This is a genomic window from Streptomyces sp. GESEQ-35 (assembly GCF_017948485.1).
In the GTDB taxonomy this organism is placed as follows: Bacteria; Actinomycetota; Actinomycetes; order Streptomycetales; family Streptomycetaceae; genus Streptomyces.
In genome coordinates, this window is record NZ_JAFFSX010000011.1 from 1 (window position 1) to 57,671 (window position 57,671).

A 57,671-nucleotide genomic window follows, 5' to 3' on the forward strand; every position below is an offset into this window, starting at 1 on the left:
GGCGGGCGGGGGGCGGGCCGCCCCCCCCCCCCCCCCCCCCCCCCCCCCCCCCCCCCCCCCCCCCCCCCCCCCCGCCCCCCCCCCCCCCCCCCCCCCGCCCCCCCCCCCCCCGCCCCGTCCCCGACCCACCACGAACCGAACCGAACCGCGCCACACGCACCACGACCCACCCGCGCCACCCGCACCCCCCCCCCCCCCCCCCACACGCACCCCCCCCCCCCCCCCGCTCCCCGCCGGACGGCACCCGGCACCCACCTGGACGCGCCCAGTTCGACACACCCTCAAAACTCCACTTTTGTATGGGTATCGACTAGTTCGATCACCCCACACAACTGGAGGACGCTGTGCGGCAGCCGGAGGGCTACGACTACGACACCCACAGCCGACTGGCGGGACCGCTCAAGGAGCCGTCGGACAAGGCGTACCGGGTGCAGTACACATCGCTCCTCGCATGCGAGCCGCACCGAATACGCGCGATCCTGCTCATGACCCTCGCGCCGATATTCACCGGCGTCCTCCTCGTCTACCTCATCTGGCCCAGCCACTGGGTGGAACGCGAGGGCGGCGAAGAATGGTTGACCGTTCTCGACGTCGCCATGCTGATCTGCATCGGGCTCATCGAGCTCTTCATGGTCGTCAACGTCGCCTCCGTAGCCCACGCCACGATGGTCGCCCGCGACCCGGTCCCGGTGGTCCCCGAACCCGGCACCCGAGTCGCCTTCCTCACCACGTACGTCCCGGGCAAGGAACCCCTCGACATGGTCCGCGCCACCCTCGAAGGCGCGACCCGCATCCACCACACGGGCCCCCGGGACATCTGGCTCCTCGACGAGGGCGACGACGACCAGGCGAAGGCCCTCTGCGCCGAACTCGGCGTACGGCACTTCACCCGCCGAGGCGTCCCCGAGTGGAACAGACCGGACGGCGTCCACAAGGCCCGCACCAAGCACGGCAACTACAACGCCTGGATCGCGATGCACGGCGACGAGTACGACTTCTTCGCCTCCGTCGACACCGACCACGTCCCGCTCCCCAACTTCCTGGAGCGGATGATGGGTTACTTCCGCGACCCGGACGTCGCCTTCGTCGTAGGCCCCCAGGTGTACGGCAACTACCACAACCCCGTCACAAAGGCGGCAGAGTCCCAGCAGTTCCTCTTCCACGCGCTGATCCAGCGCGCAGGCAACCGCTACCGGGCCCCCATGTTCGTAGGCACGAACAACGTCGTACGAATATCAGCGGTCAAACAAATAGGCGGCCTCTACGACTCGATCACCGAGGACATGGCCACAGGCTTCGAACTCCACCACACCCGCAACCCCAAAACCACCAACCACTGGCGCAGCGTCTACACCCCGGACGTACTGGCGGTAGGTGAGGGCCCGGCCTCGTGGACGGACTTCTTCACCCAGCAGATGCGCTGGTCGCGCGGCACCTACGAGACGCTGATCAAGCAGTACTGGAAGGCCCCCGGCAAGATGCCCCCCGGCCGCTTCCTCTCGTACACGCTGATGCTGGTCTACTACCCGATGACGGCGGTCAACTGGTTCCTCGGCATCCTCAGCTGCATTCTCTTCCTCTGGTTCGGCGCATCCGGCACTCAAGTAGCCGCCTCCGTCTGGCTGATGCTCTACAGCGACGCGGCCGCGCTCCAGATAGGCCTCTACCTCTGGAACAGGCGCCACAACGTGTCCCCGCACGAACCACAGGGCTCCGGCGGCCTGGCCGGCATGGCGATGTCGGCCCTTTCGGCCCCGATCTACCTCAAGTCGTTCGGCGAAGCCCTGCTCCGCCGCCCCAGCCGCTTCGTAGTGACCCCGAAGGGCGACGACGCCAGCCCCGACCGCCTGCTCACCTTCCGCATCCACCTCTTCTGGGCGGCCCTCCTGGCGACCTCCCTCGCCGCGTCGGTGTTCCTCGACCACACCCATGCGGCGATGCGCACTTGGGCGTTCCTGGCCATGGCGATCTCCCTCGCCCCGGTGGCCGTATGGTGCTCGACCCTCCTCAAGGAGCGCAGGGAGCGGCCGCCACTCCACGTACTGCACGCACCGCCGCGCAGAGGCGACAGCGCCGAACCCGCTCTCGCCGGCAACAGCGCGGGCACCACGGTCTCCAGCTCCACGACAGGAGGTAACTAGGCCATGGCCTACAGCCCCTCTCAGAAGACCAAGAAGACAGTGTTCGGCATCGGCGGCATAGTCGTCCTGCTGGGCCTCAACGCCCCGGCCGCGCTGGACTTCGCCGGCGCGCAGTACCACGCGTACAAGATCGCCCAACCCTCGTACCAAGCCCGGTACGGCAGTTGGACCCAGGTGGACATCCCCGAGGAGTACCGCACCAACGCCATCCACGCGGCGCTCCTGCACACCGGCAAGGTCCTGATCGTCGCGGGCTCGGGCAACGAACAACGGAAGTTCAACAAGGGCTCGTTCGACACAGTCCTCTGGGACCCCAAGGCGAATACGTTCAAGAAGATCGACACCCCCGACGACTTCTTCTGCGCGGGCCATGCCCAACTCCCCGACGGCCGCCTGCTGGTGGCGGGCGGCACCGCCCGCTACGAACTCCTCGACGGCGAGGTCGATCGAGCCGCCGGCGGTATGCGGGTGAAGAACGAGAGCCCGAACAAGGCGATGTTCCTGAAGAAGGGCACCGTCTTCCGCTCGCCCGCCGGAGTCGAGTACGTCTCCCGGTTCGACGTCACGGTCCCGAAGGCCCGTGCGCTCACCGACGGCCGCACCGGACGGACGACCAGGGTCACCGCGAGCGAGGTCCGCGTCTTCGTGGAGGCGGTCGAGAAGGGCCCGCTGTCCGTCACCGAGAGGCAGGCGCAGTACGAGATCGTCGGCCTGACCGGCAAGGACGCGAACAACACGTACGGCCTCTCCGAGCGGATCAGCTTCGACAAGCAGGACTTCCAGGGCATCCGCGCCGCCTACGAGTTCGACCCGAAGGCCGAGCGGTACGTCACGGTCGACCCGATGGACAAGGCCCGCTGGTACCCGACCCTCGTCGGCCTGGAGGACGGCCGGGTCCTCGCCGTCTCCGGCCTGGACGACCTGGGCAAGATCGACCCCGGTGACAACGAGATCTACGACCCGAGGACCAAGAAGTGGTCACCGGGCCCGAAGCGGTACTTCCCGACGTACCCCGCCCTGTTCCTCACCAAGGGCGGCAAGCTCTTCTACCCGGCCTCGAACGCCGGTTACGGCCCCGCCGACAGGGGCCGCGAGCCGGGCCTGTGGGACCTGAAGACCAACACCTTCCAGTACGTCCCGGGCCTGCGCGACGCCGACGAGACCGAGACGTCGGCCTCGCTCCTCCTCCCGCCGGCCCAGGACCAGAAGGTGATGCTCCTCGGCGGCGGAGGCGTCGGCGAGTCCAAGAAGTCGACGCAGCGCACGGCCGTGGTCGACCTCAAGAAGGACAACCCCGTCTTCGAGGACGGCCCCGACCTCCCCCAGGGCACCCGCTATCTGAACAGCGTGATCATGCCCGACGACACCGTCTTCACCTCGAACGGCTCCGAGGACTACCGGGGCCGCAGCGCCAGCAACATCCTCAAGGCGCAGTTCTACGACCCGAAGGGCAACGTCTTCCGCGAGGCCGCGGCGCCGATGGTCGGCCGCAACTACCACTCCGAGGCGCTGCTGCTGCCCGACGGCCGGGTCGCCACCTTCGGCTCCGACCCGCTCTTCGACGACCAGCAGAACACCAAGCTGGGCCACTTCGAGCAGCGCATGGAGATCTTCACGCCGCCCACCCTGCACAAGAACGGCAAGAACCGTCCGGCCCTCGGCGGCGGCCCGCGGCAACTCGACGGCGACCGCCGCGCGACGTTCACCACCGCCCACCCCGAACGCATCACCACAGCCCGTCTGATGCGCCCGAGCGCGGTGACGCACACCACGGACGTGGAACAGCGCTCGATCGCACTCGGCCTCACCAGGACGGGCAACTCGGTCACCGTCGACGTACCGAACGACCCGACCCTGGTCCCGCCCGGCTGGTACATGCTGTTCGTGACGGACGCACAGGGCACGCCGTCGGAGGCGAAGTGGATCCAGGTCGAGTAGCCGTGCAGGGGCCGCCTACTCCTTGGCGCTACTCCTTGGCGTTGCGCGCCAGCTCCAGCGCGTACTCCGGCCACCACTGCCCGGCGTTCGGTCCCCCCTCGCACGTCCCGTCCGACTCACCGGGCCGCTTGACCCACACGTAGGCGTCCAGGGCGGGCTCGCCGGTGTCGAAGGTGGGCGGGGTGCCCAGGGCCCTGTCCGGCGGGTTGCACCACTCGCCGGGCAGCGGTCCGTTGCCGTTGCGGCTGGTGTCGATGACGAAGTGCTTGCCGCCGAGGTCCGCGGAGAGCCGGAGGCCGTACTCCTTGGTGACCTCGTCGGTCTGGAAGTTGGAGACGTTGAGGGCGAAGCCGTCGGCGCGGGCGATCCCCGCCCGGTACAAGCGCTGGACCAGCTGGCCCAGCTTCTGGGGATCCCTGATCCAGGCCGGGTTGCCGGCGTCCAGGTACACCTTCGTGCCGGGCTGCCGCTTCAGCCGGTCGATCGCCTCGCCCAGCAGTGCCTCGCGCTCGCCGTGGTGGATGCCGGGCGTGCAGCCGTCCACGATGTGCGCGACCGCGTCGGGCTCCAGGACCACCAGAGCCTTGGCCTTGCCCAGCGCGGCCGCGAACTTCTCGATCCACGTCCGGTAGGCGTCCGCGTCCGCGGCCCCGCCCGCCGAGTGCTGCCCGCAGTCCCGGTGCGGGATGTTGTACGCCGCGAACAGCGCCGTCCGCCCTTCCCGGCGCGCGGCCGTGGCGGCCTCGGTGACCGGCACGGTCGGGTCGTTCTCACCGGCCGGCCACAGCGCGGCGGGCCGGTCGGCGATGCGCCTGAGCAGTTCGGCGTCCCTGGTACGGCCCTCCTCCTGCCATGTCTCGATCTGCTGGGCGGCGGGGCTCTCCGGGTCGACCCAGAACGGCGAGGCGGGCGCGAGGTCCGCCTTCCCGGAGGCGGCGCCGGCGACAGAGGCCTCGTCGATGTCGGGCGCGGACGTACAGCCCGCCGCGAGCCCGAGCACCGCGAGAGCCGCGAGGGCGTGGATCAGCCGGGACATGCTGCCCCCTAGGGCGAAGGTGACGTTTAGTGACAACTCATAAGCAATCGTTGCATAGTGGACAGTGCTCGACCGGCATCGCAATGCCGGGAAGTGCGGCGGACCGAAGGGCGAGACGGGGCTGACCGCCATATGACCGGCCGGTAAGGTCTGGGGCGTGCCGAAGCCGCTCAGCCTTCCCTTCGATCCCATCGCCCGCGCCGACGAACACTGGAAGCAGCGCTGGGGAAACGTACCGTCGATGGCCGCGATCACCTCGATCATGCGCGCACAGCAGATCCTGCTCGCCGAGGTCGACGCCGTGGTCAAGCCGTACGAGCTGACGTTCGCGCGCTACGAGGCGCTGGTGCTGCTCACCTTCTCCAAGGCCGGCGAGCTGCCGATGTCCAAGATCGGCGAGCGGCTCATGGTGCACCCGACGTCGGTGACGAACACCGTGGACCGCCTCGTGCGGTCGGGCCTGGTGGAGAAGCGGCCCAATCCGAACGACGGGCGCGGCACCCTCGCCACCATCACCGACAAGGGCCGCGAGGTCGTCGAGGCCGCCACCCGTGACCTGATGGCGATGGACTTCGGACTCGGGGCGTACGACGCCGAGGAGTGTGCCGAGATCTTCGCGATGCTGCGGCCGCTGCGGGTGGCCTCCGGCGACTTCGAGGAGGGGTAGCCCGGGGCAAGATCTCCCGGAACCGGCCGTTACGCTCGACGGCATGAAAAAAAGCGTGCTGACCCGCTATCGCGTCCTGGCCTACGTCACCGGTGTGCTGCTCGTCCTGCTGTGCCTCAGCATGATCGCCAAGTACGCCCTCGACGTCGACGGTGCCGCCGACTTCACCCGGGTTGTCGCCATCGCGCACGGCTGGCTGTACGTCCTCTACCTGGTCTTCGCCTTCGACCTGGGCTCCAAGGCGAAGTGGCCGGTCGGCAAGCAGCTCTGGGTTCTGCTCGCCGGGACCGTTCCGACCGCCGCCTTCTTCGTCGAGCGGAGGATCAGCCACGAGCTGGAGGCCGAGGTGGCCGAGGATTCGCCGGCGGTCGCGAAGGCCTGACCTGCGGCGCACCAGGACGTTGATAGGACGTCCTAGTAAACGGTCGACATTTACTAGGACGTCCAAGTAAATTCGATGGTATGGACGCTGACGCCATCGAGGAAGGCCGCCGTCGCTGGCAGGCTCGCTACGACGCTTCGCGCAAGCGCGACGCGGACTTCACCACGCTCTCCGGCGATCCCGTGGAGCCTGCGTACGGGCCCCGGCCCGGGGACACGTACGAGGGCTTCGAGCGGATCGGCTGGCCCGGAGAGTACCCCTTCACCCGCGGCCTCTACCCGACCGGCTACCGCGGCCGGACCTGGACCATCAGGCAGTTCGCCGGCTTCGGGAACGCCGAGCAGACGAACGAGCGCTACAAGATGATCCTGGCCAACGGCGGTGGCGGCCTGTCCGTGGCCTTCGACATGCCGACCCTCATGGGCCGCGACTCCGACGACCCGCGCTCCCTCGGCGAGGTCGGGCACTGCGGGGTGGCCATCGACTCGGCGGCGGACATGGAGGTCCTGTTCCAGGACATCCCGCTGGGTGACGTCACGACGTCGATGACGATCAGTGGTCCGGCCGTCCCGGTCTTCTGCATGTACCTGGTGGCGGCCGAACGACAGGGCGTCGACCCCGCCGTCCTGAACGGCACACTCCAGACCGACATCTTCAAGGAGTACATCGCCCAGAAGGAGTGGCTCTTCCAGCCCGAGCCGCACCTCCGCCTGATCGGCGACCTCATGGAGTACTGCGCGTCCGGCATCCCCGCCTACAAGCCGCTGTCCGTCTCCGGCTACCACATCCGCGAGGCCGGATCGACGGCGGCGCAGGAGCTGGCCTACACGCTGGCGGACGGGTTCGGGTACGTCGAACTGGGGCTGTCGCGCGGCCTGGACGTGGACGTCTTCGCCCCCGGCCTCTCCTTCTTCTTCGACGCCCATCTCGATTTCTTCGAGGAGATCGCCAAGTTCCGCGCCGCGCGCCGGATCTGGGCCCGCTGGATGCGGGACGTGTACGGCGCCCAGTCCGAGAAGGCGCAGTGGCTCCGCTTCCACACGCAGACCGCCGGCGTCTCCCTGACGGCCCAGCAGCCGTACAACAACGTGGTGCGTACGGCCGTGGAGGCGCTGGCGGCGGTGCTGGGCGGCACGAACTCGCTGCACACCAACGCCCTGGACGAGACCCTCGCGCTGCCCTCCGAGCAGGCCGCGGAGATCGCGCTGCGGACGCAGCAGGTCCTCATGGAGGAGACCGGGGTCGCCAACGTGGCCGATCCGCTGGGCGGTTCGTGGTTCGTCGAGCAGCTCACGGACCGCATCGAGGCCGACGCGGAGGCGATCTTCGACCAGATCAAGGAGCGGGGCCTCAGGGCGCACCCCGACGGACAGCACCCGATCGGCCCGATCACCTCAGGGATCCTGCGCGGAATCGAGGACGGCTGGTTCACCGGGGAGATCGCGGAGTCGGCCTTCCAGTACCAGCGGTCGCTGGAGAAGGGCGACAAGAGGGTTGTGGGCGTGAACGTCCATCACGGGTCGGTGACCGGGGATCTGGAGATTCTGCGGGTCAGTCATGAGGTGGAGCGGGAGCAGGTTCGGGCGCTGGGTGCCCGTAAGTCCGCGCGGGATGACGACGCCGTTCGGACCGCGCTCGATGCGATGCTCCAGGCCGCGCGCGACGGTGGCAACATGATCGGGCCGATGCTGGACGCCGCACGCGCGGAGGCCACGCTGGGCGAGATCTGCGGGGTGTTGCGGGAGGAGTGGGGGACGTATACGGAGCCCGCCGGGTTCTAGGCTTCCTTCTGGACCTCGTCGGCCGAGGTCAGCCCCAGTAGGAGGACGCGGGTAAAGCTCCGGACCCACTCCTCGTCGGCCGGTTCGGCGCTGACCAGGCAGCGGTGGACGACCGCGCCCGCGACCATGTCGAAGATGAGGTCGACCGTGCGCGCAGCCTCCCCGGGATCTGTCTCGGGAGGCAGCTCGCCGCGGGTCTGGGCCCGGGCCCGGCCTTCCAGCACCAACCGCTTCTGGCGGTTGACGATCGACGCACGGATGCGTTCGCGGAGTGCGTCGTCGCGGGTTGATTCGGCGAGGACCGCCATCAGTCCGCTCTTCGCCTCCGGACGGGCCAGGATTGCCGCAAATTGCAGCACGACTCCCTCGATGTCGGCCGCGAGGCAGCCGCGGTCGGGGAGTTCCAGTTCGTCGAAGAGTTCGGCGACCGCGTCGACCACGAGTTCGTTCTTGCCGGCCCAGCGGCGATAGAGCGTCGTCTTCGCAACCCCGGCGCGCGTAGCCACGTCTCCCAGCGTGAGCTTGGACCAGCCCAGCTCCACCAGGGCCTCCCGCGTGGCCGCGAGGATCGCGGCGTCAGCGGCGGCGCTGCGCGGGCGTCCTGTGGCGCGTGGGGCGGAGGTGCGGCTCTGCATCCCATGACCATAACCGGCGGTTCCTGTGGGGCCGTGAGGGAGATCACCGGATAGAGGTGTCCTGGAGGCACCCGATGCCATTACGCTACGACCCGTAGCGAAACCACTGGTGTGGGGTGGGGACCCGGCGCCGAGACCAACACCGCACGACCGGCTTTCACAACGCTTTTCACACACGCGCGAGAACGGGGGAGGATGTACGCATGCAGCCACGGAACATGTCCATGAGCGGAGTCGTCGACCTCGCCGCGGTGAAGGCGGCCCAGGAGGCCAAGGCGAAGGCGGAGCAGGCGCGCGCCGAAGCGGCCCGGGAGGGCGGCGGGGGAGGAGCCGTCTCGCCGGCCGACCTCGTCATCGACGTCGACGAAGCCGGGTTCGAGACGGATGTACTCCAGCGGTCCACCGAGGTGCCGGTCGTCATCGACTTCTGGGCCGAGTGGTGCGAGCCCTGTAAGCAGCTGAGCCCCGTCCTGGAGCGGCTGGCCGTCGAGTACAACGGACGCTTCGTCCTTGCCAAGATCGACGTCGACGCCAATCAGATGCTGATGCAGCAGTTCGGGATCCAGGGGATTCCCGCTGTGTTCGCGGTCGTCGCCGGGCAGGCGCTGCCGCTCTTCCAGGGGGCCGCCGGCGAGGCGCAGATCCGGCAGACGCTCGATCAGCTCGTCCAGGTCGCCGAGCAGCGCTTCGGGCTCACCGGCCTGGCCGTCGACCCGGAGGCCGATCCCGGCGCCGTCCAGGAGGCTCCCACGGTGCCGGTGGGACCGTACGACGCACTGCTCGAAGCCGCCGTACAGGCTCTGGACGCGGGTGACTTCGGCGGTGCCGTCCAGGCGTACAAGAACGTGCTGAGCGACGACCCGGGCAACATGGAGGCCAAACTCGGCCTCGCTCAGGCCGAGTTGCTCCAGCGGGTGCAGGGGCTCGACCCGGCGCAGGTACGCAAGGACGCCGCCGAGAAGCCGGGTGATGTCGAGGCGCAGATCGCCGCCGCCGACCTGGATCTGGTGGGCGGGCATGTCGAGGACGCGTTCGGACGGCTCATCGACACCGTGCAGCGCACGGCGGGCGACAACCGGGAGTCCGTACGGGTCCGGCTGCTCGAACTCTTCGAGGTGGTCGGCGCCGACGATCCACGCGTCGTCGCGGCGCGCAGGGCGCTGGCGCGCGCCCTGTTCTGACCGGGGCGAGGGCCCGGTTCTGACCAGTCGCTAAACGCTGGGGCATGTGATGCCCGAGTGAAAGATTTGCCGATGGAGTGCCACTGCGGCCGCGTTTTACCAAAACTTGGTAATCGCGGCCGCTGTTACTGCGAGTAAGTCGGCGGCGTTGATCTGTCGGAATCTGTCCATCGATCAACAGCTTTGTCCACCCCCCAGGTGCCACCCAGCGTTGCCACCCGAGACCCGAGGGTCGTTGTTCGGTTATCCGGCCGTTACTAGCCAGTAACGAACCCCCTTGTGCGGGCGGCGAGAATGCACCACGATCGGCGACGCTCGGTCCATTCCCGTACCCCGACAGCCGGTTGGGTCGACGGGAGTCCAGGGTCCCCACCGAGTAGAGCCGGCGGCAGTGGCGCCGGCTCTTGGGCAGGGGGGTCTTCGCCTACCGGCGAAGCCTGTCCAGCAAGGTTGTGCGTGATGTGTGTCAGGCGCGACCAGTGGTTGTCGCTCGGGGGTGATCGCCGGTGATCGAGGCGCGTTTCGCGCTTCCGGGCGCGGGCGCTCCCCTTCCCGAGGACGTAGCACTTCTCCCATCCCTGCCCGGCTGAGCAGTCGAGTCGACTGGGGCAGTCAGGGCCGGAGATGTACGTCCGAGAAGGAGGAAATATGGAGTCCCAGGTGCGTGGCGGGACGAGATGGAAGCGGTTCGCTGTGGTGATGGTGCCCAGCGTTGCCGCCACGGCAGCGATAGGTGTTGCCCTCGCTCAGGGTGCTCTCGCCGCGTCGTTCAGTGTGTCGGGTCAGTCGTTCAAGGTCAGCGCGGACTACCTCGAAGGCAAGGGGTTCACGCAGTACGGCGCGATTGACACGGGTAAGAGCCTCGACGGCAAGTCGACGGAACACCACCCGGTTGCGGTGTCGGCGTTCTCGGATGCCCGTATCAAGAACATGTGCCAGTCCGTGATCACGCCGATCCCGCTGATCGGGAAGAACGTCACCCTGAGGCTGACGGCGGGTAACAGCGGGGACGAGGACAAGCAGGTCTCGGCCTCGAACCTGTTCATCGACGTCGAGAACCTCGATTCCACGAAGGCCGTGTTCCACGGCATCGACATCGGTGTGGCTGCCGGTAGTGCCTCCAAGGGCCCCGGCATGAAGGGTGGCAAGGAGCAGGCCAACCCCAACGGCTTCGCCCAGCAGGCGGATTCGGTGGAGCTGTACGGCGTGGAGCAGACGGCGTGGGCGACCACTGCCGGCACGTTCACGCTTCCCGGACTCAGCATGAAGCTGTCCGTGGGATCCAACCCGTGCTACTAGGCACTCGGTGACGGGCGGGGGAGCTGCGAGGCGCCCCCGCCCGTCCTCTCTGAAGGCCAGGCCTTCACGAGCACCACAAGTCATCACCACAGAAACGCCGCACCAGGGAGCTGTTTTCCATGAGCGCCGAGACTCCTGCCGCGTCCGGTCAGTTCACTCGCCGGAGGTTGCAGTTCCGCGCCTGGCGGGGCAATCGCCCGTTCTGGGCCGGCCTGTTCGTCCTGCTCGGCGGCTTTCCGATCATGTACTTCCCGTACGCGCACCTCCAGCTCGGTCATCTGACGCTGGCCATGTCCACGACGGCGGGCGCCGGTTCGTTGATCATCGGTGTGCTGCTCGTCGTACTGGGCGTCAGCCTCTGGTTCCAGAAGCACATCCGCACCTTCGCGGGTGTCGCGGCGATCCTGCTGGCGCTGGTGTCCCTCCCTGTGTCCAACTTCGGCGGCTTCGTCATCGGCTTCCTGTTCGCCCTCTTGGGCGGCGCGATGGCCGTGTCGTGGGCGCCGGGCGTGCCGCCCGAGGCGGCGCCCACGGAGGGCACCACGGGAGCCGGCGACGCGCCCATGGCCATGGACCCGGACACCACGATCCTCAAGCCTGTGGTGGACGGGATGGGTGGGCCGAACGACCTGTCAGGAACGAGCCCGGCGAACGGGGCGAACGGGAGGCACAGTGCCGGCTGACGAGGTGACCCACGGGGCTGATGTGGACGAGCCCCGTGTGAGAACCGGGCCGCGCCACGCGGCACCCAAGAAGCCGCTGTTCACCAGGTTCCACGTGCCTGCCGGCAAGGCGATAGCCCTCGCGGCGATGCCGACGGCGGTCCTCATGGGGATGGGGTTCACGCCGAAGCTTGCGCTCGCCGACGACCAGCCGTTGTCGAACAGCCAGAAGGCCGACGAGTACAAGGACTGTGTCGCGGCCCTGGAGGACGAAGCGTCGGCCGGCGCGAGTCCGTCGACGTCGGCCTCGGCGAGCGAGTCCGCCGAGGAGGCGGAGCCGTCGCCCTCGGCGTCCTCGACCGGGGACGACTCGGACGCCACGGAGGGCAACTCCTCGGGCGGCAAGGACTCTTCGTCGGATTCAGGTTCCGACGACGGGGCAGAGCCGACGCCGTCCGCCACCGCGAGCGGGTCCGGCGGCTCGGAGTCGGGCGGCGACACCGCTACGGCTACGCCCTCGCCGTCCGAGAGCGGCGGCGGCCTGCTGGAGGGCATCGGCGAGGCGATATCCGGGATCTTCACCGGCGGTGAAAGCGCCTCCGCGAGCCCGTCGCCGTCGGCGACCCCGTCGGCCTCCGCCTCCGAGAGCGCGAAGGCCTCGTCGGACGACGCCGTCAAGGAGACCACCGACAAGGTCACCGACACGGTCGAGAACACCGTGAAGGACACGACCGACACGGCGTCGAAGGCAGCTGAGGACACTCAGAAGACAGTCGAGGACGCGCAGAAGGCAGTCGAGAAGGCGGCCGAGGCTGCCGAAGGGGCCACCGAGTCCGCGACCCCGAGCCCCTCCGCGAGTTCCACCACGAACGCCGACGACTGTCCGGCCGCCACCGACGAAGAGGGCGGCGTCGACAACAAGGTGCTGCTGCCGGACGACCCCTGGTACCTGGACGCCAGTTCGCTGCTGCTGAAGGGTGCCGACTACCAGGGCGTGGTCGAGGTGAAGACCGCCAACGGCACCAAGAAGAAGGTGCTGAAGTACGTCATCTCCGACGGCACCGAAATCGGGGATCTGCACCAGACGGTCAAGGACAAGCAGTCCGGCAAGACCTACCACGTGGCCGCGGACGAGGGCACGAAGTCCACCATCAGCGACGGCAAAACGACCATGTACACGGAGTCCATCTCCGGGAACCTGTTCGGTCTGGTCCCGATCACGTTCGACCCGGAGAACCCGCCGCCGTTGAACATCCCGCTGATCTACTTCACCAAGGTGAAGGTCGTTCAGGCCGGCCAGTTCGGCGGCACGCTGACCGTGCCGGGGCTGAGCAGCTGGCAGGACTGAGCGCCACCCTCCTGAGCCTCTCCGGGAGCCGCAGAGGACTGTGCCCCCGCCGGGTTTCGACCCGGCGGGGGCACAGCCATGTGCGGGAGGGGCGGCAGTAGAACGCGTGGGCGAATTAGGGGTTCCGAAAGGACTTTCTCGCTGCCATGATGATCGAGTCCCCGTGGGGAGGGGGCGCGGGGGGCGCGTGTTGACCGCACGCGGCATGGACGGGGATCACTCAACTTCCTGACTTTTCCTGCGCGGCAGGCTGCCGGTGTCACCACCGGTCGGCCTCGATCGGCGATTCGCCATGCCTTCTTCCTGCTGGGACGGGACCGACCATCCCGACCCGACCAGTCAGACAGGCATCGACGTGCGAACAACTCGAAGAAGACCTCAACGAAGGCAGGCGCGACGGGGTTTCGCGGCCGTCGGGCTCGCAACAGCCGCCGCTGTGCTCTGCGGACTGGTGTCCGCCGTCCCTGCGTCCGCCGACGAACCGGGGGACAACCCGACCGATCCGTACGCGCGCAGCCTCCGCGTCAGCCTGGGCGCCCTGGCACGCCAGGACCGCTGCCAGGTGGGGCGGGCCGTGCACTTCGGCGGGCCGGAGATGAAGACGTACGCGGCGACCAAACTCGCGGGCCCGGACACTGATCTGCGCACGGTCGTGGCGAACTGGACCTTTGGTGAACTGGGCGATGCCCACCGACGGGACAGCGACGCGGGTCTGGCCGACCTGCACGCCTACCGGGAGCGCCAGGACAAGCTGAACACCACCAACAAGCCCTACGCCTCGGTGAATTCGCAGGGCGGCCGGGACTACTGGGCACCCGACTTCGGCAAGGACATCGTCGCCTTCACCCTCGGGACCCAGAAGGATCTGTACGACAGGACGTGGGAGAACCCGACGCCGAGGCCCGGCCAGGCCTCGCTGGACCAGGCCAAGAAGGTGCTCGACGCGTTCGGCACCGGCAACGACGCGTGGGCCTCCGCGTACAAGGACGTCGCCGGGAGGGAGTTGCTCGACACCAGCAACCTGGGCTACTCCTCGGCGAATGACGTCGCGACCTTCCTGCGCTTCGGCGGCTTCCCGACCAAGGCTCCCGAGCCGGACTCGCTGGAGTTCCGCACCGAGGTCGAAGCACTGAAGCAGGCCTGGGCGGCCTGCGACAGCGCCAACCCGATCGACCACTACCGGGTGCTGACTGGAGCGGTCGTACAGGCCTACTCGGAGTGGGAGTCGGAATATTCCGGCCAGGCCGAGCAGCGCAAGGCGATCGTCACCGCCGAGGCCGCCGCGGCGAAGGAGACGCGGGCCGCGACCGGCGCGATGATCGAGGCGGTCCGGCAGGCCTGGCAGGCGGACCAGATCCTGTACTGGCAGAAGTACTGGGCCGCGCACAAGGACTCGATCAGCTACCCGACGAAGGCCGAGTTCACCAAGGCCACGACGGACCTGAACACGGCGAAGGCCAAGGCCGCCGCACAGGTGGCCGTGGCGGACGCGGCGGCCGCCCGGGCCAAGACGGCCGCCAGTACGGTGACCGCCCAGCAGCAGAAGGCATGGGAGATCGCCGACGCCGCGAAACTCCCCCGTGGCCGCGGTCTGCTCTACGCGCAGCAGTCGGTTCAGGTCACCAAGGCCTCGGCCGCTGCCACCCAAGCGGCAGCGAAGGCCACGCTCACCGCGTCGAACGCGGCGAAGGCCACCGTGGCCGACTCCCAGACGCTGCTGGCGCTGGCGAAGACTCAGACGCATGCGCTGAACACCGAGTTCCGCAAGACGGCGGCCCTGGAGGCCAAGGTCCAGGCCAAGGCAGCCGCCGAGTCGGCGGCCAAGCTGGCTGCCGAGGCCGCGGCCAACGCCACGACCGCCAAGAACGCCCGCGCGACCGCCGAGAAGGCTGAGCGGACGGCCGGGGAGCAGGCCGCCGAGGCCAAGCGGCAGCGCGGGATCGCAGAGGCCGAAAAGGCCACCGCCGAGCGGGAGCGCGACATCGCGGCGAGCGAGCGCCTGAAGGCCGGCGCCGCCGAGGAGCGAGCGCGGGGTGAGCAGGACAAGGCCCGTCAGGCCCGTACGTCCGCCGAGACGGCCGGCTCGACGGCGGCGGAGAGGCTCGCGGCGGCCGAGGATGCCGAGCTGCGGGCATACACGGCGCGAAACCAGGCGGTCAAGGCCGAGCACGAGAAGAACGCCACCGCCTCCCGGGCGGCGGCTCTGGAGTCGGCCGCAGCCGCTGCCGAGGGCACTGCGGCCGCGGCCGAGACTCGGCAGGCGGCCGCAGAGGCACGTGGAGCAGCCAACGAGGCGGCGGGAGCGGCTTCCCGGGCCCGTGCGGCGGCCGACGAGGCAACCACGGCGGCGGTGAACTCCCGAGCGGCGGCGACCCGTGCGGAAGGTGCGGCCAAGCGTTCCCGGTCCGCCGCCGAGGCGTCCCAGTCGGCGTACGCGAAGACGCACGCGGCTGCTGCCACAGCGCACGCTGCAGCGGCCGAGGCGATCGACGCGGCCGCGGCCGCGAAGGAGAACGCCAGGAAGGCGGACGCCGAGGCCAAGAAGGCCCAGGCCGCCGCGATCACCGCGCGCAAGGAGGCCAGCGCGGCGGTGGCCGAGGCCGCCAAGACGGCCATGTGGGCGGCGAAGACCGCCGGGTACGCGGCCGCCACGGCCCAGTACGCGCAGGCCGCCCGGGACTCCGCGACCGCGGCGACCAAGGCGGCCGACGAGGCGATCAGCATCGGCTCCCCGTACATCGAGACCGACGCCTCGGCCGCGTACGCGGTGCTGATCGGGCAGACCTCCAAGACGCTCGCCGAGCAGCAGGCCAGCGCAGCCAAGGCCAAGTCGGACGAGGCGAAGAAGGCAGCGGCGCAGGCCAAGGCGCTGGCGGACAAGGCCGCCGGAGACGCGAAGATCGCCCTCCAGGCGGCGGCCGACGCCGCGGACTACGCGGTGCAGGCGGTCAACTCCGCCGCCGCGGCCAATGCTTCCGCCACCGCTGCGGCGACCGATGCCGCCGCTGCGAAGAAGGCCGACGCGAACGCCCAGAAATACGACCAGCAGGCGGGCACCGACGCTTTCTACGCCAATTTCGCCGCCAACGAGGCCGAGTCGGCGGCCGCCCAGGCCGACCGCGACGCCACGGAGGCCGAGAAGGACGCGGCCGGCGCCCGTTCCGCCGCTTCCGCCGCCGAGTCCGACGCCGCCATCGCGGATCAGGTCGCCACACAATCCGAGTCGGACGCGGTCAAGGCCGAGAAGGCGGCGTCCAACGCGGACGGCGCGGCCAAGGAGGCGGACGCCGCCGCCACCCGCGCCGAGGCGGAGGAGAGGGAGCGGGAACGGAAGGCCGCCCAGGCCCTGCTGGAGGAAAACGGCTCCGGCGCCGGTTCCGACCTCACGGCCGATGACGAGTCGCTGCTCCTGGACGGCTGCGGACCGGAGTGCGTCGAGGAGTTCCGGGAAGCCAGGGCGCTTGCCGGACAGGACGTCGTGGGGTGGATCAAGGCCAACGGCGGCGAGATCCTGCTCGAGTACATCGGTGTGCCCGACATCAAGCGGTGCTTCACCGAAGGCGATGTCGAAAGCTGCCTGTGGACTTTGGTGAATGCCGTCGGCGCAGCGATTCCCGTCCTCAAGTTCCCTGCTGTGGCCAAGGCCGTCGTACGCGTCGCCACGGGCATCACCGGCTTCCTGGAGAAGTCGGTGACTGCCAAGCGGACGCTGGACAAGATGCGCACCCTTATCAAGGACATCCGTGAGGGGAGGGTGAAGACGTGTCCGGCGAAACCCAAGGCTCTGGCGGCACCATCCGTCAAGGGCCTGACCGCGTGGTCCGCCTCCGCACCGGCTGCGGCAGGCGCCGACTATCCGGGCGTCGGTACCATCGTCAGCCAGGACGGTGTGAGGATCCAGATTTATTCGAACGATCACGCGCCGGCTCACGCACATGTGAAGGGCAAGGGCGACGAGGTCCGCATCGGCCAGAACGGCAAGCCGCTGGCCGGTGAGAAGGAACTGTCCAGACACCAGCTGGCCGTGGTCACCGAGAACATCCGCACGATCAGGGAGAACATCCGAGTCGCCATGGAGAGGTTCAAAGAGCGTGGTTGCTGATCCCTCCCCGGCCCTGGGCGAGGTGCTGCGGCAGCTCGCCCGGGCCGTCGGCCGGCACGAGGGCGATGCCTCGTTCGCCGACGGGCACGACCGCTGGTCCCTCTACCGTGTGGCGATGGACACCCCCACCGCACTGCCGCTGCTGTTCGAGGCGGTGTCTCTGGAGCCGGACGGTCCTCTGGCATCCGGAGTCGTCGGTGACGTACTGGAACGCGTTCCGGGGGACGAGCGCGAGCGATGGGTACGGATCCTCCCGCCGGCGGTGCGCGGCTTCTCTGAACGCCGGGCGCGGGACCTGGGGACCCTGGATTCGCTCAAGCAGGGCGCCATGTCGGCAGAGGCAACCGACGATCTCATCGATGGCTGGTCCGACTGGCTTCAATGGAGAGCGGTCCGTGTGACTGCCGACCAGGATGTCCTGCGTGTTGTCGCTCAAAAGGGCCGGACCAAGAGGATCAGGCAGGCCGCCGTGGATGCCCTCCGGCACCCCTGAGTGCTCCGCTGGAAGCGCCGCGATCGGACGTCGATTGTCTGCGGGCCCGTTGTGGCTGGTCGCGCCCATGCGGCGGAGCCGCATATCGACAAACGCAGCGCCTCTTGGGGACGCTGCCGAACCGCAGCGAACTGCGCAGGTCTGTGCCCCGCAGGGTCAACGCCCGGCGGGGCACAGACCCGTCCGGCTCATGAGACGCCCGAGGCGCCCCCCTGCCCACAGGGGGGCGCCCTCAGCACCGCGCAAGGGCCTTGTAGGGCCCGGGAGTTACTTCGCCTCGCCCCCCAGATGATGCACTCGCACCATGTTCGTCGTCCCCGGCACCCCAGGAGGCGACCCCGCCGTGATGATGAGGGTGTCGCCCGCGTTGAAGCGGCCCAGTTTGAGGACCTCGCCGTCGACCAGGTCGACCATTTCGTCGGTGCTGTTGACGAAGGGGACGACGTGGGATTCCACGCCCCAGCTCAGCGTGAGCTGGTTGCGGGTGGACTCGTCCGTCGTGAAGGCGATGATCGGCTGGGAAGCCCGGTAGCGGCAGAGGCGGCGGGCCGTGTCGCCGGACTGGGTGAAGGCGATCAGGCCCTTGCCGCCGAGGAAGTCGGCGATCTCGCAGGCGGCGCGGGCGACCGAACCGCCCTGTGTGCGCGGCTTCTTGCCGGGGACGAGGGGCTGGAGGCCCTTCGACATCAGCTCCTGCTCTGCCGCGACGACGATCTTCGACATCGTCTTCACGGTCTCGATCGGGTAGGCGCCCACCGAGGACTCCGCCGACAGCATCACCGCGTCCGCGCCGTCCAGGATCGCGTTGGCCACGTCGGACGCCTCGGCGCGTGTCGGGCGGGAGTTGGTGATCATCGACTCCATCATCTGGGTCGCCACGATCACCGGCTTGGCGTTGCGCCGGCACAGCTCGATGAGGCGCTTCTGCACCATGGGGACCTTCTCGAGCGGGTACTCGACGGCCAGGTCACCGCGGGCCACCATGACGGCGTCGAACGCCATCACGACGCCCTCCATGTTCTCCACCGCCTGCGGCTTCTCCACCTTGGCGATGACGGGGACCCGGCGGCGCTCCTCGTCCATCACCTGGTGGACGTCGTCGATGTCCTTGGCGTCCCGCACGAAGGACAGGGCGACCATGTCGCAGCCCATGCGGAGGGCGAAGCGGAGGTCCTCGACGTCCTTCTCGGACAGTGCCGGGACGTTGACGGCCGTGCCGGGCAGGTTGATGCCCTTGTGGTCGGAGACGACACCGCCCTCGATGACGATCGTCCTGACCCGCGGGCCCTCGACGTCCAGCACCTTCAGCTCGACGTTGCCGTCGTTGATCAGGACCTGGTCGCCGCGGGAGACGTCACCGGGCAGGCCCTTGTAGGTCGTACCGCAGATGTGCTTGTCGCCCGGGACGTCCTCGGTGGTGATGACGAACTCGTCACCGCGCTCCAGCTCGACGGGGCCTTCGGCGAAGGTCTCCAGGCGGATCTTGGGGCCCTGAAGGTCGGCGAGGACGCCGATGGCGCGGCCGGTCTCCTTGGAGGCGGCGCGGACACGGTCGTACCGCCCCTGGTGCTCGGCGTGCGTGCCGTGGCTGAAGTTGAAGCGGGCCACGTTCATGCCGGCGTCGATCAGCGACACGAGCTGTTCGTGGGAGTCGACCGCGGGGCCGAGAGTACAGACGATTTTCGAACGGCGCATGAGGGCGATCCTATCGGTTTGTTTCGCTGCGGAATATTCCGTCTGGCGGAAAATACAAAGGGGCGGGATACCGCTCAGGTGAGATTCCGAGATCCATTCACGAGCGCGTACGTCTGTGTCGCAATCTCCAGTTCCTCATCGGTCGGCACCACGGCGACGGCAACCCGCGCGGACTCCGGCGAGATCAGCCGCGGCTCGTCACTCCGTACGGCGTTCAGCTCGCCGTCGACCGTCAGGCCCAGCTCCTCCAGGCCCGCCACGGCAGCTTCCCGCACCGCGCTCGCGTTCTCCCCGACTCCCGCCGTGAACGCGACCGCATCCACTCTTCCGAGTACCGCGTAATAGGCGCCGATGTACTTCTTCAGGCGGTGAATGTAGATGTCGAAGGCCAGCCGCGCCTGTTCGTCACCCTCGTCGATCCGGCGGCGGATCTCCCGCATGTCGTTGTCACCGCACAGACCGATCAGGCCACTCTTCTTGTTGAGAAGAGTGTCGATCTCGTCCGTGGACATTCCGCCAACACGCATCAAATGGAAGATGACGGCAGGGTCCATGTCCCCGGACCGCGTACCCATCACCAGCCCCTCCAAAGGCGTCAGCCCCATGGAGGTGTCGACACATCGACCGCCCCTGACCGCCGAAGCGGACGCACCGTTCCCGAGGTGCAGCACGATCACGTTCACCTCTTCCGGCGACCTGCCCAGCAGCTCGGCGGTCGCCCGGGACACATACGCGTGGGACGTCCCGTGGAAGCCGTACCGGCGGATCCGGTGCTCGTCGGCGGTCTTCACGTCGATCGCGTAGCGCGCGGCCGACTCCGGCATCGTCGTGTGGAACGCGGTGTCGAAGACGGCGACCTGGGGCAGGTCGGGGCGCAGCGCCCGGGCGGTGCGGATGCCGGCGAGACCCGCCGGGTTGTGCAGCGGGGCGACCGGGATGAGCCGCTCGATCTCGGCGAGGACGGCGTCGTCGACGACGGTCGGCTCGGTGAAGAACTTGCCGCCATGTACGACCCGGTGGCCGATCGCGGCCAGCTCGGGGGAGTCGAGGCCCAGTCCGTCCTTGGCCAGCTCCGTCGATACGGCCTTCAGCGCGGCCTCGTGGTCGGCGATCGCGCCGGTCCACTCGCGGGCCTCGCCGCCCATCGGCGTGTGCTTGAGCCGGGAGGTCTCCTCGCCGATCCGCTCGACGAGGCCCACCGCGAGCCGGCTGCCGTCGCTCATGCCGAGCAGCTGGTACTTCACCGACGAGGAGCCGGAGTTGAGGACGAGGACGCGGGTCGCGCTCACTGGGCGGTTGCCTTCTCGGTCGGGGTCTGGGCCTGGATCGCCGTGATGGCCACGGTGTTGACGATGTCCTGGACGAGGGCACCGCGGGACAGGTCGTTGACCGGCTTGCGCAGACCCTGGAGGACGGGGCCGACGGCGATCGCGCCGGCCGAACGCTGCACGGCCTTGTAGGTGTTGTTGCCGGTGTTGAGGTCGGGGAAGATCAACACGCTTGCCTGGCCGGCGACTTCGGACTCCGGCAGCTTGGTGCGGGCGACGGTCGGCTCGACGGCGGCGTCGTACTGGATCGGCCCCTCGATCTTCAGGTCGGGCCGCCGCAGCCGTACCAGCTCGGTCGCCTCGCGCACCTTGTCGACGTCGGCGCCCGAGCCGGACGTACCGGTCGAGTACGACAGCATCGCGATCCGGGGCTCCACGCCGAACTGCCCGGCGGTGGCGGCGGACTGGATGGCGATGTCGCAGAGCTGCTCGGCGTTCGGGTCGGGGTTGACCGCGCAGTCGCCGTAGACGAGCACCTTGTCGGCGAGGCACATGAAGAAGACGGAGGAGACGATCGAGGCGTCCGGCTTGGTCTTGATGATCTCGAAGCCGGGACGGATCGTGGCCGCGGTGGAGTGCACGGACCCCGACACCATTCCGTCGGCCAGGCCCTCCTGCACCATCAGCGTGCCGAAGTAGTTCACGTCGGAGACGACGTCGTACGCCAGCTCCACGGTCACGCCCTTGTGGGCGCGCAGGGCCGCGTACTTCTCGGCGAAGGCGTCGCGCAGCTCGCTGGTGGCCGGGTCGATCAGCTGGGAGTCGCCGAGGTCGATGCCGAGGTCGGCGGCCTTCTTGCGGATCTGGTCGACCGGGCCGAGGAGGGTGAGGTCGCAGACGCCGCGGCGCAGCAGGACCTCGGCGGCGTGCAGGACGCGGGGCTCGGTGCCCTCCGGGAGGACGACCCGGCGCATGTCCGAGCGGGCCTGTTCCAGGAGCTTGTGCTCGAACATCATCGGGGTGACGCGGTCACTGCTCGGGGCGCTGACCCGCTTCAGCAGATCGCCGGTGTCGGCGTACCGCTCGAACAGGCCGAGCGCGGTCTCCGCCTTGCGCGGGGTGGCCGCGTTCAACTTCCCTTCCAGGCCGAAGAGTTCGGCGGCGGTGGGGAAGCTGTTGCCGGGCACCGAGAGGACCGGGGTGCCCGGGGCGAGACGGGCGGCGAGGGTCAGGACGTCGTCGCTGGGTACTTCGTCGAGGGTCAGCAGTACGCCCGCTATCGGCGGGGTGCCGGCGCTGTGCGCGGCGAGTGAGCCGACGACCAGGTCGGCGCGGTCGCCCGGGGTGACGACCAGGCAGCCCGGGGTCAGCGCGGGGAGGAAGCTCGGCAGCATCGCGCCGCCGAAGACGAAGTCGAGCGCGTCACGGGCGAGCCCGGAGTCGTCGCCGAGCAGCACCTTGGCACCGAGGGCGTGGCGGATCTGGGCGACGGTGGGCGCGGCGAGGGCGGGGTCGTCGGGCACGACGTAGCAGGGCACGGGCAGCCGGTCGGTGAGCCGCTCGGCGATCCGGTCGCGGTCCTCGCGGGCGACCCGGTTGGTGACCATGGCGAGGACGTCGCAGCCGAGGCCGTCGTAGGCGCGGTAGGCGTTGCGGGTCTCGGCGAGGACCGACTCGGCGGTCTGCCCCCGGCCGCCGACCACCGGGATCACGGACGCGCCGAACTCGTTCGCCAGCCGTGCGTTGAGGGAGAGCTCGTCGGGGAACTGGGTGTCGGCGTAGTCGGTGCCGAGGACGAGGACGACGTCGTAGTCACGGGTCACCAGATGGAACCGGTCGACGAGGGTGGAGACCAGCTCGTCCGCTCCCCGCTCGGCCTGGAGCGCGGAGGCCTCGTGGTAGTCCATGCCGTAGACCGTCGCCGGGTCCTGGGAGAGCCGGTACCGGGCGCGCAGCAGCTCGAACAGCCGGTCGGGTCCGTCGTGGACGAGGGGGCGGAAGACGCCCACCCGGTCGACCTGCCGGGTCAGGAGTTCCATGACCCCCAGCTCGACGACCTGGCGGCCGTCGCCGCGGTCGATACCGGTCACGTACACGCTGCGCGTCACGCGTGCTCTCCGTTTCGTCTGCTGGGTGTGTTCTCGCTGGATTTCCGGCTCACAAAAATCGCCCACCAGGGTGAGCAGAACCCTCTTGACAATACCCTTGCCGGTGGATAAGGCGCCCGTCAGCTCCGAGGAACCGACGTCACCCTGAGCGACGTGAAACAATCGGACTGGCTCACCGGTATCAACAGCGAGCAGGAGACACAGCACGATGCGTATCGGAGTTCTCACCGCAGGCGGCGACTGCCCCGGCCTGAACGCCGTGATCCGGTCGGTCGTGCACCGAGCGGTCGCGCAGTACGGCGACGAGGTGATCGGCTTCGAGGACGGGTACGCGGGTCTGCTCGACGGCCATTACCGCACCCTCGACCTGGACGGCGTCAGCGGCATCCTCGCCCGCGGCGGCACCATCCTCGGCTCCTCCCGGCTGGAACGCGACCGGCTCCGCGAGGCCTGCGACAACGCGCCCGACATCGCCCGTGACTTCGGCATCGACGCGCTGATCCCGATCGGCGGCGAGGGCACGCTCACGGCGGCGCGCATGCTGAGCGACGCGGGCCTGCCCGTCGTGGGCGTCCCGAAGACGATCGACAACGACATCTCCTCGACGGACCGGACCTTCGGCTTCGACACGGCGGTCGGGGTGGCCTCCGAGGCCATGGACCGCCTGAAGACCACCGCCGAGTCCCACCAGCGCGTGATGGTCGTCGAGGTCATGGGCCGGCACGCGGGCTGGATCGCGCTCGAGTCCGGCATGGCGGCCGGCGCCCACGGCATCTGCCTGCCCGAGCGCCCCTTCGACCCGGCCGACCTGGTCAAGATGGTCGAGGAGCGCTTCGCCCGCGGCAAGAAGTTCGCCGTCGTCTGCGTCGCCGAAGGCGCGCACCCCGCCGAGGGCTCCATGGACTACGGCAAGGGCGAGATCGACCAGTTCGGCCACGAGCGCTTCCAGGGCATCGGTACGGCCCTGGCGTTCGAGCTGGAGCGGCGGCTCGGCAAGGAGGCCAAGCCGGTCATCCTCGGCCATGTCCAGCGCGGCGGCACACCGACCGCGTACGACCGTGTCCTCGCCACCCGCTTCGGCTGGCACGCGGTGGAGGCCGCGCACCGGGGCGAGTTCGGCATGATGACTGCCCTGCGCGGCACGGACATCGTGATGGTGTCGCTTGCGGAAGCGGTCACCGAGCTGAAGACGGTGCCGAAGGACCGTATGGACGAGGCGGAGTCGGTGTTCTAGCCGCCGATCTCAACCCCACGGGTCCACCGGATTCTCACAGGTCGGATTCAGGGACGCTTCAGGTTCACCCAAGACCTTGGTCCGCATGCACGGACACCGACCACGCACCCCTGAAGCCGATCGCAGCCGCCGCTGGTTCATGAACAAGGCGCTGCTCGCCGGCGGCGTCGCCGCGGTGGCGACCATGACCGGCTGCTCCAACGTCTCCCCCGACTCGGCGAGCACGTCCTCGTCGTCCTCCGCCGCCCCGAGCGGCATGCCCTCCGGCGCACCCGGGGGCATGGGCCCCGGCGCCTCCGAGGTCAAGTACGCCGACTTCAAGGGCCTCACCACCGACGGCACCATCGTCGACGACCTGTACTCGATCCACTCCACCGACGTCTCCACCGACGGGATCGTCAAGGCCGCGCAGGCCTTTCTGGACGGGCTCTCCAAGACGCAGCAGAAGGCCACCCTGTTCGACATCCAGGCCGACGAATGGCTGGCCTGGAGCAACGTCGACGGCTACGAGCGCGAGGGCGTCCGCATGGGCGACCTCACCGAGAAGCAGCAGGGCCTCGGGTACGCGCTGCTCGGCAAGGCCCTGTCCGCCGACGGGCTCACCCAGACCCGCAACATCATGAAGCTCAACGCGTTCCTGGGCGACTACAACGGCGGCGGCAAGGAGACCCTCACCGAGGGCCACTACTACTTCACCGTCATGGGCACCCCGTCGACCACGAAGCCGTGGGGCTTCCAGTACGAGGGCCATCACGTCGCCATCAACTACTTCGTCCTGGGCGACCAGGTCGTCATGACGCCGACCTTCATGGGCTCCGAGCCGACCTCGGCGACCTACCAGGGCGAGAAGATCGTCACCTTCAAGAAGGAGACCACGGCGGGCCTGGCGATGCTGCGCACCCTGACCGAGGCCCAGCAGGCCGAGGCGATCTCCAGCACGGCGGAGAAGAGCGGCGCGGACATGAAGGCGGGCGCGGGCGCGGACAACCTGGAGCTCGCCTACGAGGGCCTGAAGTGCGCCGAACTCACCTCCGCGCAGCGGCAGAAGCTGCTCGACCTGGTCGGCGTCTACGTCGGCTACATGAACTCGGGGCACGCCCAGGTCAGGCTGGCGGAGGTCGAGGACCACCTCGACGAGACGTACTTCTACTGGATCGGCGAGACCAAGGACAGCTCGGCCTTCTACTACCGCGTGCACAGCCCGGTCGTCCTCATCGAGTACGACGCCCAGTCCCCACTGGCCTACGGCAACAAGGACAGCGGCGGCGGCATGGGCGGCCCGAACGGAACGCCGACCCAGCAGCACATCCACACCGTCATTCGCACGCCGAACGGCGGCGACTACGGCGTGGACCTGCTCAAACTCCATCTGGAGAACGATCACTGACCCGGATCCAGAAATGGTCCAGGATCCGGTCGAGGAAGTCGAGGCCGGACGCGCCCGATCCTTCCCCGCCGCCACCCCAGCTGAGCGTGGCGACCATCCGCCCCTGGTAGTCCTGGTGCAGCTCCTGGAGGGTGTCCTCCAGGAGGCGCCGGTCCAGGTGCACCATCTTCCCGACCGGCCGGACGTACGCCTGCCAGCGCGTCGTCACGGCGCCGCGCAGCAGCCCGGCCAGCTTCGGATTGCGGCCGGTGACGGTGACGAAGTCGGGGAGCGACAGATCGAGCAGTCCGGCCAGGGCGGAGGACTGACGGTCGGTGCCGCGCCAGTCGTCGGTCTCCTCCATCCGCATGTACGCGAGGAGTTCGAGCCCGACGGTACGGGCGACGTCCTCGGGCGCCAGCCCACGGGCGATGCGATGCTCGCGCAAGGTCCGCGGCTGCCCGATCAGTTCACCCGGTGAGCACCACAACACGCCTGCCAGCGCGGTGAGTTCCGGGCTGGTGGGGGTGAGGGCGCCGCGTTCCCAGGCGACGACGAGATCCGGGCTGACATACGGCAGCCCGTACGAGGCGCGCATGTCGTGGGCGACATGTTCGGGCCCCATGCCGAGAGCGGCACGGAGTCTGCGGGCGGCGGGGGCGTTGAAGGGGGGACCTGGCTGGTTCGGCAGAGCTTGGGGTCGGCGCACGGGCCACAAGCTAGGGGCGTGGGAGTGGGATGACTACGGTCAGTTCGGCCAGGATCACAGATTGTAGGAACGTACGGTTTCGGCCGTGTGTCCGAGACTGTCGGGATGGCCCAAGGCTGCCCGGTGAGGTGCCGGTGCGACTGCCGGGGCCGCCCTGGAGGCGGGCGGCAACCTGCGAATGGCAAGGCGGAGAGGCATATGCGTCAGCGTCTGGTGACGCCTGACGTCCTGTGCCTCAGCACGGTGGGGCCCGTGCCATGTCACACAGGGACGTCATCATCCGTACGTCTGCCGGACCCGCGAAGGTGAAAAACCCGCGGCGCAATCCGAACCCCTCACCCCTTGACCGCCCCGCCCAACGCGAACCCCCCGCCCAGCCGCCGGGCGACCAGAACGTACAGCAGGATCACCGGCGTCGAGTAGATGATCGAGAACGCCGCCAGCTGTCCGTACACCACAGTCCCCCGGTTCCCGAAGAACTCGTTGATGCTCACCGCCGCCGGCATCTGGTCCGGCGTCAGCAGCAGCATGAAGGGGACGAAGAAGTTCCCCCACATCATCACGAACGAGAACACCGTCACCACCGCCACGCCCGGCCCCATCAGCGGCAGCACGATCCGGACCAGCGACTGGAGGGACGACGCCCCGTCCGTCCACGCCGCCTCCTCCAGCTCCTTCGGCACGCCGTCCATGAAGTTCTTCATCAGCCAGATGGCGAAGGGGAGTTGAGAGGCGGCGAAGAAGAAGATCGTGCCCTGCATGGTGTCGATGAGATCGACCTGCACGAACAGCGCGTACACCGGCACCATGATCGCCGTGATCGGCAGGCTCGTCGCGAAGAGGATCGACAGCAGGAACGGGCGGTTCAGACGGGAGCGGAAGCGGGACAGCGGGTAGGCCGCGAGCGCCGCGCAGACCACGGTCAGCAGGGTCGCGCCGCCGCACAGGATCAGGCTGTTCAGCAGCGGTGTGAAGATGATGTCCTGGGTCATGATCGCGTCGAAGTTGTCGAAGGTGAGCCCGTCGGGGGCCTTCACCCGAAGGTCCGCATGCGGGTCGAGGGCGGACAGCACCACCCAGGCGAGCGGCAGGCAGAAGGCCGCGGCGACCACCAACAGCCCTGCATCCGCGGCCAGTCGGTGGCGCGTGCGGCGCGATGTGAGCGTGAGTGCCATGGCGTCAGACCTCCGTCCGCAGCAGGCGCATGTACACGAGGGAGAAGACGGAGCCGACCAGCAACAGCAGCAGGGCGACCGCCGTGCCGTAGCCGATCATGCTGTTCTGGAAGGCCTGTTCGTACATGAACAGCGGGAGCGTCTGGCTCTTGCCGCCGGGCCCGCCCCGTGTCATCACCCAGATCAGCCCGAAGACGGACAGCGTCTGGAGGGTGTTGAGCATCAGGTTCGTGCCGATCGAACGGCGGATCATCGGCAGCGTGATGTGCCACATACGGCGCCAGCCACTCGCGCCGTCCACCTCGGCGGCCTCGGTGATCTCCTTGGGGATCTCGTTCAGCGCGGCCGAGTAGACCAGCATCGAGAAGGCCGTGCCGCGCCAGACGTTCGCGAAGGACACCGCGAGGATCGGCAGGGTGAACAGCCAGTTCTGGGACGGGAGATGGAGCCAGTCCAGGATGGCGTTCAGGGTGCCCTCGCGGCGGAAGAACGCGTACAGGAGGAAGCCGGCGACCACCTCCGGCAGCACCCACGCCGTGACCACGATGCCGCCGGTCAGCGTACGCACCGGCTTCGACGCCCGCTGCATCAGCGCCGCCAGCGCCAGCCCCAGCGTGTTCTGGCCGACCAGCGCCGACAGCACCGTGAACACCAGCGTCAGCCATACGGCGTTCAGGAACGCCTCGTCCTGGAACGCCGTACGGAAGTTCTCGAACCCGACGAACGACGACTCGGCCTGCCCGGTGAGCTGGAGGTCGGTGAAGGCGATATAGGCGCAGTAGGCGATCGGGCCCGCGAGGAAGAGGAGCAGGAGGATGAAGGCGGGGGAGACGGGAAGGACGCGGGTCAGGGTTCGACGGAGCTGGTTCTTCGGTGGCACGGGGGGCGGACCCGGCGGGCCCGGAGGAATCTCGGCGGTCTCCGGGCCCGCGTGCGGTGCGGCTGCGGTCATGTACGGTCGCCGCCGTTCACTTCTCGACGACCTGGTCGTCGGTCGCCGCCTTGAGCGCCTCGTCGTAGCCGCTCGCCGCCTCCTCAACCGACATGTCGCCCGTCGTCACGCCCTCCATCGCCTCCTGGATGGCGGTGGACACCTTCGGGTACGCCGGGTAGGCGGGCCGGTAGTGCGTGCTGGCGACCAGGTCGGTGAAGAACTTGATGCCGGGCTGTGCCTGGACGTAGGCGGGGTCGGCGGCGACGTCCTTGCGGACGGCGATACCGGAGTTGGCGATGTACCACTTCTGGGCGTTCGCCTTCGTCTGCATCGCCTCGATGAACTTGAAGGCGAGGTCGGGGTTGCTCGCCTTGTCCGGGATGGCCCAGGTCCAGCCGCCGGACATGCTCACCTTGCCGGGGGCCTGGCCGTTCTGCGTGGGCATCGCGGCGAGTCCGAGCTTCTGGGACCACTCCGGCCACTCGTGACCGCTGCCCTCCAGCCAGTCCTGCGGCAGCCAGGAGCCGTCGAGGTTGATGCCGAGCTTGCCCTCGGGCAGCAGTTCGCCGCGGACCCGGGTGCCGAAGTTGGGGTCGAGGGCGTCGGAGACGTCCGGGCCGAGCTTCTCCTTGTAGACCGTCTCGACGAACTGGAGCGAGTCCTTGAAGTCCTGACCGCCCGCGATCCACTTCTTCGACGCATGGTCGTACAACGGGTCGGTCTTGCCGTCGTTCGTGCCGTACAGCAGCATCTGGAAGCCCTGCATGGTGGCGCCCTCGCCGACGGGTTTGCCGGTGTAGACGTTGAGCGGCGTGACGCCGGGGACCTTCTCCTTGATCGTGCGGGCGGCTTCGAGGACGTCGTCCCAGGTCTTCGGCTGCCAGTCGGCGGGCAGACCGGCCTTCGCGAAGATCGCCTTGTCGAACCAGAGTCCGCGGGTGTCGGTACCGTCCGGGACGCCGTACGTCTTCCCGTCCTCGCCCTTGGCCGCGGCCTTGGCCGTGTCGATGAACTGGTTCCAGTCCGGCCACTTCGCGAGGTAGTCGTCCAGGGGCTTCAAATACCCGCTGGTGATGTCGGAGTTGATGAGGAAGGTGTCCTCGTAGACCAGGTCCGGGGCCGTCTTCGGGGAGCGGAGCATCTGCTGGACCTTGGTGTAGTACTCCGAGTCCGCGGCCTTGATCGGGACGAGCTCGACCTTCTTGCCGGGGTTCGCCTTCTCGAACTGCTTCTTGATGTCGGCGAGGAACGTGTCCATCACCTTGATGTTGTTGTCCGTGGACTGTTTGAAGGAGACCTTCACGGTGTCGGGGTCGCTGCCGGATCCGCCGCCGCAGGCGGTGAGGGCGGTGGCGGTGAGAACGGCTGCGACGAGGGTGGGAAGAACGGCGGTGGGGCGCACGGGCACGACCTCCTACAGGCTCACTTCGTTGTGGCCGGGGTGGCTGCCCGTGAACGTAAGAGGAGTGGTCTAGTCAGGTCAATGACCCTGCACAAGCTCTATTGGCCCTTCACCCAGCGATACTGCAACTCGGGCCGCCCCACGGTCCCGTACTGCGGGCTCCGCGCCGCCCTTCCCGCGTGCACCAGATGCTCCAGATACCGGCGGGCGGTGATCCGCGAAATCCCCACCGCCTCCGCGACGCCCGTCGCCGTCAGACCGTCCGCGCAGTCCCGCAGCGCCACCGACACCGTCTCCAGCGTCGGTGCGCTGAGCCCCTTCGGCAGGGCGGCCGGGCTCGGTGCCCGCAGGGTCGCCAGCGCGCGGTCGACCTCGTCCTGGCCGCTCGCCTCGCCCGCCGCCGCATGGAACTCGGCGTACCGGACGAGCCGGTCCCGCAGGGTCGCGAAGGTGAAGGGCTTGAGGACGTACTGCACGACGCCCAGTGAGACGCCCTCGCGCACCACGGCCAGGTCCCGCGCCGACGTCACCGCTATCACGTCCGCGTGATGCCCGGCCGCCCGCAGTGAGCGGGCCAGTTGTAGCCCGTGCACATCCGGCAGATGCAGATCCAGCAGCAGCAGATCCACCGGCGTACGGTCCAGCGCGCGACGCGCCTCCGCGCCCGTGTGCGCCTTGCCGACCGCGACGAAGCCGGGGATCCGGTCGACGTACAGGACGTGTGCGTCGGCGGCGACCGGGTCGTCCTCCACGACCAGGACCCGGATGGGCTGCTCGGCCGCTGTCATACGCCACCTCCGGACACCGCACGCTCGGACACCGGGCTGCCGAGCGGCAGCCGCACCTCGAACTCCGCTCCGCCCCCGGCCGCCTCCGCCACCGTCAGCGAACCCTCGTGCCGGGTGACCGCCTGCCGTGCGAGGGCCAGGCCGAGACCCCGCCCGCCCGGTCCCGCCGGCTTGGTCGAGAAGCCGCGCTGGAAGACCGCCTCCGCGTGCGCCGGATCGACGCCCGCACCCGTGTCGGACACCCGCAGCACCAGCTCACCACCTCTCGTGTACGCCGTCACCGTCACCCGCCCCCGTACGCTGCCCTGCGCCGCGTCCACCGCGTTGTCGATGAGGTTGCCCAGGATGGTCACCAGGTCCCGGGCGGGCAGCGACGACGGCAGCAGACCGTCGTCCAGGCTGCTCTCGTCCGAGACCACCAGCTCCACGCCCCGCTCGTTCGCCTGAGCCGTCTTGCCGAGCAGCAGCGCCGCGAGGACCGGCTCGCTCACCGCGGCCACCACCTGGTCGGTCAGCGCCTGCGCCAGCTCCAGCTCGGCGGTCGCGAAGTCCACGGCCTCCTGGGCGCGGCCCAGCTCGATCAGCGAGACCACCGTGTGGAGCCGGTTCGCCGCCTCGTGCGCCTGCGAGCGCAGCGCCTGGGTGAAGCCGCGTTCGGAGTCCAACTCGCCCATGAGGGACTGGAGTTCGGTAACATCGCGCAGGGTGACGACCGTACCCTTCCGCTGGCCGCCCAGCACCGGCGAGGTGTTGATCACGAGTACCCGGTCCGCCGTCAGATGCACCTCGTCCACCCGCGGCTCCGACGCGAGCAGCGCGCCGGTGAGCGGGGCGGGCAGTCCCAGGTCGGCGACCGAGCGGCCCACGACGTCCTCGCTCACCCCGAGCAGCTCCCGCGCCCCGTCGTTGATCAGCGCCACGCGGTACTGCCCGTCGAGCATCAGCAGACCCTCGCGTACGGCGTGCAGGGCGGCCTGGTGGTAGTCGTGCATGTTGCTCAGCTCGGCCGCGTTCATGCCGTGGGTGTGGCGGCGCAGCCGGGCATTGACGACGTAGCTGCCGATCGCGCCGAGGGCGAGAGCGCCGGCCGCGACGCCGATGAGCGCGGTCAGCTGGCCCTGGACCCGTTTGCTGATCGCCTCGACCTTGATGCCCGCGCTGACCAGGCCGACGACCTTCCCGCCGTCCTCGACCGGGGTGACCGCCCGGACCGACGGGCCGAGCGTGCCCGTGTAGGTCTCGGTGAAGGACTCGCCCCTCAGCGCACGGGTGATGTGACCGAGGAACGGCTGGCCGATCTGGTCCGGGTCGGGGTGGGTCCAGCGGATGCCCCGCGGGTTCATGATCGTGACGAAGTCGACGTCGGCGTCCTCTATGACCCGCAGCGCGTACGGCTGGAGCCGGGCGCTCGGGTCGGACGTGCGGATCGCCTCCCGCACGGAGGGGGAGTCGGCGACCGAGCGTGCCACCCCCATGGCCTGGCGCCCCGCCGCGTCCTCGGCCTGGTCGCGGTCGCTGACGTAGGTGAACAGCGCATATCCGAGGACCACGACCGTGAGCAGCACGGCCTGCACGGCGAAGAGCTGGCCGGCCAGGCTGCGGGGTCTCGGGAGGCGCATGTGCATGTCGTCAGTGTGCCTCCCGCGTTAAGCATGAACTAAATGAACGGAAGGGTGACCGCCCTCACAGGGCGGGAGATAGTCACGGCAACCCGGAAGCGACGCTCCCGGGGTGATCTACCAAAAATCCCCTTAAATCTCCGCAATCTCCCGGACGTGAGCCGCACGCCGGTGATGCCGACGACGACGTCAAGGAGGCCGCCGTGACCAGCGCAGCCGATACGGCACCTGCCGCACCCCGAGCCAAACGGGACCGCACCCATTACCTGTACATCGCAGTGATCGCCGCGGTTGCCATCGGAATCGCCGTGGGTCTGATCGCCCCCGACTTCGCGGTGGAGCTCAAGCCGATCGGCACGGGCTTCGTGAACCTGATCAAGATGATGATCTCGCCGATCATCTTCTGCACGATCGTGCTGGGCATCGGCTCGGTGCGGAAGGCCGCGAAGGTCGGCGCCGTCGGCGGTATCGCCCTCGGCTACTTCACGGTCATGTCGCTGGTCGCCCTCGGTATCGGCCTGATCGTCGGCAACATCGTCGAGCCGGGCACGGGCCTCGCGGTGACCGAGGCGGTCAAGGAGACCGGACAGGCGCAGGTCACGGAGGCCAAGACCACCGAGGAGTTCCTGCTCGGCATCATCCCGACCACGATCGTCTCCGCGTTCACCGGCGGCGAGGTCCTGCAGACCCTCCTCGTCGCCCTCCTCGTCGGCTTCGCGCTGCAGGCCATGGGTGGCACCGGCCAGCCGATCCTGCGCGGTGTCGAGCACATCCAGCGCCTCGTCTTCCGCGTCCTCGCCATGGTGATGTGGGCCGCCCCGATCGGTGCCTTCGGTGCCATCGCCGCGGTCACCGGCTCCGCGGGTCTTGACGCGCTCAAGAGTCTCGCCGTGCTGATGCTCGGCTTCTACATCACGTGCTTCCTCTTCGTCTTCATCGTGCTCGCCGCGCTTCTGCGGATCGTCGCGGGCATGAACATCCTGTCGCTCTTCAAGTACCTGGGCCGTGAGTTCCTGCTGATCCTGTCCACCTCCTCCTCCGAGTCCGCGCTGCCGCGGCTCATCGCGAAGATGGAGCACCTGGGCGTCAGCAAGCCGGTGGTCGGCATCACCGTCCCGACCGGCTACTCCTTCAACCTCGACGGCACCATGATCTACATGACCATGGCGTCCCTGTTCATCGCCGACGCGATGGGTACGCCGATGTCGATCGGCGAGCAGATCCCGCTGCTGCTGTTCCTGCTGGTCGCCTCGAAGGGTGCGGCGGGTGTCACCGGCGCCGGTCTCGCCACCCTCGCGGGCGGACTCCAGTCCCACAAGCCCGCGCTCGTCGACGGCATCGGACTCATCGTCGGCATCGACCGCTTCATGAGCGAGGCCCGCGCCCTGACGAACTTCGCGGGCAACGCGGTCGCCACGGTGCTGATCGGCACCTGGACCAAGGAGATCGACCGCGAGCGGGTGGATCAGGTCCTCGCCGGGCACGCCCCGTTCGACGAGAAGACCCTGCTGGACGACGGTGACGGTGACGTCGCGGACGTTCCCGAACAGGGCGGCGAGAAGGAGCTGGCGAAGGCGTAGGCGCTCCGCCGGAAAGGCAGACCCCGCATACCCCGAGCGGCCAGGCACCCCCCGTAGCCTGGCCGCTCGGCCTGTTCGTTCGACACTCACCCCAATTCCTTTGACCTGCCTGTGTGTCCGGGCCCACGCTGGGAGGCCTCGACGGTGGGACGCATGGAGGCGGGTATGGGGGAGTCGCACGAGGTGGAGATCGTCAGCTCGGACGAGCACAGGGCCCGGTACGGAGCGGGGCGGGAGGCGTCGCCCCTCTCCCTGGACCAGGTCAACGAACTGTTCACCGAGTTCCTGATGGCCGTGGCCCGGCCGCGCGGCAAGGGCGCGGACGGCGACCGCGACCTCAGCAAGCGCCTGCGCGACCATCTCGGCTCCCCGCCCACCGACCGCCCGGTGGTCAAGGCGGCCTACGCGCCCTACGACCTGCCCAACGTCCATCTCGCCCTGGAGCGCTGGTTCGCCGCCGACGACCGCTCCTACGAACTGGTCGGCATGCGGGGCGGCCAGCACCACGGCGACCTCACCCTCGGCGACATCCTCGACTCGGCCGACCGCTACGACCGGTTCGTGCTCGGCGCCGTCGACTACGCCCACCTGCCCGTGTCGCCCGACCAGGAACTCGCCTGCGTCTCCTGCGGGTTCTACCTCGGCAAGGAGGGCGACGAACGGTTCGCGGTACTGCTGCGCGGACCGCGTGACGAGTACGGGCGCAACAAGGTCGAGATCGAGGTCCTCGCCCAGCGGACGGAGTTCGCCAACCGGCTGCTCGAAGAGATCGACGCGCTGATCCGCGCCCGGAACGTCTTCCGCGGCCAGGTCCTCTCCTTCGAGGGCTCCGAGTTCGGGCACGGCCTCGGCCCGTTCCGCTTCCACCGCCGCCCCGGCCTCACCCGGGACGACATCGTGCTGCCCGACGGCCTCCTGGACCGCGTCGAACGCCAGGTCGTGGGCGTCGCCCGGCGCCGCGACCAGCTCCGCGCGGCCGGCCAGCACCTGCGCCGCGGACTCCTCCTGTACGGCCCGCCCGGCACCGGCAAGACCCACACGATCCGCTATCTCCTCTCCCACCTCCCGGAGTTCACGGTCGTGATCCTCTCCGGCACCAGCATCGAGGCGATCGGCCCGGCCTGCTCGCTGGCCCGGATGCTCCAGCCGGCCCTCGTCGTCCTGGAGGACTGCGACCTGATCGCCGAGGCCCGCGACTACGCAAACGGTGACCAGCCCCTGCTCTTCCAGGTGCTGAACGAGATGGACGGCCTCGGCGACGACGCCGATGTCGCCTTCCTCCTCACCACCAACCGCGCCGACCTCCTCGAACCGGCCCTCGTCCAGCGCCCCGGCCGTGTCGACCTGGCCGTCGAGATCCCCCTCCCGGACGCCGCGGGCCGCGCCCGACTCCTCGATCTGTACGGCTCCGGACTTGACCTCGGCAAGGAGATCGCCGACGAGGCGGTGGCCCGCACCGAGGGCACGACCGCCTCCTTCACCAAGGAGCTGGTACGACGTTCCGTGCTGATCGCGGCCGAGCGGGAATCGGCGTCCACCGACCCCGAGGACGTCCGGTCCGCCCTGGACGAACTCCTCTCCGACCGCGACCAGTTGACCCGCCGCCTGCTCGGCGTAGGAGGCGTCGGCGAGGAGGACTGGGCGGACATGGAGGACACCGAGGACACGGAGGATTCCTAGCGGAATCGCTGTTGCCTTGACGTCGGCGTCAAGGACTACGTTCGAGGACATGCGAATCGGCGAGCTGGCCGCACGGGCCGGGACCACGACGCGGACGCTGCGGTACTACGAGTCGCGGGGTCTGCTGTCCGCGCGGCGGGGTGGCAACGGATACCGGACGTACGACGAGGACGACCTGAAGCTGCTCCGGCAGATCAGAACGCTCCAGGACTTCGGGTTCGACCTGGAGGAGACGCGGCCCTTCGTGGAGTGCCTGCGGGCAGGGCACCCAGAGGGGGACGAGTGCCCTGCCTCCATCGCGGTCTACCGGCGGAAGCTGGACGAGCTGGACGCACTGATCGGTGAGTTGCAGGCCGTGCGGGCGAAGATCGGCATGCGGTTGGCCATGACCGAGGGTGTTTCACCGTTGTGCGAACTGGGAGGGCAGGAGCTGTGATCAAGGCAGCGGGTGTGGCCGAAGTGACGGACGCGGACTTCGAGGCGGAGGTGATCGGGGCGGACCTGCCGGTACTGGTCGAGTTCACCGCCGACTGGTGTCCGCCCTGCCGGCAGATGGGGCCGGTGCTCAGCGCGCTCGCCGCGGAGGAGGGCGACCGGCTCAAGGTGGTTCAGCTGGACGTGGACACCAACCCGGAGACCACGAACGCGTACAAGGTGCTGTCGATGCCGACCTTCATGGTCTTCCAAGGTGGCGAGCCCGTGAAGGCGATGGTGGGGGCCCGGCCCAAGCGGCGGCTGATCGAGGAACTGTCCGACGTGCTCTGACCTGACGCAATACAAAGAAATCCCCCGAGCAATTGCGCTCGGGGGATTTCTTTGCGTATATTCAATGGTTCGCGACTTCAAGACAATTGAGTCGCGAGGAAGTTCAATGAGCACAGTATATCCGGGCGGGAGCGGAATTGTCAAACAGCGAATTTCCAGACGATGAAATGCGCCGTGAGCAGGAATTCATCGACGACCTGTACACGCGCGTGGACGCGCTGCGCGGCGACACCGAGGACTCCGTCACCGACGCGCTCGCCCAGGGCAACACGCCCATGCAGGCCCGCCTGGAGCGGGACATCCTGGTCGCCGAACGCTCAGGTCTGCTCGCCGCCCTGAACGCGGTGGACGGCTCGCTCTGCTTCGGCCGGATCGACCTCACCTCCGGCGTCAGCCACCACATCGGCCGGATCGGCCTGCGCACCGACGACGTCGAACGCACCCCGGTCCTGATCGACTGGCGTGCCGACGTCGCCCGCCCCTTCTACCTGGCCACCGGCCACACCCCGATGGGCCTGCGCCGCCGCCGGCACATCACCACCGACGGCCGCCGGGTCGCCGCCCTGCACGACGAGTTCGTCGATGTCGGCGACGCCACCCGCACCGGCCACGAGGACCCGGCCGGCGACGCCGTGCTGCTCGCCGCGCTGAACTCCGCGCGCACCGGCCGGATGACCGACATCGTGCAGACCATCCAGGCCGAGCAGGACGAGATCATCCGCGCACCGCACCGCGGGGTGCTGGTGGTGGAAGGCGGCCCGGGTACCGGCAAGACGGCGGTGGCCCTGCACCGAGCCGCGTATCTGCTCTACGAACACCGCGAACTGCTCGCCAAGCGTGCCGTCCTGATCGTCGGCCCCAACCCCGCCTTCCTCGGCTATATCGGCGAGGTGCTGCCCTCGCTGGGCGAGACCGGCGTGCTCCTCGCGACGGTCGGCGAGCTGTTCCCCGGTGTGAAGGCGACGGCGAGGGACACGCCCGAGGCGGCGGCGGTGAAGGGCCGCGCGGAGATGGCCGAGGTCCTGGCCCGGGTCGTACGGGACCGTCAGGCGCTGCCCGACCCCGTGGTCACGATCGAGCACGACCGAGAGATCCTGATGCTCGACGACGGTCTGGTCGGCGTCGCCCGCGAGCGCACCCGCGCCGCCAAGCTTCCGCACAACGCGGCCCGCGAGAACTTCGAGGGCCACATCCTCAACACGCTCACCGAGCTGTACGCCGAACGCGTCGGCACCGACCCGTACGACGGTACGAGCCTCCTCGACCCCAGCGACATCACCCAGATCCGTGACGAGCTCGCCGAGAACCCCGACGTCTGGTCCGCCATCGACCAGCTGTGGCCCAGGATCACCCCGCGACGCCTGCTCGCGGACTTCCTGGCCGAGCCCGAGGGGTACGTGTCCGACGCCGACGCGGCGGCCATCCGGCGCCCGGTCACGCGCGCGTGGACGGTGGCGGACGTACCGCTCCTCGACGAGGCGGCCGAACTGCTGGGCCAGGACGACCGTCTGGCGCGAGCGCGGGCGGAACAGGAACGCGAGCGGCAGGTGTCGTACGCGCAAGGGGTGCTGGACGTGTCGTACGCGTCCCGCACCTACGAGTTCGAGGACAAGGGCGACGACGACTCCGAGGTCCTCTCCGCGCACGACATCATCGACGCCGAGCGGTTCGCCGAGCGCCAGGAGGAGGACGACCACCGCAGCGCCGCCGAGCGTGCGGCGGCCGACCGGACCTGGGCCTTCGGGCACATCATCGTCGACGAGGCGCAGGAGCTGTCGCCGATGGCGTGGCGGCTGCTGATGCGGCGCACCCCCACCCGCTCCATGACACTGGTCGGCGATCCGGCGCAGACGGCGGAGGCGGCCGGCGTGGGTTCCTGGTCGAAGATCCTTCAGCCGTATGTCGAGGACCGCTGGGAGCACACCCGCCTCGGCGTCAACTACCGCACACCGTCCGAGATCATGGACCTCGCGGCGGCCGTCGTCCGGGCCGAGCAGCCGGACTTCGAACCGCCGAGCTCCGTGCGGTCCACGGGCGTACGACCCTGGGTACGCGCGACGGACGACCTCCCCGGCGCGGTGGCCAAGGCCGTCGCGGAACTCACCCCCGCCGAGGGCCGACTGGCGGTGATCGCGCCCACGGAGCTCCACCGGGCGCTGGCCGCGCGGCTGGACGGGGTTTCCGCGGGCGCGGAGCCGGACCTCACACAGTCGGTCGTGCTGCTGGACCCGCGTCAGTCGAAGGGGCTGGAGTTCGACTCGGTACTGGTGGTGGAACCGGGGCGGTACGGGACGAGTGACCTGTACGTGGCGCTGACCCGGGCGACCCAGAGGCTGGGCGTGCTGCACACGGGCCCGCTGCCGAAGGGCTTGACCGAGTCCGGGTGACCGTCCCTGGGGGCTCCGCCCCCAGACCCCCGGCCTATGCCCACCCACCACCCGACTCGGTCGGCCGGAAGGTGGGCGAAGGGCCCTCTATGCCGGCCGCAGCCACACCGTCGCCAGGGGTGGCAACGTCACGCGGATGCTCGCCGCGCGGCCGTGCCACCCCTGTGGCTCCGGCTTGATCGGGTCGGGGTTCGTCACGTCGCCGCCGCCGTACTTGGCGAGGTCGGTGTTGAGGGACTCGTGCCAGGCCGGGATGTCGTCGGGCACACCGAGCCGATAGCCGTGCCGTACGACGGGGGAGAAGTTGGAGACCGAGAGCAGGGGGGCGCCCTCCGCGTCGTACCTGAGGAAGGCGAAGACGTTGTCCTCGGTGGCGTCTCCGACGACCCACTGGAAGCCGGCCGGTTCGGTGTCCCGTTGCCACAGGGCCGGGGTGTGCCGGTAGACGATGTTGAGGTCGCGGACCAGGTCCCGTACTCCGCGGTGGTCTGCCTCGGCGCCGTACGCGGGGTCCAGCAGCCACCAGTCGGGTCCGTGTGCCTCGGACCATTCGGCGCCCTGGGCGAACTCCTGGCCCATGAAGAGGAGTTGTTTGCCGGGGTGGGCCCACATGAAGCCGAGGTAGGCGCGGTGGTTGGCGCGCTGCTGCCACCAGTCGCCGGGCATCTTCGAGACGAGGGCCTGCTTGCCGTGCACGACCTCGTCGTGGGAGATCGGCAGGACGTAGTTCTCGCTGTACGCGTAGACCATCGAGAACGTCATTTCATGGTGGTGGTGCTTGCGGTGGACCGGCTCGTGCTGGACGTAGCCCAGCGAGTCGTGCATCCAGCCCATGTTCCACTTCAGCCCGAAGCCCAGGCCCCCGAAGCCGCCCGGCCCCATGTGGTGCGTCGCGCGTGTGACGCCGTCCCAGGCCGTCGACTCCTCCGCGATCGTCACCACGCCCGGCACCCGCCGGTAGACCGTCGCGTTCATCTCCTGGAGGAAGCCGACCGCGTCCAGGTTCTCCCGGCCGCCGTGCTCGTTCGGCAGCCACTGGCCCGGCTCGCGCGAGTAGTCGAGGTAGAGCATGGAGGCGACGGCGTCCACCCGCAGCCCGTCGATGTGGAACTCCTCGCACCAGTACACGGCGTTGGCGACGAGGAAGTTGCGCACCTCGCGACGGCCGTAGTCGAACTCGAGGGTGCCCCAGTCGGGGTGGGCGGCGCGCAGCGGATCCTCGTGCTCGTACAGCGGGCGGCCGTCGAACTCGGCCAGCGCCCAGTCGTCGCGCGGGAAGTGCGCCGGCACCCAGTCCATCAGGACACCGATACCGGCCTGGTGCAGGGCATCCACCAGGTACTTGAAGTCGTCGGGCGTGCCCAGCCGGGCGGTGGGCGCGTAGAAGCCGGTGACCTGGTAGCCCCACGAGCCGCCGAAGGGGTGCTCGGCGACCGGCATCAGCTCGACATGGGTGAAGCCGAGGTCCTTGACGTACGCCGGTAGCTGCTCGGCCAGTTGACGGTACGTCAGTCCCGGCCGCCAGGACGCGAGATGGATTTCGTACGCGGAGAAGGGGGCCTCGTGCGCGGGGACCTGCCCGCGCCGGGCCAGCCACTCCCCGTCCCCCCACTCGTGGTGCGAGGCGTCCACGATCGAGGAGGTGTTCGGCGGGGCCTCGGTACGGCGGGCCAGCGGGTCGGCGCGCAGAGTTCGGGAACCGTCGGGGCGGGTGATCTCGAACTTGTACAGCTCACCCTCTCCTATGCCGGGCACGAACAGCTCCCAGACGCCGGACGAGCCCAGTGAGCGCAGCGGGTACCCGGTGCCGTCCCAGAAGTTGAAGGTGCCGGCCAGACTGACGCCCTGCGCGTTCGGCGCCCAGACCGTGAAGCGGGTTCCGGGCACGCCCTGGTGTGTCATCGGCTGTGCGCCGAGCGCCGTCCACAGCTGCTCGTGCCGGCCCTCGCCGATCAGATACAGATCGAGATCGCCCAGCGCGGGCAGGAAGCGGTACGCGTCCTCGGTGTCCTGGGCCGACCCCTCGTACGTCACGAGCAGCCGGTACTCCGGCACCTCCCGCAGCGGCAGCAGCCCCGAGAAGAACCCGTCCCCGTCGTCGTGCAGGTCGGCCCGCAGATCTCCGGCGACGATCGTGACGGACAGCGCGTACGGCCGAAAGGCGCGGAAGGCCACCCCGCCGGGGACCGGATGAGCGCCGAGCACGGAGTGCGGGGAGTGGTGCGCACCGCTCAGCAGCCGCTCGCGATCAGCGGCGTCGACCGCGGGGGAGACGGCGGCGGCGGGCTCCGTCTGCTTCGCCGCAGTCTTCTTTGCCACTGTCTTCTTCGCGGTGGTCTTCTTCGCGGTGGTCTTCTTGGCGTCCGACTTCTTCGCAGCCGACTTCTTCGCCGTGGTCTTCTTCGCCGTGGTCTTCTTCCCCGTGGCCTTCTTCGCGGCCGCCTTCTTCGCCGTCGCCTTCGCGGCCGCGGCCTCCTTCACCGCCTTCTTCGCCGCCTTCTTCACAGGCGAAGCCGCCTTCGCCGCCTTCGTCTCCTTCGCGGCGCTGTTCTCCTCTGCCGTCTTCTTCGAACCGTCGGACGGGGTGCGGGGGGTCACGGGCGGCGCCTCCTCGGCGAAGGTCAGGTGAGGTGGGTCTGGTGGGTCTGGTGTCACTGGTGTCACTGGGGTGTCGGGTCAGTCGGACGCGGCGAGGCGGCGCACCGCGGACAGCGGAACCGGGAGCCAGTCGGGGCGGTGCCGGGCCTCGTAGACGACTTCGTAGATCGCCTTGTCCGTCTCGTAGGCGCGCAGCAGCACCGGGTCGGTCCGCGGATCGCGGCCGCAGGCCTCGGCGTACCCGGAGCAGTACGCGGCCCGGCACGTCTGCGCCCAGTCCGGTGCCGGCGGGTCGGCCGAGTGGGCCGCGTAGTCGAAGGAGCGGAGCATTCCCGCGATGTCCCGCACGAGCGGCTGCGGCATCCGCCGTTCGGCGAGCGGCTTGGACGGTTCGCCCTCGAAGTCGATCAGCGACCACTGACCGGCGGGCGAACGCAGGCACTGGCCGAGGTGAAGGTCGCCGTGGATGCGCTGGGCGGTCCAGGTGCGGCCCTCGGCGGCCAGGTCGGCCAGCGCCTCGAAGGCGGAGTGCAGCCCGGGCGCGTACGGGCGCAGGCCGGGCACCGCCTGCGCGGCCGCGTCGAGACGCTCGACCATGCCGTCGACCAGCAGCTGCATCTGCGTATGGCCCATGGTCACCGTGGGCAGCGCACGGGCCAGCGCGGTGTGCACCTCGGCCGTGGCGCGCCCCAGCGCCCGTGCCTCGGCGGCGAAGTCCTCGCCCTTGGCCAGCTCGCGCAGCGCCAGCTCCCAGCCGTCCGTCGCGCCCTGTATGAACGGCTGGAGCACGCCCAGCACATACGTCTGGTCGGCGAGGTCCGCCAGCATCCACGCCGTCGGCGCGGGTACCCGGGGGCTGCCCTCGCGGGCCAGCGCCAGCGGCAGTTCCAGGTCGGGATTGACGCCGGGCACGATCCGGCGCAACAGCTTCAGGATGAACGTATCTCCGTAGACGACCGACGAGTTGGACTGCTCGGCGGTCACCAGCCGGGGCACCAGACCGGAGCGGATCTCCTGGTCCAGGTCCCGTTCGAAGCGCAGCCCACCGAAGCGGGCCCGGGTGCGCAGCGCCTCCAGGAGCACTTCGGAGGGCCGGGGGTCGTACAGGGCGTCGTACACCGTCCGTCCGGCGAGCGGGCCCTCGGTCACGTGCCCGATCAGCGCGGGCGCGAGCCGCGGCGGAAGCGCCTCGCGCACGCCTATCAGCAGCTGGTAGCAGTCCCCGGGGTGGGGCGGGGCGCCCAGCGTGAGCGGCTGGTGGGCGCGGACCAGCAGATGGTGCAGGCCCAGCTTTCCGCCGGCCGGCAGCAGCTCGGTGGCCGCCACCGGTGAGAACCCGGTGACCGGACGCCCCTTGCCCGCGAACCAGCGCTGCCGCGGCACCCACTCCCTGAGCAGGGGGTCCAGTGACGCAAGGAGACCTGGCTCGGTCGTGACGGAACGGGTGACGGCTTCCGACATGGCGCGTCCTTTCCCCGGGTGGGCGGGGTGTTACTGATGCGTGCCCCGGGCGGGACGGGGGAAACCGCCCCGCCCGGGTTGTTCGGCGTTGCCTACTGGGGGTCCTTGCGGAGCCTGAACCAGTAGAAGCCGTGGCCTCCGAGAGTCAGCAGATACGGCAGCTCGCCCACGGCCGGGAACCGCACCCCGCCGAACAGCTCGACCGGGTGGCGCCCCTTGAAGCGCCGCAGGTCCAGCTCGGTGGGCTGCGCGAACCGGGAGAAGTTGTTCACGCACAGTACGAGATCGTCCTCGTATTCGCGCAGGAACGCGATGACCGCCGGGTTGGAGGACTGTAGTTCGGTGTAGGAGCCGAGTCCGAAGGCCGGGTTCTGCTTGCGGATCTCGATCATGCGGCGGGTCCAGTGCAGCAGCGACGACGGCGACGACATCGACGCCTCGACGTTCGTGACCTGGTAGCCGTAGACCGGATCCATGATCGTCGGCAGGAACAGGCGGCCCGGGTCGCAGGACGAGAAGCCCGCGTTGCGGTCCGGGGTCCACTGCATCGGCGTACGCACCGCGTCGCGGTCGCCCAGCCAGATGTTGTCGCCCATGCCGATCTCGTCGCCGTAGTAGAGGATCGGCGAGCCCGGCAGGGACAGCAGCAGGGCCGTGAACAGCTCGATCTGGTTGCGGTCGTTGTCGAGGAGCGGCGCGAGCCGGCGGCGGATGCCGATGTTGGCGCGCATACGCGGGTCCTTCGCGTATTCCGCCCACATGTAGTCGCGTTCCTCGTCGGTGACCATTTCCAGGGTCAGCTCGTCGTGGTTGCGCAGGAAGATGCCCCACTGGCAGTTGGAGGGAATCGCGGGGGTCTTCGCGAGGATTTCCGAGACCGGGTAGCGGGATTCCCGGCGTACGGCCATGAAGATGCGCGGCATCACCGGGAAGTGGAACGCCATATGGCATTCGTCGCCGCCCGACGAGTAGTCGCCGAAGTAGTCGACGACGTCCTCCGGCCACTGGTTCGCCTCCGCCAGCACCACCGTGTCCGGGTAGTGGGCGTCGATTTCCTTCCGTACCCGTTTGAGGAATTCATGGGTCGCCGGGAGGTTCTCGCAGTTGGTGCCCTCCTTCTGGTACAGATACGGCACCGCGTCCAGGCGGAAGCCGTCGATACCGAGGTCCAGCCAGAACCGCAGGGCGGAGATGATCTCCTCCTGGACGGCCGGGTTCTCGTAGTTGAGGTCCGGCTGGTGGGAGAAGAAGCGGTGCCAGTAGTACTGCTTGCGGACCGGGTCGAAGGTCCAGTTGGAGGCCTCGGTGTCGACGAAGATGATCCTGGCGTCCTGGAACTGCTTGTCGTCGTCGGCCCAGACGTAGTAGTCGCCGTAGGGGCCGTCGGGGTTGGCGCGGGACTCCTGGAACCACGGGTGCTGATCGCTGGTGTGGTTCATGACGAAGTCGATGATGACGCGCATGCCCCGCTGATGGGCGGAGTCGACGAACTCCACGAAGTCGGCGAGGTCGCCGAACTCGGGCAGGACGGCCGTGTAGTCGGAGACGTCGTAACCGCCGTCCCTGAGCGGTGACTTGAAGAACGGCGGCAGCCACAGGCAGTCCACGCCCAGCCACTGTAGATAGTCCAGTTTGGCCGTGATGCCCTTGAGGTCGCCGACGCCGTCGCCGTTGCTGTCCTGGAAGGAGCGGACGAGGACCTCGTAGAAGACGGCTCGTTTGAACCAGTCCGGGTCGCGGTCCCTGGCCGGAGTGTCCTCGAAGGTGTCCGGGACGGGCTCGTTGACGATCATTATGTGGGTGACCCTCCGATCTGCGGGGTGGACGGTCGCAGGACGGTCAGGATGTGCGCGGGCCTCCTGCCCGGCTCGAGGCGCACATAGTTGGCCCTGCCCCAGTGATATGTCTCGCCGGTGAGCTCGTCGCGCACCGGCACCGACTCGTGCCAGTCCAGGCCGAGTTGCGGCATGTCCAACGAGACCGTGGCCTCCTGGGTGTGGTGGGGATCGAGGTTGGCGACCACCAGAACCGTGTTCGATCCGCTCCGCTTCGAGTACGCGATCACCGAATCCTGGTCCGCGTGGTGGAAATGGAGATCGCGCAACTGCCGCAGTGCCGGATTCGCCCGGCGGATCGTGTTGAGTCGGGTGATGAGCGGGGTGATGGTGTGTCCCGCTGCTTCGGCCGCTGCCCAGTCGCGGGGCTTGAGCTGGTATTTCTCCGAGTCGAGGTATTCCTCGCTGCCTTCGCGCAGGGGCACGTTCTCGCAGAGTTCGTAGCCGCTGTAGACGCCCCAGGTCGGTGACAGGGTGGCCGCCAGTACGGCCCGAACCTCGAAGGCCGGCCGCCCGCCTTGCTGGAGATACGCGTGCAGAATGTCGGGGGTGTTGACGAAGAAGTTCGGCCGCATATAGCCGGCCGCCTCACCTGAGAGCTCCGTCAGATACTCCGTCAGCTCCTGCTTTTCGTTGCGCCAGGTGAAATAGGTGTACGACTGCTGGAAACCGATCTGCGCCAGGGTGTGCATCATCGCCGGCCGGGTGAACGCCTCCGCCAGGAAGATCACATCCGGGTCGGTGCGGCCGATGTCCGCCAGCACCCGCTGCCAGAAGACGACCGGCTTGGTGTGCGGATTGTCCACCCGGAAGATCCGCACCCCGTGGCCCATCCACAACCGCAGCACCCGCAGCGTCTCCGCGACGAGCCCGTCCAGGTCCGCGTCGAAGGCGATCGGATAGATGTCCTGGTACTTCTTCGGCGGATTCTCCGCATACGCGATCGACCCGTCCGGACGGTGATGGAACCACTCCGGGTGCTTCTGCACCCACGGATGATCCGGCGAACACTGCAACGCGAAATCCAGCGCCACCTCCATCCCCAGCGCCCGCGCCCGCGCGACGAACCAGTCGAAGTCCTCGAAGCTGCCCAGCTGCGGGTGGATCGCGTCGTGCCCGCCCTCCGGTGAGCCGATCGCCCACGGCACACCCACGTCCTGCGGGCCGGGGTTGAGGGTGTTGTTGCGGCCCTTGCGGAACGTGCTGCCGATCGGATGGACGGGCGGCAGATACACCACGTCGAAGCCCATGGCGGCGATCGCCGGCAACCTGCGGGCCGCCGTACGGAACGTCCCGTGCGGCTCCTCGACCGTGCCCTCCGAACGCGGGAAGAACTCATACCAGGACCCGAACAGCGCCCGCTCCCGCTCCACCAGCAACGGCAACGCCTCCGACACGGTCACCAACTCCCGCAACGGATACCGCGCCAGCACCGCGTCGACCTCGGGTGTCAGGGCGGCGGCCAGCCGGGAGGAGGCCGGACGGGTCTCGTCCCTGAGGGCGGCGACGGCGGCGAGGACGGCCTCCCGCTTGCCGCCGTTTCGGGGCACGCCGGCCACTGCCCGTTCGTAGAGCCGGGCGCCCTCGGCCAGGACCAGGTCGGTGTCGATCCCGGCCGGGATCTTGATGTGGGCGTGGTGCCGCCAGGTGGAGACCGGATCGCCCCAGCCCTCCACGGTGAACGTCCACAGGCCGGTCCGGTCGGCGACGACCTCGGCTCCCCAGCGGTCGGTGCCCGGCGCGAGCTCCCGCATGGGGGTCCATGGTCCGGGACGGCCGTCCGGATCCTTCAGTACGACATTGGCGGCGACCGCGTCATGGCCCTCGCGGAACACGGTCGCCGAGACCTCGAACGGCTCGCCGGTGACGGCCTTCGCGGGCCTGTGTCCGCGCAGGACGACCGGGCGGACGTCGAGGACGGGTATGCGCCCGACGCCCGCCGTGCCGCCCGCGGAGGGTGGCTCCGGGGCCGGAGCAGCGGCGTAGGGGCGCACGGGAAGTGCGTCGGTGCTGGATGTCGTGGGTGGTGACGAGTGGTGCGTGGCGGGCATGACCGCTCCTGTCCGCGTCAACGTGGGTGCGGGCGGATGGGGGTGGGGAGGTGGGTCCTGCGGGCGTCTTCCAGGGTGCTGCTGTGGCGTGACGGTGGTGTGACTGTGGCGTGTACCGCAGGAGCCTTCCCACCCTATTCGGGTGGGCAATCCGGCACTTTGTTAACTACTCACGCGTATGTCTACACACAAGTCCGGCTCCGTTCGAGAGGAACGGAGCCGGTCCTGGGAATCTGACGCAATCAGCGCGGTACTTGCAGGAGTTTGTTCGGTGAGCCCAGGCCTCGCCCGGAGACTTTCCCGGCCGCCGCCCCCGCGACGAGTGCCTTGGCGACCTGTGCGGGCGTCGCCTTCCGGTGGCCCGCCAGATACAGCGCGGCCGCGCCCGCGGCGTGCGGCGACGCCATCGACGTACCGGAGTAGGTCGCCCTGCCGGTGTTGCTCGCGATGGACGCCGAGGTGATCGACACGCCCGGGGCGAACAGGTCGAGGGCCGAGCCGAAGTTCGAGAAGCCCGCCCGTGCGTCCTTCTTGTCGGTCGCGCCGACCGTGATCGCCTCCCGTACCCCCGCGGGGGAGTAGAGGGAGGCCGGCAGTCCGTCGTTGCCCGCCGCGACCGTGTACGTCACGCCGGACCTGACGGAGTTGCGTACGGCCGCGTCCAGCTGGGCGTTGGAGTAGCCGCCCAGGCTGAGGTTGGCGACCGCCGGCTTCTTCGCGTGCTTCGTCACCCAGTCGATGCCCGCGATGACCTTGGCCGTGGTGCCCGCGCCCGCGTTGTCGAGGACGCGTACGGCGACGACCTTGGCCTTCTTGGCGACGCCATAGCTCTTGCCCGCGACGGTGCCGGCGACATGCGTGCCGTGTCCGTTGCCGTCACCGGCGGATCTGTCGTTGCCGACGAAGTCCCAGCCGTAGCTCGCCCGTCCGCCGAAGTCCTTGTGGCCGATCCGGATGCCGGTGTCGATGACGTACACGGTCACACCGCTGCCCGCGGAGTCCGGCCAGGTGTACGACTTGTTCAGCGGCAGGTTCTTCTGGTCGATGCGGTCGAGCCCCCAGGACGGCGGGTTCTTCTGCGTGTGGTCCAGGGTCACGCGGGTGTCCTGGACGACCGAGGCGACGCGGGAGTCCGCCGCGAGGAGCCTCGCCTGTCTCTCGTTCGCCTGCACGGCATAGCCGTTGAGGACCGTGCCGTAAGTGTGGCTGATTTTCGCCCCGTACTTCTCGGCGAGACTCTTTCCGGCCGCCGACGGAGCCGTTGTGCCCCCCTTGAGTGTGACCAGATAACTTCCTCCCACGGAGCCGGGTGCACCGGCGCCGAGTATCTTCCCCTCTGGTGCGGCGTGCGCGGGCAGGGGCGTGGCCGAAATCGCCGCGGCACAGGTCACCGCGGCCAGGCCTCCCACCCAGCGCAGACGCCGAGTTCGCGTCCGTGTCATGTCCCCCCTTTTCATGTTCCCCTCCTCCACTCCACTTGGCAGCCTCTCGTGCGGTGTGAAGCGCCACAAGGTGGCCCACAGGGGCGGAATCGGCCAGATCGGTCATGGGGCATGTGTGAACTTTGGGGTGAGATGATCGTCCAGACCCGTAATTGCCTCCAGCGAGGGCGGCACCAGGACCGGTACCGTCTTCGGGGACGCTGACGCACACCGCCGTGCGTCATCCGGCAAAGCGTTGAGGTGGAATGTGAAGGCGATCCGTCGATTCACCGTCCGACCCGTTCTCCCCGAACCCCTCCGGCCGCTCAGCGATCTCGCGCGCAATCTCCGCTGGTCCTGGCATGCGGAGACCCGCGACCTCTTCCAGTCCGTCGATCCGGAGCGCTGGGCCGCCTCGGACGGCGACCCGGTGCGCCTCCTCGGCAGCCTGCCGCCCGGCCGGCTCTCCGAACTCGCCGGGGACGACACCTTTCTGCGCCGCCTCACCGCGGCCGCCGACGACCTGAACACCTATGTGACCGGCGACCGCTGGTACCAGACCCAGTCCGCCGAACTCCCCACCGCCGTCGCCTACTTCTCCCCGGAGTTCGGCATCACGGCCGCGCTGCCCCAGTACTCCGGCGGCCTCGGCATCCTGGCCGGCGACCATCTGAAGGCGGCCAGCGACCTGGGCGTCCCGCTGATCGGCGTCGGGCTCCTCTACCGCCACGGCTACTTCCGCCAGTCCCTCTCCCGGGACGGCTGGCAGCAGGAGCACTACCCGGTCCTCGACCCGAACGAGCTGCCGGTCGCCCTCATCAAGGAGCCCGACGGCACCCCCGCCCAGGTCTCCATCGCCCTCCCCGGCGGCCGCTCGCTGCACGCCCGCATCTGGCTGGCCCAGGTGGGCAGGGTCCCCCTCCTGATGCTCGACTCGGACGTCGAGGAGAACGACCTCGGCGAACGCGGCGTGACCGACCGGCTCTACGGCGGCGGCAGCGAGCACCGGCTGCTCCAGGAGATGCTGCTGGGTATAGGGGGTGTCCGGGCCGTACGGACGTACTGCCGGCTGACCGGCCACCCCGCGCCCGAGGTCTTCCACACCAACGAGGGACACGCGGGCTTCCTCGGTCTGGAGCGCATCGCGGAACTCGTCGATGCCGGGCTGGACTTCGACGCCGGTCTGGAAGCGGTCCGGGCGGGCACCGTCTTCACGACACACACCCCCGTCCCGGCCGGCATCGACCGCTTCGACCGCGAGCTGGTCGCCCGCCACTTCGGCCCCGACGCCGAACTCCCGCGCATCGACGTCGAACGCATCCTCCACCTGGGCATGGAGACCTACCCGGGCGGTGAACCGAACCTCTTCAACATGGCCGTGATGGGCCTGCGTCTGGGCCAGCGCGCCAACGGCGTGTCCCTGCTCCACGGCCACGTCAGCCGCGAGATGTTCTCCGGGCTGTGGCCGGGATTCGACCCCGACGAGGTGCCGATCACCTCGGTGACGAACGGAGTGCACGCCCCGACCTGGGTCGCCCCCGAGGTCTTCCGGCTGGGTGCCCGGCAGATCGGGGTCCAGCGCACCGAGGACGCGATGACGGTGGGCGGCTCGGACCGCTGGGACGCGGTCGGGGAGATCCCGGACCAGGACATCTTCGAGCTGCGGCGGGTCCTGCGCGAACAGCTGGTCGTGGAGGTACGGCGGCGGCTGCGGGCCTCCTGGCGGCAGCGCGGGGCGGGGAGCGCCGAGTTGGGGTGGATCGACGGCGTGCTGGATCCGGACGTGCTGACGATCGGGTTCGCGCGGCGGGTCCCGTCGTACAAGCGGCTGACGCTGATGCTGCGCGACCGTGACCGGCTGATGGATCTGCTGCTGCACCCCGACCGGCCGATCCAGATCGTCGTGGCGGGCAAGGCGCATCCGGCGGACGACGGCGGAAAGCGCCTGGTGCAGGAGCTGGTCCGGTTTGCGGACGACCCGCGGGTCCGCCACCGCATCGTCTTCCTGCCCGACTACGGCATGGCGATGGCGCAGAAGCTCTACCCCGGCTGCGACATCTGGCTGAACAACCCGCTCCGGCCGCTGGAGGCGTGCGGCACGAGCGGGATGAAGGCGGCGCTCAACGGCTGTCTCAACCTGTCCGTGCTGGACGGCTGGTGGGACGAGTGGTTCCAGCCGGACTTCGGCTGGGCCGTCCCGACCGCCGACGGCACGGGGACGGACCCGGACCGGCGGGACGACATAGAGGCCGCGGCGCTGTACGACCTGCTGGAACAGCGGGTGACGCCGCGCTTCTACGAGCGCGGTCAGGGCGGGCTGCCCGACCGGTGGATCGAGATGGTCCGCCAGACCATCACCCTGCTCGGGCCGAAGGTGCTGGCCGGGCGCATGGTGCGGGAATACGTCGAGCGGCTCTACACACCGGCCGCGCACGCGCACCGCGCGATGACGCCGGACTCCGCCCGGGAACTCGCCGTCTGGAAGCGGCGGGTGCGCTCCGCGTGGCATGCGGTGACCGTCGACCACGTGGAGACATCGGTCGCTTCGGCCACCGCGGAACTCGGTACGACACTCAATCTGCGGGTCCGCGTCGGTCTCGGCGACCTCGCGCCGGACGACGTGGAGGTGCAGGCGGTGTCGGGGCGCGTCGACCCCGAGGACCGGATCACGGACGCGGCGACGGTGCCGCTGAAGCCGGTGGGTGGGCCGGACCTGGAGGGGCAGTGGGTGTACGAGGGTCCGCTCTCCCTCGACCGCACCGGGCCGTACGGCTACACGGTCCGGATTCTGCCCGCGCATCGTCTGCTGGCGTCCGGCGCTGAGCTGGGGCTGGTGGCGGTGCCTTCGGAGGAGCTGGCGGAGGCGGCGGGCGTGCTGATGCGGTGAGCCGGGGTGCGGTGAGCCTCAGAACTCCTCGTGCGGAGCGCACAGCCGGCGCAGTGTCGCGCCGAGCCGGCGGGCGTACGCGTGCTGTAGGCCCCGGGTCGCCGGCCCGCCTGCGCGCGCGTACCACTTCGCGCCCCGGCTGAAGGCGGACACCGTCAGCCAGACGGTGCCGTCGCCGGTGCGTTCGACGAGGAACGCCTCCTCGCCGCACTCCGGGTGGCCGGTGAGGGTGCCGTACGCCCAGCCGGCCCTGCGGTGTTCCTCCACCGTCCAGACCACGCGGCAGGGGGCCTTGATGAGGCCGGCGAGGGTGACGGTGACGTCCACGCCGGGTTCCGCGCGGTCGGCGGTGGCGTCGATGCCCACGCCCATCGCGCGGTGCATCTCCCAGGTCAGGACCGCTTCCGTCGCGTGGCGGAAGACCGGCTCGCCTTCGCCGATTCGGGTGCGCACATGCATGGGGTGGAAGCCGGGCGGGCAGAAGCCGCTGTCGCGGGTCGCGCCGACGTGGTCGTACGTGAAGGCCATGGGAGCCAAGGGTAGGGCGGCACCCGGGAATGCCTTCGCTCCGGGTGCCGCCCCTGTCAACTTTGTGTCAGCCAAGCGGTCTTGATGAGGCCCGCTGCGGTGTCGCGCCCGCCCGCGGGTTCATCGCCACGCTTCCAGCGGAGCGCTCAGCTGACGTTGACCGCGCTCCAGGCCGCCGCGACGGCCTTGTACTCGGTGCTGTCCGATCCGTACAGGTCGGAGGCCGCGCTCAGGGTCGCCGTGCGGGCGGCCGCGTACTTGGTCGTCGAGGTCATGTACTCGGTCAGGGCCTTGTACCAGATCTGGGCGGCCTTGTCCCGGCCGATGCCGGTGACCGTGGAGCCGTTGGACGTCGGGGAGTCGTAGCTCACCCCGTTGATCGTCTTCGCGCCGCTGCCCTCCGAGAGGAGGAAGAAGAAGTGGTTCGCCGGGCCCGAGGAGTAGTGGACGTCGAGGCCGCCCAGCGAGGACGACCAGTTGTCGGCCGAGTTGCCGTCCTTGCTCGGCTTGTCCATGTAGCGCAGCGGGCTGCCGTCGCCGTTGATGTCGATCTTCTCGCCGATGAGGTAGTCACCGACGTCGGAGGAGTTGTCGGCGTAGAACTCCACCGCCGTGCCGAAGATGTCGGACGTCGCCTCGTTGAGGCCGCCGGACTCGCCGGTGTAGTTGAGGCCCGCCGTGTTGGAGGTGACGCCGTGGCTCATCTCGTGGCCCGCCACGTCCAGGGAGGTGAGCGGCTTGACGTTGCCCGTGCCGTCGCCGTACGTCATGCAGAAGCAGTCGTCGGACCAGAAGGCGTTGACGTACGCGTTGCCGTAGTGGACGCGGGAGTAGGCGGCGACGCCGTCGTTCTTGATGCCGCTGCGGCCGAACGTGTTCTTGTAGAAGTCCCAGGTCTCCTGCGCGCCGTACGCGGCGTCGACGGCCGCGCTCTGGTCGCTGGAGGAGCTGGAGGCCGCGCCGGTGCCCCAGGTGTCGTCGGCGTCCGTGAACAGCGTGCCGGTGCCGGAGGTGCCGCGGGCGAGGTTGTACGTCTTGTGGCCGCCGCGCGTGCCGTCGGTGAGGTTGTACGTCGAGCCGGACTGCGTGGTGCCGATGGTCACCGTGCCCGAGTACACGCTCTTGCCCGTGCCGGTCTCGATGCCCTGGTACTCGTACAGCTTCTTGCCCGTGGCCGCGTCCGTGATGACGTGCAGCTCGTTCGGGGTGCCGTCCTCCTGGAGGCCGCCGACGACCGTCTCGAAGGCGAGGGTCGGCTTGCCGTCGGCCGCCCAGATGACCTTGCGGGGCGCGTCCGAGGCCTCCGACTTGGTGGAGCCCGCGGCCTTGGCGAGCTTCACGGCCTGCTGCTCGGCGGTCGCCTTGGTGATCTCGGGGGACAGGTCGGCGACCTTGATGGCCGCCTTCGTCGCCTTGGTGACACCCTTGGTCGCGCCCGACGCGGCCTCGTGGACGACCAGGTCGCCGCCGAGGACCGGCAGGCCGGCGTAGGTGCGCTCGTAGCGGGTGTGGACGGTGCCGTCGGCGTCCTTGATGACGTCCCTGACGACCAGCTTCTCCTCGGCGCCGAGACCTATCTCGTCGGCCGTCTCCGTCGTGGCAGCGTCCGCCTGCTTGATCAGGGTGGTGCGGGCGGCCGGGGTGAGGGGCATCGGGACGGCGGCGACCTTGTCGGTGCCGGACTGCTCGGGCTGGGCCGAGGCACCGGTGGTCAGACCGGTGGTGAGGAGGGCTCCGGCCGCGATCGCGGTGGCGATGGCCAGAGTGGTGCGCTTGTGACGCGCGTAGTGGGGGGTCTGCGGGGTCACACATGCTCCTTATGTGGGGGGTTGCTTGAGCAGTTGTGCGGCGGTGGGGGAAGAGTGACACCGGAGGCGCGTACATGTCAGGACCCCGAAGTGATGTTGGCTGAAACTCGACTGTCCGGTTAACGTTTCGGGAATGTGAACGCGGGTGCCGCCCCGGGGAGTTGAACCACCGGGACGGCACCCTGAATGCGAGGCCTGCGTCTGACGGCCGTACGGCCTTACGGCTCTACGGGAACGTCAGACTCCAGCTGCTGATGTAGCCCGTGTCCACGGCCGCGTTGTCCTGGACCCGCAACTGCCAGGTGCCGTTGGCGACTTCGGAGGAGGCGTTCACCGTGTACGTGGTGTTGAGGTTGTCCGCGCTCCCGCCGGTGCCGTACGCCTTCAGTGTGTACGCCGTGCCGTCGGGGGCGACCAGCTGTACCTGGAGGTCACCGACGTAGGTGTGCACGATGTCCACCGCGACCGCGAGGTTCGACGGCGCGTTGCCGGTCCGCCCGGACACGGTGATCGGCGAGGTCACCGCCGCCCCGTTGTCCGGAATCGATACGTCCGCCGCGTTCTCGAAGGACGTACCGCCGCCTCCGCCACCGCCGGGACGCGCGCCGACCGCGATGCCGGCCCAGGCGTTCTGCACCGCCGTGTACTCGGGGCTCGTCGTGCCGTACAGCTCACCGGTGGCCGCGAGCGTGCCGGTGCGGGCGGCCGCGTAGTTGGTGGTCGAGGTGAACTTGGTGGTCAGCGCGCGGAACCAGATCTTCTCCGCCTTGTCCCGGCCGATGCCGGTGACCGGAAGGCCGTCCGCGGTGGGCGAGTTGTAGGTGACACCGTTGATGGTCTTGGTGCCGCTGCCCTCGCTCAGCAGATAGAAGAAGTGGTTCGCGGGGCCCGACGAGTAGTGCACGTCGGACGACCCGATCCCGGAGAACCAGTTGTCGTAGGAGGAGCCGTCCTGGTCGGGCTCGTCCATGTACCGCAGCGGCGTGCCGTCGCCGTTGATGTTGATCTCCTCGCCGATGAGGTAGTCACCGACGTCGGAGGAGTTGTTGGCGTAGAACTCGACGGTCGAGCCGAAGATGTCGGAGGTCGCCTCGTTGAGGCCGCCCGACTCACCGCTGTACTGCAGGCCCGCGGTGTTGGAGGTGAGCCCGTGGGTCATCTCGTGCGCGGCCACGTCGATGGACGTCAGCGGGTTGGCGTTGCCCGAGCCGTCGCCGTACGTCATGCAGAAGCAGCTGTCGGACCAGAACGCGTTGACGTAGTTGTTGCCGTAGTGGACCCGGGAGTAGGCGCCGACGCCGTCGCCCTTGATGCCGCTGCGGCCGTGCACGTTCTTGTAGTAGTCCCAGGTGAGCGCCGCGCCGTAGTGCGCGTCCGCGCCCGCCGACTCCAGGTTGGACGGGGTGCCGTTGCCCCAGATGTCGTCGGCGCCGGAGAAGAGCGTGCCGGTGCCGGAGGTGCCGCGGTTGAGGTTGTACGTCTTGTGGCCGCCGCGGGCGCCGTCGGTGAGGTTGTACGTCGATCCCGACTGCGTGGTGCCGAGCGTGACCGTGCCGGAGTACACCGTGTTGCCGGTGCCGGTCTCGATCGCCTCCCACTCGTACAGCTTCTCGCCGGTGGTGGCGTCCGTGATGACGTGCAGTTCCTGCGGGGTGCCGTCGTGCTGGAAGCCGCCGACGACCGTCTCGAACGCCACGGTCGGGGTGCCGCTCGCGGCCCAGATCACCTTGCGGGGTGCGCGGTTGACGTCGGGGCTCTTGGCGTCCTCGGCCTTCGCGGCGGCCAGCGCCTGCTTCTCGGCCTTGGCGGCGGACAGGGCGGCCGTCGTGGTCGCCGGTTTGACGGCGGCGCGGGTGGCCTTCACGACGGCCTCGGTCGCGCCGGACTTGGCGGTCTCGACGACGAGGTCACCGCCGAGGACGGGGAGACCGTCGTACGTCCGCTCATAGCGGGTGTGGACCGTGCCGTTGCCGTCCTTGAGGACGTCACGGACGACCAGCTTCTCCTTGGCGCCCAGGCCCAGGTCCTTCGCGGTGTCCGCCTTGGCGGCATTGGCCTCGCGTATCAGCTCGGCGCGCTGGGCGGGGGTGAGCTTGACGGACTCGGCGCCCGGTATGACCTTGCCCGCGGCCGACGGTGCCTTCTCCGGGGCTGCGGTGGCGGCGCCCGACTGGACGGCCGCGGCGATCAGGGCGGCGGCGCCCACGAGTGCCACGGCGGTGACGCGGCGAGGGGTGGGTCTGTGGGAGGTGCGTCTGTCTGAGGAACTGCGTCTCAACACTGACTCCTTCTGCGCGGCCGCGGATCGCGCGGCCAGGGGAGACCGGCCGGCTGGGGGGCCGTCCGGGCAGAACGGGGCGTTACGCGGAACCACGTGCGGGAGCGTCGGCCGGACACAGCGGTGTGGTCGAACTGTGGGGTTGCTGTGGTGTGGCCGTGGGAAGAGTGGCAGCAGAACGCGGTTCCTGTCAGGGGCGCGTCAGAAAGTTGGCCGGAAATCGTCCGTTGTCCGGGAGTTGACGTTCGGTATGCGGACTCGTCCGGATGTGGGCGTCCTAGGCCATACGGTCCCCGTGCCACGTCCGCCACAGCCGCGCATACGCCCCGCCTGCCGTCACCAGCTCCTCATGCGTGCCGAGTTCGGTGAGGCGGCCGTCCTCCATCACGGCCACGCGGTCGGCGTCGTGGGCCGTGTGCAGGCGGTGGGCGATGGCGATGACCGTGCGGCCCTCGAGTACGGCGGCCAGGGCGCGCTCGGTGTGGCGGGCGGTCGTCGGATCCAGCAGGGCCGTGGCCTCGTCGAGGATCAGGGTGTGCGGGTCGGCCAGCACGACCCGGGCGAGGGCGAGTTGCTGGGCCTGCGGCCCGTCCGTACGGCGGCCCCCCTCGCCGAGCGCGGTGTCGAGGCCGCCCGGCAGCTCCCGGACCCAGGCGTCGGCGCCCACCGCGGTGAGCGCGGCCCACAACTCCTCGTCCGTGGCGGCCGGTTCGGCGATGAGGAGGTTGTCGCGGACCGTGCCGATGAACACATGGTGCTCCTGGGTGACCAGCACGACCTGGCGGCGCAACTGCTCGGGGCCGAGGGCGACGACGGGCACGCCGCCCACCGTCACGGTGCCCTCGGTCGGCGCGTCGACGCCGGCCAGCAGCCTGCTCAGGGTCGTCTTCCCGGCGCCGGACGGCCCGACCACCGCCAGCCGTTCCCCGGGCCGCACCGTCAGATCGACGCCGCGCAGCACCTCGCCGCCGCGGTCGTAGGCGTACCGCACGCCGGTCACGTCGATCCGGTCGTCCGCCGGGGCCGGGGAGTCCCGGTCGGTCACCTGCGGAGCCGTCGCCAGCCCCTCCACCCGGGCGAACGAGGCGCTGCTCGCCTGTAGTTGCTCGATCCGCATCAGGACCTCGTCGAGCGGCTGACCGAGCCGTTGCAGATACAGGGCGGCCGTCACCACCGCGCCGAGGCTCAGCGCGCCCCGTTCCAGCAGCACGCCGCCGAGCAGCAGCACGAGCGCCACCGGCACGACGTACGAGACCTCCACCACCGGGAAGAACCCGGTGCGCAGGAACAGCGTGTACAGGCGGGTCCGCTTGGCCGTCTCCAGGGCGTCCCGGCTCGCCTCGGTCCGCCGGTCCGTCAGCCGCAGCGCCTCCACCGTGCGGGCGCCGGACGCGGTCGCCGAGAGGATCTCGGCGACCTGGGAGGTGGCCGCGCCCTCGGCGAGGTAGCCGTCGCGGGCCCGGCGCAGATACCACCGCAGTGCGTACCGGATGCCGATCAGGCCGAGCAGTCCGCAGGCCCCGAGCCGTGGGTCGATGACGAAGACCGCGCCGATCAGGAAGAGCGCCTGCACGCCGCTGACCAGGAGAATCGGGCCGATGTCCCGCAGGGTGGTGCCGACGGTCGCCACGTCGGCCGTGCCGCGGGAGGTGAGGTCGCCGGTGCCGGCGCGTTCCACGGTGGACGCGGGCAGTGCGAGTGTTCTGTCGACGAACTGCTCGCGTACGCGGGCCAGGGTGCGTTCGCCGAAGCGGTATGCCACGAGGCGTGCCCAGCGGGTGAGGGTCAACTGTGCCAGTGCGCAGAGGAGGATCGCCAGCGCCAGGCGGTCCACTGCCTCTACGCCGCGCCCGGCCCGCACGTTGTCGATGATCCGTCCGAGCAGCCAAGGGCCTGCGAGGCCGGCGCCGGCGGCGAGTGAGTTCAGGGTCAGTACGACGGTGAAGGCCCGTCGGTCGGCCCGGATCAGGCGGATCATCGCGCTGCGTACGGCTGCGGGTGCGGCGATGGGGAGGTGTGCGGCTACTGGGTCGGGGCCTGGGGTGGTGTGCCGGGTGCGGGTGCGTGGGGGCTTGTCGCGCAGTTCCCCGCGCCCCTTGGGGGGTTGTTGGGCTGTCAATTCAGGAGCTCCTCGGCGTCTTCGTCCCGTGCCACGAGCGCCCGGTATCCCGGCTCCCCGTGCAGTAGTTCGTGGTGGGTGCCGGTGGCTGCCACCTTGCCGTCGACCAGGTAGTGCACGGTGTCCGCGCGGTCGAGGACCAGCGGGGAGGTGGTGGTGACGACGGTCGTACGGCCGTCCCGCGCCGCGTGCAGCCGTTCCGCCACCCTGGCCTCGGTGTGGGCGTCCAGTGCGGAGGTCGGTTCGATGGCCAGGAGGATCTCGGGGGCGGCGAGAAGGGCGCGGAGGAGCCGTATGCGCTGGCGCTGGC

At 69.4% G+C, this 57,671-nt stretch carries 40 protein-coding genes (1 of these 40 running past the window's edge); 19 read left to right on the forward strand and 21 right to left on the reverse strand.

The window, feature by feature from the left end; translation table 11 throughout:
- Positions 1 to 344: 344 nt before the first annotated feature.
- On the forward strand, positions 345 to 2,141 hold the full coding sequence (locus KCH87_RS21970; protein ID WP_210587912.1) for a glycosyltransferase family 2 protein: 1,797 nt from the start codon (positions 345 to 347) through the stop codon (positions 2,139 to 2,141).
- 3 nt (positions 2,142 to 2,144) lie between these two features.
- Entirely contained in the window at positions 2,145 to 4,079 is a 1,935-nt protein-coding gene (locus KCH87_RS21975) for a kelch motif-containing protein (protein ID WP_210587913.1), read from the forward strand.
- 28 nt (positions 4,080 to 4,107) lie between these two features.
- Here KCH87_RS21975 and KCH87_RS21980 read toward each other — a convergent pair whose 3' ends face one another.
- Entirely contained in the window at positions 4,108 to 5,115 is a 1,008-nt protein-coding gene (locus tag KCH87_RS21980; protein ID WP_210587914.1) for a glycoside hydrolase family 6 protein, read from the reverse strand.
- A 157-nt stretch (positions 5,116 to 5,272) separates the two neighbouring features.
- Between KCH87_RS21980 and KCH87_RS21985 the strand changes: the two genes are divergently transcribed.
- From KCH87_RS21985 to KCH87_RS21995, 3 genes are all read left to right on the forward strand, one after another.
- Entirely contained in the window at positions 5,273 to 5,782 is a 510-nt protein-coding gene (locus KCH87_RS21985) for a MarR family winged helix-turn-helix transcriptional regulator (RefSeq protein WP_210587915.1), read from the forward strand.
- Between the two features lie 43 nt (positions 5,783 to 5,825).
- Positions 5,826 to 6,164, forward strand: a complete 339-nt coding sequence (locus KCH87_RS21990) for a DUF3817 domain-containing protein (protein WP_210587916.1) — start codon at positions 5,826 to 5,828, stop codon at positions 6,162 to 6,164.
- An 80-nt stretch (positions 6,165 to 6,244) separates the two neighbouring features.
- Positions 6,245 to 7,945, forward strand: coding sequence for a methylmalonyl-CoA mutase (locus KCH87_RS21995; protein ID WP_210587917.1), 1,701 nt, complete (start codon positions 6,245 to 6,247; stop codon positions 7,943 to 7,945).
- Here the strand turns inward: KCH87_RS21995 and KCH87_RS22000 are convergent.
- Positions 7,942 to 8,580, reverse strand: coding sequence for a TetR/AcrR family transcriptional regulator (locus tag KCH87_RS22000; RefSeq protein WP_210587918.1), 639 nt, complete (start codon positions 8,578 to 8,580; stop codon positions 7,942 to 7,944). The genes KCH87_RS21995 and KCH87_RS22000 overlap by 4 nt on opposite strands.
- 203 nt (positions 8,581 to 8,783) lie before the next feature.
- Here KCH87_RS22000 and KCH87_RS22005 point away from each other — a divergent pair, with 203 nt between their 5' ends.
- From KCH87_RS22005 to KCH87_RS22030, 6 genes are all read left to right on the forward strand, one after another.
- Positions 8,784 to 9,761 (forward strand): tetratricopeptide repeat protein, encoded by a 978-nt coding sequence (locus KCH87_RS22005; RefSeq protein ID WP_210587919.1) that lies wholly within the window; start codon positions 8,784 to 8,786, stop codon positions 9,759 to 9,761.
- Between the two features lie 648 nt (positions 9,762 to 10,409).
- Positions 10,410 to 11,060: a DUF6230 family protein gene (locus tag KCH87_RS22010; protein WP_210587920.1), complete on the forward strand. Its 651-nt coding sequence runs from the start codon at positions 10,410 to 10,412 to the stop codon at positions 11,058 to 11,060.
- Positions 11,061 to 11,179: 119 nt separating this feature from the next.
- On the forward strand, positions 11,180 to 11,743 hold the full coding sequence (locus KCH87_RS22015) for a DUF6114 domain-containing protein (RefSeq protein ID WP_210587921.1): 564 nt from the start codon (positions 11,180 to 11,182) through the stop codon (positions 11,741 to 11,743).
- The gene (locus KCH87_RS22020) at positions 11,733 to 13,070 is read left to right on the forward strand and encodes a hypothetical protein (protein ID WP_210587922.1); all 1,338 of its coding nucleotides are present in this window, start codon (positions 11,733 to 11,735) and stop codon (positions 13,068 to 13,070) included. The genes KCH87_RS22015 and KCH87_RS22020 overlap by 11 nt, the downstream gene beginning before the upstream one ends.
- Before the next feature lie 451 nt (positions 13,071 to 13,521).
- The gene (locus KCH87_RS22025; protein WP_210587923.1) at positions 13,522 to 17,172 is read left to right on the forward strand and encodes a DUF4160 domain-containing protein; all 3,651 of its coding nucleotides are present in this window, start codon (positions 13,522 to 13,524) and stop codon (positions 17,170 to 17,172) included.
- Positions 17,162 to 17,665, forward strand: coding sequence for a hypothetical protein (locus tag KCH87_RS22030; protein ID WP_210587924.1), 504 nt, complete (start codon positions 17,162 to 17,164; stop codon positions 17,663 to 17,665). The genes KCH87_RS22025 and KCH87_RS22030 overlap by 11 nt, the downstream gene beginning before the upstream one ends.
- Before the next feature lie 267 nt (positions 17,666 to 17,932).
- On the opposite strand, the gene pyk is transcribed toward KCH87_RS22030, so the two are convergent.
- From pyk to pta, 3 genes are all read right to left on the reverse strand, one after another.
- Complete coding sequence (gene pyk, locus KCH87_RS22035; protein WP_210587925.1) at positions 17,933 to 19,360, reverse strand: pyruvate kinase; 1,428 nt, start codon at positions 19,358 to 19,360, stop codon at positions 17,933 to 17,935.
- Between the two features lie 74 nt (positions 19,361 to 19,434).
- Positions 19,435 to 20,649 carry an acetate kinase gene (locus KCH87_RS22040; protein ID WP_210587926.1) on the reverse strand — a complete coding sequence of 405 codons (1,215 nt, stop codon included), beginning with the start codon at positions 20,647 to 20,649 and terminating at the stop codon, positions 19,435 to 19,437.
- Complete coding sequence (gene pta / locus KCH87_RS22045) at positions 20,646 to 22,736, reverse strand: phosphate acetyltransferase (protein ID WP_210587927.1); 2,091 nt, start codon at positions 22,734 to 22,736, stop codon at positions 20,646 to 20,648. The genes KCH87_RS22040 and pta overlap by 4 nt, the downstream gene beginning before the upstream one ends.
- Before the next feature lie 208 nt (positions 22,737 to 22,944).
- Between pta and KCH87_RS22050 the strand changes: the two genes are divergently transcribed.
- Positions 22,945 to 23,970, forward strand: a complete 1,026-nt coding sequence (locus KCH87_RS22050; protein ID WP_210587928.1) for an ATP-dependent 6-phosphofructokinase — start codon at positions 22,945 to 22,947, stop codon at positions 23,968 to 23,970.
- Between the two features lie 85 nt (positions 23,971 to 24,055).
- Positions 24,056 to 25,357, forward strand: coding sequence for a DUF3500 domain-containing protein (locus KCH87_RS22055; protein ID WP_210587929.1), 1,302 nt, complete (start codon positions 24,056 to 24,058; stop codon positions 25,355 to 25,357).
- Here KCH87_RS22055 and KCH87_RS22060 read toward each other — a convergent pair.
- The 6 genes from KCH87_RS22060 to KCH87_RS22085 form a co-directional block, all read right to left on the reverse strand.
- Entirely contained in the window at positions 25,329 to 26,045 is a 717-nt protein-coding gene (locus KCH87_RS22060) for an XRE family transcriptional regulator (RefSeq protein WP_374199015.1), read from the reverse strand. The genes KCH87_RS22055 and KCH87_RS22060 overlap by 29 nt on opposite strands.
- A 335-nt stretch (positions 26,046 to 26,380) precedes the next feature.
- Positions 26,381 to 27,220, reverse strand: coding sequence for a carbohydrate ABC transporter permease (locus tag KCH87_RS22065; protein ID WP_210587931.1), 840 nt, complete (start codon positions 27,218 to 27,220; stop codon positions 26,381 to 26,383).
- A gap of 4 nt (positions 27,221 to 27,224) precedes the next feature.
- Positions 27,225 to 28,172, reverse strand: coding sequence for a carbohydrate ABC transporter permease (locus KCH87_RS22070; protein ID WP_210587932.1), 948 nt, complete (start codon positions 28,170 to 28,172; stop codon positions 27,225 to 27,227).
- Between the two features lie 16 nt (positions 28,173 to 28,188).
- Positions 28,189 to 29,562: an extracellular solute-binding protein gene (locus tag KCH87_RS22075; RefSeq protein ID WP_210587933.1), complete on the reverse strand. Its 1,374-nt coding sequence runs from the start codon at positions 29,560 to 29,562 to the stop codon at positions 28,189 to 28,191.
- Positions 29,563 to 29,654: 92 nt separating this feature from the next.
- The gene (locus tag KCH87_RS22080) at positions 29,655 to 30,344 is read right to left on the reverse strand and encodes a response regulator (protein WP_210587934.1); all 690 of its coding nucleotides are present in this window, start codon (positions 30,342 to 30,344) and stop codon (positions 29,655 to 29,657) included.
- The gene (locus KCH87_RS22085; protein WP_210587935.1) at positions 30,341 to 31,969 is read right to left on the reverse strand and encodes a sensor histidine kinase; all 1,629 of its coding nucleotides are present in this window, start codon (positions 31,967 to 31,969) and stop codon (positions 30,341 to 30,343) included. Before KCH87_RS22085 ends, KCH87_RS22080 begins: the two co-directional genes overlap by 4 nt.
- A 197-nt stretch (positions 31,970 to 32,166) precedes the next feature.
- On the opposite strand from KCH87_RS22085, the gene KCH87_RS22090 reads away from it, so the two are divergent.
- The 5 genes from KCH87_RS22090 to KCH87_RS22110 all read left to right on the forward strand — a co-directional run bounded on the left by KCH87_RS22090 (position 32,167) and on the right by KCH87_RS22110 (position 38,375).
- Positions 32,167 to 33,543, forward strand: a complete 1,377-nt coding sequence (locus KCH87_RS22090; protein ID WP_210587936.1) for a cation:dicarboxylate symporter family transporter — start codon at positions 32,167 to 32,169, stop codon at positions 33,541 to 33,543.
- 165 nt (positions 33,544 to 33,708) lie between these two features.
- Positions 33,709 to 35,223, forward strand: a complete 1,515-nt coding sequence (locus tag KCH87_RS22095) for an ATP-binding protein (RefSeq protein ID WP_210587937.1) — start codon at positions 33,709 to 33,711, stop codon at positions 35,221 to 35,223.
- A 49-nt stretch (positions 35,224 to 35,272) separates the two neighbouring features.
- Positions 35,273 to 35,659, forward strand: coding sequence for a MerR family transcriptional regulator (locus KCH87_RS22100; protein ID WP_210587938.1), 387 nt, complete (start codon positions 35,273 to 35,275; stop codon positions 35,657 to 35,659).
- The gene (locus KCH87_RS22105) at positions 35,656 to 35,988 is read left to right on the forward strand and encodes a thioredoxin domain-containing protein (protein WP_308298886.1); all 333 of its coding nucleotides are present in this window, start codon (positions 35,656 to 35,658) and stop codon (positions 35,986 to 35,988) included. Before KCH87_RS22100 ends, KCH87_RS22105 begins: the two co-directional genes overlap by 4 nt.
- Positions 35,989 to 36,155: 167 nt before the next feature.
- Complete coding sequence (locus KCH87_RS22110; RefSeq protein ID WP_210587939.1) at positions 36,156 to 38,375, forward strand: UvrD-helicase domain-containing protein; 2,220 nt, start codon at positions 36,156 to 36,158, stop codon at positions 38,373 to 38,375.
- A gap of 87 nt (positions 38,376 to 38,462) precedes the next feature.
- Here KCH87_RS22110 and glgB read toward each other — a convergent pair whose 3' ends face one another.
- The 5 genes from glgB to KCH87_RS22135 all read right to left on the reverse strand — a co-directional run bounded on the left by glgB (position 38,463) and on the right by KCH87_RS22135 (position 47,762).
- Entirely contained in the window at positions 38,463 to 40,973 is a 2,511-nt protein-coding gene (glgB, locus tag KCH87_RS22115) for a 1,4-alpha-glucan branching enzyme (protein ID WP_210587940.1), read from the reverse strand.
- A 78-nt stretch (positions 40,974 to 41,051) separates the two neighbouring features.
- The gene (locus KCH87_RS22120; RefSeq protein ID WP_210587941.1) at positions 41,052 to 42,434 is read right to left on the reverse strand and encodes a maltokinase; all 1,383 of its coding nucleotides are present in this window, start codon (positions 42,432 to 42,434) and stop codon (positions 41,052 to 41,054) included.
- Positions 42,435 to 42,526: 92 nt separating this feature from the next.
- Entirely contained in the window at positions 42,527 to 44,227 is a 1,701-nt protein-coding gene (treS, locus tag KCH87_RS22125) for a maltose alpha-D-glucosyltransferase (RefSeq protein WP_210587942.1), read from the reverse strand.
- Positions 44,227 to 46,320 (reverse strand): alpha-1,4-glucan--maltose-1-phosphate maltosyltransferase, encoded by a 2,094-nt coding sequence (locus tag KCH87_RS22130; protein ID WP_210587943.1) that lies wholly within the window; start codon positions 46,318 to 46,320, stop codon positions 44,227 to 44,229. Before KCH87_RS22130 ends, treS begins: the two co-directional genes overlap by 1 nt.
- Positions 46,321 to 46,562: 242 nt before the next feature.
- A complete protein-coding gene (locus KCH87_RS22135) occupies positions 46,563 to 47,762 on the reverse strand; it encodes a S8 family peptidase (RefSeq protein WP_210587944.1) in 1,200 nt (399 codons plus the stop codon).
- 247 nt (positions 47,763 to 48,009) lie between these two features.
- Here KCH87_RS22135 and KCH87_RS22140 point away from each other — a divergent pair, with 247 nt between their 5' ends.
- Entirely contained in the window at positions 48,010 to 50,628 is a 2,619-nt protein-coding gene (locus KCH87_RS22140) for a glycosyltransferase family 1 protein (protein WP_210587945.1), read from the forward strand.
- An 18-nt stretch (positions 50,629 to 50,646) separates the two neighbouring features.
- Here KCH87_RS22140 and KCH87_RS22145 read toward each other — a convergent pair whose 3' ends face one another.
- The 5 genes from KCH87_RS22145 to KCH87_RS22165 all read right to left on the reverse strand — a co-directional run.
- A complete protein-coding gene (locus tag KCH87_RS22145) occupies positions 50,647 to 51,156 on the reverse strand; it encodes a DUF1990 family protein (protein ID WP_210587946.1) in 510 nt (169 codons plus the stop codon).
- Between the two features lie 146 nt (positions 51,157 to 51,302).
- Positions 51,303 to 52,964: a M4 family metallopeptidase gene (locus tag KCH87_RS22150; protein ID WP_210587947.1), complete on the reverse strand. Its 1,662-nt coding sequence runs from the start codon at positions 52,962 to 52,964 to the stop codon at positions 51,303 to 51,305.
- Positions 52,965 to 53,190: 226 nt separating this feature from the next.
- Entirely contained in the window at positions 53,191 to 55,242 is a 2,052-nt protein-coding gene (locus KCH87_RS22155) for a M4 family metallopeptidase (protein WP_210587948.1), read from the reverse strand.
- A gap of 277 nt (positions 55,243 to 55,519) precedes the next feature.
- On the reverse strand, positions 55,520 to 57,220 hold the full coding sequence (locus KCH87_RS22160) for an ABC transporter ATP-binding protein (protein WP_210588148.1): 1,701 nt from the start codon (positions 57,218 to 57,220) through the stop codon (positions 55,520 to 55,522).
- 137 nt (positions 57,221 to 57,357) lie between these two features.
- A protein-coding gene (locus KCH87_RS22165) for an ABC transporter ATP-binding protein (RefSeq protein WP_210587949.1) crosses the window boundary here: on the reverse strand, positions 57,358 to 57,671 show its 3' portion. It continues 1,399 nt past the right edge of the window; 314 of the gene's 1,713 nt are visible here — the last part of the coding sequence; its start codon lies off the right edge, out of view; its stop codon occupies positions 57,358 to 57,360.

Coding starts and splice junctions, on each gene's coding strand:
- KCH87_RS21975 (WP_210587913.1), top strand. CDS start 2,145: ATGGCCTACAGCCCCTCTCAGAAGACCAAGAAGACAGTGTTCGGCATC.
- KCH87_RS21980 (WP_210587914.1), bottom strand. CDS start 5,115: ATGTCCCGGCTGATCCACGCCCTCGCGGCTCTCGCGGTGCTCGGGCTC.
- KCH87_RS21990 (WP_210587916.1), top strand. CDS start 5,826: ATGAAAAAAAGCGTGCTGACCCGCTATCGCGTCCTGGCCTACGTCACC.
- KCH87_RS21995 (WP_210587917.1), top strand. CDS start 6,245: ATGGACGCTGACGCCATCGAGGAAGGCCGCCGTCGCTGGCAGGCTCGC.
- KCH87_RS22000 (WP_210587918.1), bottom strand. CDS start 8,580: ATGCAGAGCCGCACCTCCGCCCCACGCGCCACAGGACGCCCGCGCAGC.
- KCH87_RS22005 (WP_210587919.1), top strand. CDS start 8,784: ATGCAGCCACGGAACATGTCCATGAGCGGAGTCGTCGACCTCGCCGCG.
- KCH87_RS22010 (WP_210587920.1), top strand. CDS start 10,410: ATGGAGTCCCAGGTGCGTGGCGGGACGAGATGGAAGCGGTTCGCTGTG.
- KCH87_RS22015 (WP_210587921.1), top strand. CDS start 11,180: ATGAGCGCCGAGACTCCTGCCGCGTCCGGTCAGTTCACTCGCCGGAGG.
- pyk (WP_210587925.1), bottom strand. CDS start 19,360: ATGCGCCGTTCGAAAATCGTCTGTACTCTCGGCCCCGCGGTCGACTCC.
- KCH87_RS22050 (WP_210587928.1), top strand. CDS start 22,945: ATGCGTATCGGAGTTCTCACCGCAGGCGGCGACTGCCCCGGCCTGAAC.
- KCH87_RS22055 (WP_210587929.1), top strand. CDS start 24,056: ATGCACGGACACCGACCACGCACCCCTGAAGCCGATCGCAGCCGCCGC.
- KCH87_RS22065 (WP_210587931.1), bottom strand. CDS start 27,220: ATGGCACTCACGCTCACATCGCGCCGCACGCGCCACCGACTGGCCGCG.
- KCH87_RS22070 (WP_210587932.1), bottom strand. CDS start 28,172: ATGACCGCAGCCGCACCGCACGCGGGCCCGGAGACCGCCGAGATTCCT.
- KCH87_RS22080 (WP_210587934.1), bottom strand. CDS start 30,344: ATGACAGCGGCCGAGCAGCCCATCCGGGTCCTGGTCGTGGAGGACGAC.
- KCH87_RS22085 (WP_210587935.1), bottom strand. CDS start 31,969: ATGCACATGCGCCTCCCGAGACCCCGCAGCCTGGCCGGCCAGCTCTTC.
- KCH87_RS22095 (WP_210587937.1), top strand. CDS start 33,709: ATGGGGGAGTCGCACGAGGTGGAGATCGTCAGCTCGGACGAGCACAGG.
- KCH87_RS22100 (WP_210587938.1), top strand. CDS start 35,273: ATGCGAATCGGCGAGCTGGCCGCACGGGCCGGGACCACGACGCGGACG.
- KCH87_RS22110 (WP_210587939.1), top strand. CDS start 36,156: ATGCGCCGTGAGCAGGAATTCATCGACGACCTGTACACGCGCGTGGAC.
- KCH87_RS22120 (WP_210587941.1), bottom strand. CDS start 42,434: ATGTCGGAAGCCGTCACCCGTTCCGTCACGACCGAGCCAGGTCTCCTT.
- treS (WP_210587942.1), bottom strand. CDS start 44,227: ATGATCGTCAACGAGCCCGTCCCGGACACCTTCGAGGACACTCCGGCC.
- KCH87_RS22130 (WP_210587943.1), bottom strand. CDS start 46,320: ATGCCCGCCACGCACCACTCGTCACCACCCACGACATCCAGCACCGAC.
- KCH87_RS22135 (WP_210587944.1), bottom strand. CDS start 47,762: ATGACACGGACGCGAACTCGGCGTCTGCGCTGGGTGGGAGGCCTGGCC.
- KCH87_RS22145 (WP_210587946.1), bottom strand. CDS start 51,156: ATGGCCTTCACGTACGACCACGTCGGCGCGACCCGCGACAGCGGCTTC.
- KCH87_RS22160 (WP_210588148.1), bottom strand. CDS start 57,220: ATGATCCGCCTGATCCGGGCCGACCGACGGGCCTTCACCGTCGTACTG.